Origin of the sequence: Alkalihalobacillus sp. CinArs1 (genome assembly GCF_947387515.1) — a bacterium.
Taxonomy (GTDB): domain Bacteria; phylum Bacillota; class Bacilli; order Bacillales; family Guptibacillaceae; genus Guptibacillus.
The window spans coordinates 1,146,375-1,204,045 of record NZ_CANDOB010000002.1 but is presented as its reverse complement, the minus strand read 5'-3'; the positions used below and the strand labels follow the sequence as shown (position 1 = coordinate 1,204,045).

The following is a 57,671-nucleotide window of genomic DNA, read 5'->3' as shown; positions in this document are numbered from 1 at the left end:
ATCATCTAACTTATAACGATCCATCAGTCTGTTGGGATAATGTTCGCCTAGAAATTTCAGAGTGAAGACTGCGACATCTTGAAAATCCAAAATTTCGTCTTTGATCGCACCGGTTGCAGCAAGCTTATAACCGGTTTTTTGATCTTCAAACTTCGGCCATAGAATTCCTGGCGTATCGAGTAGATCCATTTCTTTGCCTACTTTGATCCATTGCTGTTTCTTAGTGATGCCTGGACGATCGCCCGTTTTCGCAATCTTCTTTCCCGCGAGCTTATTGATCAGAGTAGATTTCCCTACGTTAGGAATACCAAGAATGAGCGCCCGAACAGCACGCGGCTTCATCCCCTTCTCTACCATACGATCGAGCTTTTCGCTAACAAGCTCTCTCGCTGCAGCAGGAATCGATTTCACGCCCTTACCCGTGTGAGAGTCGATCGGCAGAGCTTTGTGCCCCTGACGCTGGAAATACTCCTTCCATTCTGCTGTTTTCTGATCGTCAGCCATATCAGATTTATTTAACAGGATTAGCCTCGGTTTAGAAGAAACGATCTCGTCGATCATTGGATTTCGAGAAGAAAGTGGAATTCTAGCATCCACAAGTTCAATTACAACATCGATCATTTTTAGTTTTTCAGTTATCTCCCGACGGGCTTTGGCCATGTGACCAGGGAACCATTGAATCGTCATGCAATCTCCACCTATTCCATTACTTGAATATCTGTTAGAGGCCAAAACACGATGTTCGCCTCTCCAATCACTTTATCTTTAGAAACAAAGCCGATCGAACGGCTATCTTTACTATGTTGTCGATTATCCCCCATAACGAACAGGTGCCCCTCTGGTACAGTCGTTTCACCTGTTAAACCGATGAGGTCAAAATCATATGTCAAATTACCCGAGAGTAAATCGTTCTTTGCTGTATCTAGATACGGTTCCTCCACAAGTTGACCGTTCACATACAGGTTATCATCTTTATATTCGATTTTATCACCTGGTAATCCGATGATGCGCTTAATGTAATCTCTTCCTTCTACAGCCTCGAAAACAACGATATCGAAGCGCTCTGGCTCACCAATATTATAACTTATCTTATTTACAATCATTCGATCACGATCATGAAGTGTCGGCATCATGCTTTCACCATCTACGACGATAGGTGCAAATATGAAATAACGAACAGCTCCAGCAAGTATAAAAGCGATCACTAATGCTTTTATCCAATCCCAAGAATCTTTTTTCTCTCCTGTTTTTTCACTGCTCATGTTCGTTCTCCTCCTATGATGGATAGTTCCGGAATCATTAATTCCCTTTAATACCCTCTCACAAACCTATGCACAGTTCATTTTACCATAGCAAATAGGACACCGATATCCTATAGAATAGAAAAAAGGAGCCTGACAGCGCAAGCTCCTTTTTCATAGATACCATTATTATCGAATTTCTTTAATACGAGCGGCTTTACCACGAAGTGCACGCAAGTAGTATAGCTTAGCACGGCGAACTTTACCGCGACGAACTACCTCAAGCTTAGCAACTTTTGGTGAATGTACAGGGAATGTACGCTCAACTCCAGTTCCGTAAGAAATCTTACGTACTGTGAACGTTTCGCTAATTCCGCCACCACGTCGTTTAATCACAACACCTTCGAATACCTGAATACGCTCACGAGTGCCTTCGACAACTTTAACGTGAACTTTCACAGTATCCCCTGGTCGGAAATTCGGAAGATCCGACTTAAGCTGTTCTTTTGTGATTTCCTGGATTAACTTGTGCATCAAGTAACCCTCCTTCCACACAGATGCTCTTATAAATAATGGTGCATTACAGCGGAACATCGTAATTCATGACTAATGCCACAAAAAATATCATAGCATAGCAGGTATTAGATTACAAGGGAGAATCAATCAGATTCTTCTTTTATTTCGTTAAGGATTTTCTGCTCTTCTTTCGAAAGCTCCTTAGACTCTAATAAGTCTGGTCTTCTTGTCCAGGTTCGTCTGAGTGATTCCTTTAAACGCCACTTTTCGATCGCAGCGTGGTTTCCCGACAGAAGCACGTCAGGCACAGCATGCCCTTCGTACGATGATGGTCGTGTATAATGAGGATGCTCAAGAAGCCCGCTACTGAATGAGTCCATTGGTGCTGAGCTCTTATTACCTAACACCCCAGGCAGCAACCTCGTCACACTGTCAATGACGACCATGCTCGCAAGTTCTCCGCCGGTCAAAACAAAATCTCCGATCGAGATTTCATCTGTAATGAGGTGCTCTCGAATCCTTTCGTCATAACCCTCATAATGACCACACACGAAGATAAGGTGGTCTTCAGCTGCCAATTCTTCAGCTTTCGACTGTGTAAACCTTTCTCCCTGTGGACACATCAATATAACGCGAGGTTTTTTTGAAGGATCCGCGAGTGATGAGACAGCATCGAACACGGGCTGTGGCGTTAAGACCATACCAGCACCACCACCATAAGGGTAATCGTCTACATTCTTATGCTTATTGGTACTGTACTCTCTGAAATTCGTCACTTGATAAGAAACCGCACCACTTTCCTGCGCACGCTTTAAGATCGAGTGATTAAACACACCTGTAAACATCTCAGGGAACAACGATAGTACATCGATCTTCATGCTAATCACGAAGTCCTTCCATTAAATGAACGATCACTTCACCCTTCGATAAGTCTACGCTTTTGACTACCTGACTGATGTAAGGAAGCAGCAAATCCTTTCCTCCGCTAGCTTGTTGTACAACCCAGACATCGTTCGCACCTGGAGAAAGAATCTCTTTCACCTTACCAAGGTATTCTCCTTCGTCTGAGTGAACTTCAAGACCAATGATGTCACGATAATAAAATTCGTCTGCTTCTAACGTACCAAGCTGTTCCTCTTTAATTTTAAGAATTCCCTCTTTCATATGCTCGACCTCATTTAAGGAATGTAACCCTTCAAACGTAAGCAGATCGAACTGCTTATGTTTTCGATGAGAACGAACAACCAACTGAATCGGCTCTTTGTTTTCTTTAAACAAAAAGAGTTTATTCCCTTCAGCGTAGCGTTCTTCAGGGAAGTCAGTCCTAGAAATGACTCTTACCTCACCTCGAACACCATGTGTATTCACTATTTTCCCAACGTTTAACCATTGTGTCATGATGTAATTCCTTTCGTTTGAACTATGGGGTTATGCTTTGCACAATCCCATCTTTAATAATGATTTTACCTTTTTGTTCAGCAGCTTTCCACTCATCCCCCACTTCAATACTTTGGATGGCATCCACTTCCCCTTCATGAAGTTCGCTTTCTGGTGGAAGCTGCTCGATTTGTTCAATCTTATATTCAAGAATCGATATTTGCTCATTTCGAGAATGCAATTCCTTCTCGAATTGCTCACTGATCCACTCTTTATCAGAGGGCCGTTTCTTCTGCAACCGTTTCTTTTCAAATTGAAGTTGTTCTCGTTCTTGATCGAGGATCGCAATCTCTTGATCCCACTTATCTATATAAAAAGCTCGACTAGATTCTGTCAACAGCTGCTTCACTTCATACTTCTTTATGATATTCATTTCGGTTTACCTCCATGGTATAGAGGGATTTGGTAGCAACTCAATATAAGTTAACTATGTAAACATTCACGTCCCTTAAAACAACAAAAAAGAGGAGTACGACTCCCCTTATACGATTTCTAACTGTACACGCGTGCCTGATTGCACTGCTGCTGCATTCATTACTGTTCGGATGGATTTAGCTACCTTACCATTCTTTCCAATCACTTTGCCAGTATCGTTCGTATGAACATGGAGTTTATAAGTGACTTCCTTGCTTCCAGGTAGTTCTTCAACCATTACCTCATCAGGATAATCGACAAGGGCTTTTACGATCGTTTCAACGAGTTCCTTCATTTATTACCCCACCTTTTTAGATGATGGAAAAAAATACACCAAAGGAGGCTTTACGATAAAGCCTCCCCCACGGTGTCATGTTACTTTTGGTTTTTTGCGTTGTGTAGCTTTTCCATAAGACCTTCTTTAGAGAAAAGGTTACGGACTGTATCGGAAGGCTTAGCGCCTTTTAGCATCCAATCAAGAGCTTTTTCCTCGTTAATTTTAACGTCAACAGGATTAGCAACCGGATTATAAGTTCCGATTTCCTCGATGAAACGTCCGTCACGAGGAGCACGAGAATCTGCAACAACTACGCGGTAATAAGGGTTTCTTTTAGCACCCATACGTTTTAGACGAATTTTAACTGCCATGTGTTTCACCTCCAAAAAATACTCACATAAATAAATATAATATCATAAATTGTCACTCTTGTAAAGAGGAAATTTATTTCGTTTTTATTGCATGAATGGGAAGTTCATGCCCTTGCCTTTTTTCTTGCCACCTTTAGACATGTTGGTCATCTGTTTCATCATTTTCTTCATCTCATCAAATTGTTTTAAGAGACGATTGACGTCTTGTACAGATGTTCCACTGCCTGTAGCAATCCTTTTCTTGCGGCTCGCATTGATCACATCAGGCTGCTCTTTTTCAAGAGTGGTCATCGATTGAATGATCGCTTCAACTCGACCGATTTGTTTTTCATCAACGCTGACGTTTTTCATCGCCTTCTTGTTCATCCCAGGAATCATATCCATCAATTCATCAAGAGGGCCCATGCTGCGAACCTGTCCAAGTTGATCAAGAAAATCATCGAACGTAAAGCTCATCGTTCTCATTTTCTTCTCGAGCTCTTTTGCTTTGTCTTCATCCACTGAAGTTTGTGCTTTTTCAATTAGAGAGAGCACATCTCCCATCCCTAATATACGGGACGCCATCCTTTCTGGATGAAATGGTTCGAGCGCATCAAGCTTTTCACCCATACCAGCAAACTTGATCGGTTTGTCAGTGACTGACTTGATCGAAAGTGCAGCCCCTCCGCGAGTATCACCATCAAGCTTTGTTAGAACAACACCAGTAATATCTAGTGCATCGTTAAAGTTTTCGGCTACGTTCACAGCGTCTTGTCCAGTCATTGCGTCTACTACTAAGAAGATTTCATCAGGTGTTACTGCTTCTTTTACGTCCTTCAGTTCTTGCATAAGGTCTTCATCGATATGAAGACGACCGGCCGTATCGATCAGTACGTAATCTAAATGCTCTTCTTTAGCTTTTTCGATCGCTTTCGTGGCGATTTCGACAGGGCTTACCTGATCTCCCATCGAGAATACAGGCATGCTGAGCTGTTTACCTAGGGTTTCTAGCTGATTGATCGCTGCTGGACGATAGATATCTGCCGCAACGAGTAAAGGTTTTCGATTGTGCTTCTTTCGTAAATGGTTCGCAAGCTTCCCGACAGTTGTCGTTTTACCCGCACCCTGTAGACCAGCCATCATAATAACAGTTGGCGGACGGTTTGATACTGCGATCTTGCTTTGCTCTCCGCCCATAAGTGCAGTCAGCTCTTCATTAACTACTTTAATGACTTGCTGACCCGGCGTCAGGCTCTTCATTACTTCCTGCCCTACAGCCCTCTCCTTAACTTTATTAATGAACTGCTTCACGACTTTAAAGTTAACATCCGCTTCAAGTAGAGCTAACCTTACTTCACGCATCATCTCTTTGACGTCTGCTTCAGTAACTTTCCCTTTGCCGCGAATTTTCTGCAGGGTGCCTTGCAGTCGGTCGGCTAAACCTTCAAATGCCATGTTTGCCGCCTCCTAATCGAGTTTTTCGAGAGATTTAATCAATGTTAGAGCTTTCGAGTTTGAATCCTCTTGCTTGAGCACTTCAGTAAGCTCTTCAAACAACTCTTGACGCTTGTTGTATCTCTCGAATAGCAATAGTTTTGCTTCGTATTCTTCTATCATTTGTTCCGTTCGCTTAATGTTATCATAGACAGCCTGACGGCTAACTTGAAATTCTTCTGCGATCTCACCAAGGGAGTAGTCATCCAAATAATACAATGCCATGTAATTCCTTTGTTTCGGAGTTAAGAGCGACTGGTAAAAGTCGAATAACGCATTCATACGCATTGTTTTTTCGAGCAATGGTAGCACCCCCTCGTGTTAAGGCAATCACCTTTACGTTAAATATACTACTATGCGTAAAATCATTTGTCAAGATTTTTTCTTAACACAATCTTTTCGTGTTTTACTCTTCTTTTTCAACGTCTTCTTCGATGATCGATGAGAAGAGTCCATAAACGAACGTATCAGCGTCAAACTCCTGTAAATCATCCATTTGCTCACCGAGTCCAACTAGCTTAACAGGGATATCTAGCTCATGTCGAATGGCTAAAACGATACCGCCTTTTGCAGTTCCATCGAGTTTCGTCAGAGCGATTCCTGAAACATCAGTCGATTGACTGAACTGCTTCGCCTGGCTCATCGCATTCTGACCAGTCGTCGCATCGAGAACGAGAATGACTTCATGTGGCGCATTCGGGATTTCCCTTTGAATCACGCGCTTCACTTTTTCAAGTTCGTTCATCAAGTTCACTTTGTTCTGAAGACGTCCAGCCGTATCACAAAGCAGGATGTCTGCTTTTCTGGACTTAGCTGATTGTACCGCATCGAACACGACTGCTGCAGGATCAGAACCTGCCTGATGCTTCACGACATCGACTCCTACCCGCTCGCCCCACACATCTAACTGTTCGATGGCTCCAGCTCTAAACGTGTCACCAGCCGCTAGGAGAACCTTCTTGTTCTCTTTCTTAAACTTGTGAGCAAGCTTCCCGATCGTAGTGGTTTTACCTACACCGTTAACGCCAACGAACAAGAAGACCGTTAATTCGTCTTCTTGAATGTTCAACGAATTATCTTCTTCTTTATGAAGCAATTCAGCAAGCTTTTCAGAAATGACGCTTTGAAGTGCTTCTGTGTCCTTAATGTTTCTAGCTCTCGCTTCATCTTTCAATACATCGATAAGGTCCATTACTGTCGCAACACCCACGTCAGCGCTGATCAATAATTCTTCTAGCTCTTCGAAAAATTCCTCATCAACTTTAAGATAGTTCTTTACAAGGTCGTTCATTTTTGTAGAAAACGATGTTCGTGTTTTCTCGAGTCCATCTCTAAATTTCTCAGTCACATTATCCGATTGCGTTGTAAACTTGTCTTTTAGCTTTTTGAAAAAGCTCATTGAAATCCCCCCAAAGTCTTATTGCGATATTAATTGTTTCGAATCTTCAAGTCTAACTGACACAAGCCTTGAAACGCCTGATTCCTGCATGGTCACACCATAGAGAACATCTGACTCCTCCATCGTACCCTTACGGTGCGTAATGACGATGAACTGTGTCTTCTCACTGAATTGTTTCAAATATCTCGCAAACCTATTCACATTTGCATCATCGAGTGCGGCTTCAACTTCATCTAGGACACAGAAAGGAACTGGGCGCACTTTCAGGATGGCAAACAGTAGCGCAATCGCTGTAAATGCTCGTTCCCCGCCAGAAAGGAGAGCAAGGTGCTGAAGCTTTTTGCCCGGAGGCTGTGCAAGAATATCGACCCCGGTAGATAAGAGATTCTCAGGATCCGTGAGAACGAGATCCGCCTTTCCTCCCCCAAATAATTCTTCAAACACTTGTTGGAACTGAGTTCGAATCTTCGTAAACGTATCTTGAAAACGCTTCTTCATTTCTTTGTCCATCTCATCGATTACCGTATAAAGCGTATCTTTTGCCTGTAACAAATCTTTTTGCTGCTCTGTTAAGAACGTATAGCGCTCATTCACACGCTCAAACTCATCGATCGCACCAATGTTAACCGTCCCTAGTTCATCGATTTCAAGCTTGATCAGCTTTAACTTCTTCTTTGCTTCACTAGCATCGATCTTAAGCACATGCTTCTCTTTCGCTGCTTCATACGTTAATCCATACTCTTCACTTAGCATCGTGAGACGGTTTTCAAGTTCTACGTCTAAACGGTTCACTTGTACTTCAGCAGCTTGCAGTAACCCTGCTATCTGCTTTTCCTCATTCGATACTGCTTCATGTTCACTACCTATCACATCGATCGTTCGCTGATGATTTGTTTTCACTTCTCTTTCTTCTTGTAGTGAAGCTAACAAACCGTCTTTTTCTTCTCTTAATTTCTTGATATTTTCATCAAGCTTCTCTTCACCAGTTGAATTAGATGTCATCGCTTCATTTAGTAAGGAATGCTCTTCCATCGTTTCATTCAACTGATTCGTCGTTTCCTTTTGTTCTGAAGAAAGGCGATCGAGCGTTTCTTTTTGGTTCTGAAAGGACTGCTGATGTTCAGCTACCTTCACTTTTAACTCAGTGATTTCTGTTTGGATGGTTTCCTTCGACGTCTGCTGAGATTGCTTTTTCAGCGTTAGTGCTTCGATCTTCTCTTCTAGTTCCTCGGCTTGCTTTGAGATCGTTTCTAAACGGTTCGATAAGTAGTCGCTCCTGCTTTCATGCGTTTCTATTTCTTCTTCGATCGCGTTCTTCTCACGATCATATAGCTGAAGTCGTTCGTTCGTATTTCGCTCTTCACCTTCGATTCCTCTTAAGTCTCCTAGAAGTGACTGCTCTTCCAGTCGGAGATTTTCACCGTGCTCCCTCATCGTTTCAAGCTCTGATTCGAGTCTCTCAAGCTCTGCTTTCTCACGCTGAATTTCGTTTTCTACACCTAACGTCTTCTTTTCCATCTCTGCAAGCTTTGTTTCTAGAACTTCCAGTTCACGCTGTCTACTAAGTAGAGAAGTAGACTTTTGCTTCACACTTCCTCCACTCATCGAACCACCCGGGTTTACAACGTCACCTTCGAGCGTCACGATACGGTTCTTGTACTGAACGATTTTAGCTAGTTCGTTCGCACCTTTTAAGTCATTTGCTACAAGGACCGAACCTAATAAGTTTTCTAGGACGTTGCGATACTTCTCATCAAACTCGATTAAGTCTGATGCGACGCCAACAAACGCCTCGTGATTCTTCACGCGTTCATAATCATATCCTGAAACCTTCCTCGACCGAATGACGGTTAGCGGAAGAAACGTTGCCCGTCCTGAACGATTTTTCTTTAAAAATGATATCGCTCCGCGCCCTGCTCGTTCATCACTTACGACAACGCTTTGCATCGCACCACCTAAAGCTGTTTCCAGTGCTGTCTCCACTTGTTTTGGTACCGTCACAAGCTCCGCGACCGCACCCTCTATTCCTTCAAGGTCATTCCTAGCCTTCAGCACTTCTTTAACACCTTGATAGAAACCAGCGTAATCTTCCTGCATTTCCTCAAGCATTTGTTTCTTAGAACGATATTGCTGAATATATTGATAAGCTTGATAGAGTTTTGATTCTTTTTCTCCGAGAGCTTTTTTCTTTTCTTCTACGTCGTGCTTTCTTTTATAAAACGATGAAACATGAGTTTCGAGGTTCTTTTTTGAAACTTTTAGAGATTTAGTGAGCTCTTTCTTTTTATCTTCTACATCCGTCCGCTGTTTAATGAATTTATGATTGTCATCATCCAATCGCTTTTTGCGCTGTGAAAGAACAGTGAGCTGATCTTGAATGTAGCGATTTTCATTACGAATCGATGCTTGTTCATTCAACAGCTCAAAGTAATCAGACTTCATTCGGTCTAATTCTTGTTCGATATCTTGCTCGACATCAGCAAGTAACTCAGTTTCTTTCTTCAGCTGATCTTTCAATTGAGCTAATTCTTTTTTCTGGCGCTCAAACCTGCTTCGATGCTGAGTGATTTCATTTTCATAGTAGCTTTTCTTTTCGTTTAAAAAGTTGATTCGTTCTTTGAGATTCTCTTTATTCTGATGAGCGTTCTTTTTTCGTTCTTTAAGGACTTCTCTTTTCCCTTCGAGCTTTTCAAGTTCTTCACTTGTCTCGAGTAGGGTTTGCTGGAAACGCTCAATATTGTTTTCAGCTATGAGCAATTCTTGCTTTGCGTTTTCGAGTTCTTCCTTCTTAACCCGAACCGACTCTGAGATCTCCAATTCTTTCTGTTTCAACTCATCGAACTCAGCAGATTTCTTTTTCCAAGCAGCGTGAAACTCTTCGATCTCATGAACGGTTAGAGCTGCTTCGATCTTTTCTAACTCTTCCCTTTTCTCAAGGTAGTCTTTCGCTATCGAAGCTTGGATACGTAATGGCTCTACTTGATCTTCGAGTTCATACAGAATATCTTCCACGCGGTGTAGGTTGTCCGCTGTTTCTTTTAACCTTGCTTCTGCTTTATGTTTACGCGTTTTATATTTAAGAACGCCTGCCGCTTCTTCAAAAATCTTTCTTCTTTCTTCAGACTTGCTGCTTAATATCTCCTCAATACGTCCTTGTCCGATGATTGAGAACGATTCCTTACCAAGACCTGAATCCATAAAAAGTTCGATGATATCTTTAAGGCGACAAGTTTGATTGTTTAATAAGTACTCGCTATCACCTGAGCGATAGACTCTTCTCGTTACGCTAACTTCGTTGTATTCGATCGGAAGGTATTGGTCATGATTATCGAGAGTCAATGTTACTTCTGCAAGATTGACAGCTCTTCGTGACTCACTACCTGAGAAGATGATATCTTCCATCTTTGATCCTCTGAGTGACCTTGCAGACTGCTCGCCTAGCACCCATCGTATCGCGTCATTTATATTACTCTTGCCGCTTCCGTTTGGACCGACAACTGATGTAACTCCTGGAACAAACTCTACTGAAATTCGATCGGCGAATGATTTAAAGCCGACTACATCTAATCGTTTGAGGAACATCAATTTTTCCCCCTCATCTGTTTCATATCTATGTATGCTATCTCTTGAACTAACTGTCTTATTTTATCATAAATTCCTATAGCCTACGATACAATGCGTGATCCATGTTACAATAGGAAAAGCTCCTTAATCCTTCAACTGACGAAGGGCTTAGAGCCAGATTGTGTAAAAAGGCAGGTGGTACATAATGGATCTATCTAACAAGACAGAAGAAAACCTTGCATTTATGGTTGAAGGCATTAAAGAAAAACTTCAAGTAATTAACGCCGCCATGATCAAACCAGAATCTTTCGACCTTTCTCGTTACGAAGATATTCATGAAATCTATACGATGGTCAATAAGAAAGATTCGCTTACACCGGGTGAAATGCAGGCGTTGCTTGCAGAACTTGGTAAGCTACGCACAACATAATCTGATGACCACATACGTAAAAAGAATCCTGTTGATCAGGATTCTTTTTGATTACTTTCTTTTAAATTGAGAAGCGCCTGTTGTGCAGCCTTTTGTTCAGCTTCTTTCTTCGAACGACCTACCCCGATCCCGAGGTCAGCTCCGTTAAGCGTTACTTTGGACGCAAACTCTCGGTTGTGCGCTGGCCCTTTTTCATCCGTGATGACATAGTCTATGACCCCAAGGCTTTCACGCTGAATCACTTCTTGAAGCTGGCTTTTATAATCCATCACATGCGAAAAAGCACCGGCGTTAATCTTCGGATAGACAAACTTCTCTAGAAACTCAAAGACCACTTCTATGCCTTGATCAAGATACAGTGCACATATAAATGATTCGAACACATCGGCAAGAAGTGCTGGTCTTGCTCTTCCACCCGTCATTTCCTCACCCTTACCAAGAAGGACAAGGTGCCCAAAATTGAGATCGTTAGCAAACTGCACGAGCGATGGCTCACATACGATGGCCGCTCTTAGCTTCGTTAGCTCTCCTTCACTCATATTCGGGTATTTTTCAAACAGGTACCGTGATATTGTAAGTTCAAGTACAGCATCACCAAGAAATTCTAGACGTTCATTATCCATCTGCGGATGCAGTCGATGCTCATTCACATACGATGAATGAGTAAATGCCTGGTAAAGAAGTTGCTCATTATTAAAAGAAACATCAATTTCTTTTAGAAACTGAGCGAACTTATCTTTCGCAGTGTCCCCAACCACGAGTTGTCGTGAATGCTTAGGTTTAAAACGTCTTTTTGTTTTATGTGTGTGTTTGTGTGATTTGGACATAAATACCTCCACGACTAATCAAAATCTTCTACATAGAAAGGGAATAAAGCCCCGCATATACGGGGCTTAATCCACCAATTCAGGAAATTCCCGAATATTAATTTTGGCTATTTATGTAATCAATTACATCGCCAACTGTTACGATCTTCTCAGCGTCCTCGTCTGAGATTTCCATGTCAAACTCATCTTCAAGCTCCATAACTAATTCCACAACATCCAGGGAATCGGCACCAAGGTCATCTTTAAAAGAAGCTTCAGGTTTAACTTCAGACGCTTCAACTCCAAGACGATCAACGATGATTTTTGTTACACGCTCTAGTGTATCTGCCATTATACTCACCTCCCCTCAAGCTATTATAGGATATCTAAAAGAAAAAAACTAGATGTACAATTTTTCTCTTCTGTTACATCACCATTCCGCCATCGATGTGGAGGGTTTGACCGGTGATATAGTTTGCGTCATCAGAAGCAAGAAACTTTACTGCTTTTGCAATATCTTCTGCAGCCCCAAGTCTTCCAAGAGGAATTTGACCTTTCATTCCGCTCTTCACTTCTTCAGATAGTTCATCTGTCATATCGGTTTCGATGAACCCAGGAGCAAGAGCATTGACCGTAATATTACGGCTAGCAAGTTCTTTTGCGGTCGTTTTAGTTAAGCCGATCACGCCTGCTTTGGCAGCTACATAGTTAGCTTGCCCTGCATTTCCTGCAACACCAACGACAGACGCTACATTGATGATACGGCCGTAGCGCTGTTTCATCATTTGGCGAGTCACCGATTTCGTACAGTTAAATACACCTTTGAGGTTCGTATTGATCACATCGTCCCACTCTTGCTCTTTCATACGCATCAATAGGTTATCTCTCGTTATCCCAGCGTTGTTAACCAAAACATCGAGACTACCGAACTCCGAGATAACTTCCTTAACCATTCCTTGTACTTCTTCCATATTACCAACGTTAGCCTGGATCGCAATGGCTTGTCCGCCAGCAGCTTTGATTTCTTCAACAACCTCGTTCGCTTTCGCTTCACTACCGGCATAGTTAACAGCTACGTTCATTCCCTCTGAAGCAAGTTCAAGTGCGATAGCTCGTCCGATCCCGCGAGATCCGCCAGTAACGAGTGCCGATTTTTTCTCTGCCATGATTATTCCTCCCCTAGCTTTTCCATTAGTTGATCAAGTTGTTCGGGTGTACTCACCGCATGAACAAATGCACGTCGGTTTACTTTCTTAACTAATCCTGAAAGAACATTTCCTGGTCCTACTTCGATAAATCGATCAACACCGAGATCCATCAGTTTACGAATCGTATCTTCAAATAGAACAGGTGAATAAATCTGTTGAAGCAAGTTGCTCTTGATCTCTTCAGCTGATGTAGAAGGTTCTGCTGATACGTTTGCGATGACTGGCACTGTAGCATCAGAAATCGTGATGGAATCTAAGATTGCAGACATCTTTTCAGCTGCCGGCTTCATTAAGCTTGAATGAAATGGTCCGCTGACTTGTAGAGGGATGACCCTCCTCGCGCCATTTTCCTTCGCGACTTCAGACGCTTTTTCAACTCCGGCTTTTGCACCAGAAATAACGATTTGACCAGGGCTATTCAAGTTGGCTAGCTGAACAGTGTCAGTCGATTCAGACACATCATCTACGATCTTTTGAAGTTCGTCACGGTCCATGCCCATGATCGCTGCCATCGCTCCTTCACCTGCAGGAACAGCTTCCTCCATGTAAAGACCTCGATTTCTAACAGCATAGACAGCATCAGAAAACGACATAGAACCAGAAGCAACTAGTGCAGAGTATTCACCGAGACTATGTCCAGCGGTGTAATCTGGCGTAATCCCTTTTTCTCTAAGCGCTTCTAGAACTGCTACACTCGTTGTTACAAGAGCTGGCTGTGTGTTCTCTGTTTTTGTAAGGGTTTCGATCGGTCCGTTCATGATTAGTTTCGTAAGGTCGTAGTCGAGACGGTTATCCGCTTCGCTGAAAATCTTTTCTGAAGCAGAATAAACTTCGATAAAATCTTTCCCCATTCCTACCGCTTGTGAACCTTGACCCGGAAATAAAAACGCTGTTTTTCCCATTACTGATCTCCTTCCTGCTTCTCTTCAAGAGAAGTTTTGATTTCAGTTACGACATTTCCTGTTACCATCATTCTAGCTTGTCTTATTGCACTGAAAACAGCACGCCCGTTTGAGGAGCCATGAGCTTTAATAACTGGAGCTCGTAAGCCAAACAATCCAGCTCCACCGTACTCAGAGTAGTCAAGCTTGTTTTTTAAATTCTTCAACTTAGGCTTTAGCACTCCAGCAGCTACCTTACTTGTGAAAGAACTTGTGAGCTCTTCTTTAAGCATTGTAAACATCGTAAGTGCGGTTCCTTCGATCGTTTTAAGTACTAAATTTCCGGAAAACCCATCGCATACGACGACATCAGCTGCATTGCTCAATATATCTCGTGATTCAACGTTACCAACAAAATTCAAACCACTTTCTTGTAACAATGTGAATGCTTGTTTACTAAGTTCGTTCCCTTTGCCTTCTTCTGTACCGATGTTTAATAAGCCGATGCGAGGAGAGTCGATTCCTCGAACTTTTTCAGCATAAACAGCACCCATCTGTGCATACTGAAGCAAGTGTTCAGGCTTTGCGTCCATATTCGCACCAACATCAAGTAAAAGAAAACCTTTTTCATCGATCGTCGGAAGGGTTGGAGCAAGGCCTGGCCTTTCGATCCCCTCGATCCGTCCTACATAGAGCAAACCGGCTGCCATGAGTGCTCCTGTATTTCCTGCAGAAATACAAGCATCCGCTCGACCTTCTTTAACTTCGTTAACAGCGAGTACCATCGACGCTTTCTTCTTTCTTCTTGCTGCACGTACTGGCTGATCTTCTGACGATATGTATTCATCCGTATGTAATACTGTTATTCGCTCTTTACTCCCAGATAGTAAGGGGTTGATTTGATTTTCGTCTCCTACGATGGTTACTGAAAGATCTTTATACGTTTCTAAGGCTTCATAAACCCCATCGATGATCGCTTTAGGAGCATTGTCCCCACCCATCGCATCTATTGCAAGTCTCATGTTAGTTCAGCTTCCTTTCAAGGTTTAGTAGAGCGATACATCACAAACTCACCCGAAAATACGTTTTCATTCTGAACAAAGCTATTGACCTCGACCGTTGTTCTTCCTTTACTATTGTCGGTAACATTTGCTTTGGCTATCACTCGTTCGCCTTCCTTAACCTGTCTTGAAAAACGAATATTCGCTTTTGCAGTTAAGGCAAGCTCATCATTGATAATCGCAACTGCTAAAGAATTCGCTTGTGCGAAAAGGTGATGGCCTCGAGCGATATTATTTCTAGAAAAAACATGTTCTGGTCGGATATCTAGAATTGAAATCGCATTTTCATCTAGCTGTAGGTCGATGACTTGACCGATCACTTCCTCCATCGGGAGAGCTTTCACCTCATCAAACTGCTGCTGGGCAACATATTTGATCCGCTCCCGTAATTCTGGAATAGATAGTTCAAGGCGATCTAATCTGATTGTTTGAATGCTCACGTTAAATTTATCTGCAAGTTCCTCATCGGTTATAAAAGGTGTTTTTTCGATTGTCTCTTTTAATAACGTTTGACGTTCTCTCTTACTCCTCTTCACTCTCTACCGCCGCCTATCTAGCATTAATAAACGGATAAAGAGGATCCTATGATCCTCTTTATCTCAGTCTTATGACTAGGTCCTAAAACGTAGTATATAATGTAAGGCGCAATTTTGCAAGCTAATCAAGCTTTTCGCCACTTAAAACCCCCTCGTTTGATAAATAGGTTCTAAGGCGACGATAAGCGTCATCTTCCCAAAACGCCGTAGATTCAACGAGTGCTGAAGCGTCTTGACGTGCAACTTCAAGGACGCGATAGTCGTGGACAAGATCGGCAACTTTGAACTCCGGCAAACCACTTTGTTTTCTTCCAAAGAAATCTCCTGGGCCACGAAGCTCGAGGTCCCGCTGTGATAGCACAAAGCCATCGTTCGATTCTGTCATGATCTGCATGCGTTCCTTCCCGACTTCGGATTTAGGATCAGCAAGTAAAATACAGTAGGACTGATTGCTCCCTCGTCCTACTCGACCTCGTAGCTGATGAAGCTGCGCTAACCCAAAACGCTCGGCATCATAAATGACCATGATCGTCGCGTTCGGTACGTTTACGCCGACTTCAACAACCGTTGTCGATACCAATAGCTGAACGTCATTTCGGCTGTAGGCTTCCATTACGGCTTCCTTTTCATCAGAACTTAGTCTTCCATGCATCAATCCAACTTGATAGTTAGGCAGTGCGGTTTGCATTTGAGCATGAACATCGATTGCATTTTGGACATCCAGTTTCTCTGACTCTTCAATAAGAGGACAAATGACGTACCCTTGACGGCCTTGATCAAGCTCTTTCGTTACAAAGTCAAGCACTCTCGAGAGCATATCTGGCTTAGCCCAATACGTTTCGATCGGCTTTCTGCCAGCAGGCATCTCATCGATTGTCGATACATCCATATCACCAAATACAGAGATGGCGAGCGTTCGAGGGATCGGTGTCGCTGTCATGTAAAGCACATCCGGAGTCAAACCTTTTTCTTTTAGCACCCTCCTCTGCATAACACCAAAGCGGTGCTGCTCATCGGTAATGACTAAACCAAGTTGCTTAAAAACAACTTCATCCTGAATGAGCGCATGAGTACCGATCAACAAATCGATTTCTCCACTTGCCAACCGTTCAAGAAGCTCTCTCCGTTTCTTGCCTTTTATCGAACCAGTTAACAGTTCTACGTTCAGCCTGTCTCCTAAAAGGTCTTCAAACGATTCAAAATGCTGCTCAGCAAGAATTTCTGTTGGTACCATCAAAGCACCTTGATTCCCTGAGAGGTACGTAGCAAAGAGTCCGATCGCTGCTACGACCGTTTTACCTGAACCTACGTCCCCTTGAAGCAACCGATTCATACGATACGGGCTTTCCATGTCGTTCAAGATTTCTTCTACCACTCTATTTTGTGCTCCTGTTAGAGGAAACGGAAGACTCTTAATAAATCCCTCCAGATCCTTTCTACTATAATGGTGAGAAGAGCCCTTCGTGTTTTCTCTCTCCCTCTTTCGAAACAGCTGCATCTTCAGTTGAAATTGCAGCAGCTCCTCGTAGACGAACCTTCTTCTCGCTTGCTTTAAATGATCGTGCGATTGTGGTGTATGCATCGTCTCGATCGCTTCTCTTCTATTCATCAGCTTGTACCGCTCTAGCATTTGAGGGGGGAGCGTCTCTTCGATTTCACCTGCAAATTGTTTTAAAGCGAGCTGAATGTAGCGCTTGATCGCTTTCACAGTTATGTCTCCACCTACTGGATACACAGGCTCGATCGTACCATCTGGGTCGTGAGTCGAGAAAGTAATCTCAGAAGCGGATAAGGTCATCTTATGTTGGTCCCACTTCCCAGTTACGGTGACCGTCTGCCCAAGTGAGAACTGCTTTTTAAGAAAAGCACGATTAAAAAAAACGGCTGTAATGAGGAATCTTCCCACTAACAGCCTTACAGACAGTCTAGACTTTTTCTTTCCATAGTAGCGAACGACAGGTTCACTGTGAACCTTTCCTTCAAGTGTAGCTCCCTCCTCATGCTTAACATCTGCTAAATCTTTCAGTTCATAGTCTTCATATCGAAAAGGAAAATATTCTATTAAATCCGATATGCTATTGATTCCGATCGATGATAGAGAAGCAGCTTTCTCATCACCTATTCCTTTGATTTTCGTGAGTTCAGTCACCTTCATTCACTCATTTCTTATCCAGGGATACTCCAAAGATCCTGGCTTCTAATTCTCGTCCAGTCGGTGTTGCTGCAAGACCTCCTTGCGCTGTTTCACGTAGAGCAGATGGCATCGTTTGACCGATCTTATACATTGCATCGATCACTTCATCACAAGGAATCCGGCTTGTTATTCCTGCTAGTGACATATCTGCTGCTACGAGAGCATTCGATGCACCCATTGCATTTCTCTTTACACAAGGAACTTCTACAAGACCAGCAACTGGGTCGCATACTAACCCAAGCATATTTTTAAGCGCGATTGCAAAAGCGTGTGAAGACTGTTCAGGTGTTCCACCCATAAGTTCAACGATTGCAGCTGCAGCCATACCTGTAGCTGAACCAACCTCCGCTTGACATCCACCTGCAGCCCCTGAAATGGAAGCATTGTTCGCAACAACGAATCCGAAAGCTCCTGATGTGAAGAGGTAGTTCACCATTTGTTCTCTTGTTGGATTCACCTTTTCTCTGATCGCAAACAATGTTCCAGGAACAACCCCTGCTGAACCAGCCGTTGGCGTTGCGCAAATCGTACCCATCGCTGCATTTACTTCGTTTGTTGCCATCGCTTTACTAACTGCATCGAGCATCGTTTCACCAGAAAGGGATTTTCCGGATTTTAAGTAAGTTTGAAGCAGGACAGCATCTCCACCCGTTAAACCAGAGTGAGACCGAACGTCTTCTGTAATACCACGCTCTACAGCTTGCTCCATCACCTCAAGGTTCCTTTCCATTTGACCTACGACTTGTTCACGAGTCGAACCCCTAACTTCCATTTCTTGTTCGATCATAATTTCTGAGATCGGCACATTTCTTGATTGTGCTAGCTCAACTAGTTCTGCTACATTACGAAACATAGCGATTCCTCCTCTATTCGTTATTCACTGATTTTTGCAACTTGAAGAATGTTTGGAAGTGATTCGACTTCATCGAGCACTACCTGAGGAATGTTTTGATCAACCTCTATCGTCATGAGGGCTTCTTTCCCTTTTTCTTTCCTCGAAACGTTCATGTGTCCAATATTGATTTCATGCTTCGCTAGTAAGTTCGATACTCCTGCGATCGCACCGAACCGATCATTATGAACAACAAGTATTGCGGGACTGTTTCCAGACAAGCCAAGTGCAAAGCCATTTAATTCGATCACTTCCATCTTACCGCCACCGATTGAGATCCCTACTAGTTCCAGCTCACCTTTATCGTCTTTCAAGTGCACCCTAGCTGTGTTCGGATGATCAGTAACAGCATCTTCCTCAATGAACCTTACCTTTATCTTTTTCTCTTTCGCCAATGTAAGCGCATTCACAATTCGTTCATCGAACGTGTCAAAATCTAGGACACCACCCACTAGCGCCACATCAGTTCCATGTCCTTTGTATGTTTTTGCAAATGAACCATACAAAGAAATCGTGATGCTTTGTGGCTCCCGACCAAATAGATGTCTAGCTACTCGTCCGATTCTTGCTGCACCTGCTGTATGTGAACTTGAAGGGCCGATCATTACTGGACCGATAATATCAAAGACACTGCGAAACTTCACATCGACTCCACCTTTCGTTATGTACACCTAATGAACACTATTTGTTAATGGCAGAAAAAGAAAACCTGGCATGTGCCACGTTTCTTTTTCTGCTTTATTTAAATGCTACTCGACCGAAACAATATACGGATAGATCGGTTGCTTTCCTTCATGGAGTTCAACTTCAACTTCTTCGAACTGCTCTTCTATAAAGGAAACGAGCTTTTCTGCTTCTTCTTTGTCTGCATCTTCACCATAGATGATCGTGATGATCTCATCATCTTCGCCGATCATGGATTCTAATAGAGCTTTCGCTACATTGAATCGAGATGATTCAGAGACTACGATTTTCCCATCAGAAATCCCCATGAAATCATCTTTTGCGATTGAAACGCCATCGATTTGAGTGTCACGAACAGCGAACGTAACTTGACCTGATTTCACTTCAGACATGCTTGCTTTCATCGCCGTACCATTTTCCTCGATTTCTACCGAAGGATTAAATCCGAGTAAGCTAGCGATCCCTTGTGGAACAGTTTTAGAAGGAATGACAACAACATTTTCTTCAACTACGGAAGCTGCTTGCTCTGCTGTCATGACGATGTTGCTGTTATTCGGAAGGATGATGATATTCTCGGCATTCACTTCCTCGATCGCTTTCACGATGTCCTCTGTGCTCGGGTTCATCGTTTGACCACCAGAGATCACGTAGCTCGCGCCCAAACTCTTGAATAGGTCAGCGATCCCATCACCCATCGAAACGGTGATGATCCCATACTTCTTCTTTTCAGCAGCAGCTGGCTTAGAAGCTTTTTCTTCGTTAAGGATCGTCGAATGCTGCTCACGCATATTCTCAATCTTAATTTTGATCAAACTTCCGAAATTCTGTGCATATGTCATGATATTACCAGGGTATTCAGTATGCATATGTACTTTGACAAGGTCGTCATCAGATATCACGAGAAGTGAGTCCCCGTGCTTGTCTAGTTCATTTCGAAACGATTCTTCATCATACGGAGATTGTTTAAGCTTCGCATCCTCAAGTTGAACCATGAATTCAGTACAATATCCAAATTCGATATCTTCTGTCTTCATATGTCCTTGTGCACCTTTATGATGCTCAGCGCGAACCAATTCATCCATCTTTTCTTCTTCGAGTGACACATCAGGTGCTTCTTTGCCTTCAAGCACGGCAAGAAACCCTTCATAGATCACGAGTAAACCTTGTCCACCGGAGTCTACAACCCCAACTTCTTTTAGAACTGGAAGTAAATCAGGCGTACGTTGAAGGGAGGCTTTCGCTTCCTTTACAACGATTTGCATAAGCTCGATCATATCTTCCGTTTGCTTTGCTGACTTTACAGCTTTCTTCGCAGCGTCTTTTGCTACAGTTAGAATCGTACCTTCAACAGGCTTCATAACCGCTTTATAAGCCGACTCAACGCCATTGTCTAAAGCAGCAGCAAAGTCTACTGTTCCAATTTCACTCTTTGTATCGATCGCTTTAGAAAACCCTCTGAATAACTGTGAAAGAATTACTCCAGAGTTTCCTCGCGCACCCATTAATAGTCCTCGTGCAAATAGAGATGCTACATCTCCTACTTTCTCTGAGCTGCTTTTCTTAACCTCGTTTGCACCTGAAGTAATGGTTAGGTTCATATTGGTTCCTGTATCTCCGTCTGGTACAGGGAATACGTTTAATGCATCAACCATTTTTGCATTTTTAGATAGGTTGTTTGCACCTTCAATAACCATATGCGCAAACCGCTTACCGTCAATCCTCTTAATTGTCACAGACTGTTCCTCCTAACTCCACTTAAGGGTTCGTTACTCTGACCCCTTGTACGTAGATGTTTACAGAATCTACAGATAGTCCGAGCATTTGGTCAAGCTGGTACTTTACTTTTGTTTGAACGTTATGAGCAACTTCCGAAATTTTTGTACCATAGCTCACAATAATATACATATCGATATTGAGTTCTTCTTCTTCTCTGCGAACTACTATCCCTCTGCTAAAGTTATCTTTTCCCAACAATTCTGTAATACCGTCTTTAAGTTGCTTCTGAGAAGCCATACCTACGATACCATAACAATCTATCGCTGCGCCACCTGCAATTGCAGCTACTACCTCAGTAGAAATATCGATTTGTCCGTATTGGGTTTTCATTTCAATTGACATATTTGTTCCTCCCTTAGCGATTTGGGTGCTGACCAATGTTCCATTCTATCTTCATTACTAACTCTTGATGCTAAAATAAATTAAATACATCTCATTTAGAGCTAATAGTTATTTTACTACAATATTAGTGAATTTAAAAGTTCATCCTTGTAAAACACTCGTATCATCACTTTTAGCTGTTAAGTTTTTTTCTTGATAACCCTGTTGTTTGTCTTGCATTCACTATACCTACGTGATACTATAGTGGAGGATTTATCCTGCACTTCTTGTGCAATGTAGGACAGTAAGGAGGTTGAAATAATGGCTAAATGTGCAATCACTGGCAAAAAGACTGCGTTTGGTAACAAGCGTTCTCACGCGTTGAATACAACAAAACGTAAATTTGGTGCAAACCTTCAAAAGGTACGTATCATGGTTGATGGTAAACCGAAAAAAGTATATGTTTCTGCTCGTGCCCTTAAATCTGGGAAAGTAGAACGCGTATAATTGACACACGAAAAAGCACCCGCTAGCGGGTGCTTTTTTTATGTTAAAAGGCTACTGAATGATCATCCAACAAAATAGTGATCATTTACGCTCCAATCTGCGCTAATATGAAGGATTAAACCAATAATAATCACCTTGACGAGCTGAAAAGTTATGTAGCATAATAGGTCGGAAAGTTTAACTTTGATTGATTGTATTCTAGTAGGAGTGAATACCGCTTGACTCCCGTGGTCCAACGGGCGTTCGAGACTCAGAGTGGACGGCTCTTTGTCCGCTTTGAGGCTCGGACGTTCGTCCACAGGAAAGCAAGAGGTATTTAAACTCCTACGGCATAGGGACCAGATCAACTAGATCCTTAACATGCTTACACAAAAAAGCACCCGGGATCAGGTGCTTTTTTTCGTGCTATTCATTTTTACGAAGAGATCCAAGAATCGCCCTTACAAACCCACCGAGAAACTTAGGTAGTTTAATCGTATAGAACTTCATACTTCCCCCTCCTCAAAAGTCAAAAATGGAGACCAGGATAAAACAATATGAGATCATAATATTCTTTACTATTATATTCGCCAAAAATAAAATATACCCTAATCCTGATGTTCGGCGTCCGAACTTCTTACCACCATAAGTATGCCTTCAGTAAATGAATAAGACCCATTTTCCTCGACCAATTCATTACTTATGCATAAACTGGATCCCCATTCCAACTTTTTATCCGTAAGAGGGAATTTAAAGCCTTCTAACGTTAACCCCTTTACTTCGGGTGTATACGATAAGAACGAAGCATATGGATATCGCGCATCATTCTCTATAGAATAATGGCCTGGTCCTTTTAACTGAAGCCGATTCTGTCGATCTTCTAGCTTTACACTTACGCCACTCTTCAACCCTTTTATCAACATCTGCACGTTCATCCAGCTATGATCAAGTCTTCCCCCTGTGACCCCATACATGATGATTTCACTCGGTCGTTGGTCGATCGCCCAGTCAAGTGCTAACTCAAGATCGGTATGATCTTTTTCTGATGGATACACATGAAATGACAGATTATGCGTTTCGATCCACTCTCTTTCTTCAGGCGTGACAGAGTCAAAATCCCCAAACCCCTGAGAAGGAGTGATGCCATGCTTCAATAGCGTATACACTCCCCGGTCAACACCTACCCATTGCACACCCCGCTTATCTTTTAGTAGATTTTGAGGCAAATCAGAAACTGGTCCACTTGCTACAAGATAGATAGCTTCATTCGTCATGGGCGATGAACCATCTTCGGAGAAGTTGATGATAGTAAAGCTAACACAATAATCGAAACGGCTGCTGCAGGGAAAAGATAAGAAGCATTATATAAAAATGAGTACAGCGCGACAGGCGTACCTTCTGGCGCCATATCACCGAACCAGATAACACCCGAAGTAAAATGAGAAACTAATCGGAACAATGCTCCGAGAAAGCAGCCGATCGCAATCATCGTGATCCGTTTCTTTTTTGAAGCATCTTGTGAAACACTAAACAGTCCCGCTAGACCTACTACCATGAATCCAACCGGATAATCTAGTAAAAATTGTACCGGATGAACATAAAACGGTGCGACAAGAAGCGGCTGTAGGATGCCCACTAACAAACCAGTGACAATTCCAGGGCCGATCCCTCTCCGAAAGGCAATTAAGAAGATCGGTACCATCGCTAGAGAAACCGAACCACCATTGGGCCATAATCGGATAGAGAATAAATCCAATATCACCCCAATACCTGCCATGAGGGCGATTTCAAGAAGTAAAACAAGGCGATTGTTATTCATAATCATCTACTCCTAAACAATAATTTCACTTTACAAAAAAACAGCGGGCGTGTCGCCCGGCTGTTTTAAGATTGACGAAGGCTTTCGATTGCTGATTTACGATCTTCCATATTGTAAACCGCTGATCCTGCCACAAGTACCGTAGCACCTGCTTCGATACATTTTCTAGCTGTCTCTTTGTTGACTCCGCCGTCCACTTCAATTTCAGGCGATACACCCAAATCATCCGCTAGTTTTTTTACTTCTGCAATTTTTGGAACCACTCTTTCGATGAAAGCCTGTCCACCAAACCCTGGATTCACGGTCATGAGAAGAACAAGGTCAACATCTTCGATCACATGTTTGATCGCATCGACTGGTGTTGCAGGATTGATGACGACGCCTGCTTTAACACCTTTGCTCTTGATCAACTGAATCGTGCGATGTAAATGAGGACATGCCTCTGCGTGAACAGTCAGGATATCTGCCCCTGCATCTGCGAAATCTTCGATGTAGTGATCTGGGTTTTCAATCATTAGGTGCACGTCGAGCGGTAAGTTCGTAACAGGACGAAGAGCTCGAACGATAGGTGCTCCAATCGTAATGTTTGGTACGAAATGTCCATCCATCACGTCTACGTGAATATAATCAGCTCCACACGCTTCAACATCCTTCACTTCTTCTCCAAGTCTTGCGAAGTCGCTTGAGAGGATTGATGGTGCGATCTTTATCATATTAATACCTCCGTTTTTGGTCCTTAATCTCTGTGAAGAACGATGAATAATGGTCGTATCTGTACGCCTTTATCTCACCTTCATCTACAGCTGCTTTAACCGCACATCCAGGTTCTTTCATATGAGTGCAGCCTCTAAATTTACATTCGTTCGTTTTTTCTCTAATTTCAGGAAAGTAAAGCCATAAATCATCTGCCTCTATGCCCCTGAAATCAAGAGAACTAAAGCCGGGTGTGTCAGCGACTAATCCAGATCCAAACGGAATTAATTCAACATGACGTGTCGTATGTTTTCCTCGTCCCAAATGTGTTGAAATATCGCTAGTATCTAAGTCTAAATCTGGATTGATCGCATTGAGTAGTGAGGACTTCCCTACTCCTGATTGTCCTGCGAATACAGTGACATTATCATAAAAATGCTCCTCGATCTCAGATATTCCAGACAAACTCTGTGCAGAATTCATCAGTACTTCATACCCCACCTCACTATAGTCCTTGCTATAATTGTGTATGATTTCTTCTTCTGATTCTGAAACAAGATCCATTTTTGTGATGCAGATGACTGGCTTTATATCACTCGCTTCGATATGAACAAGAAACTTATCAAGCAGCTGCGTATTGAACGTAGGTTGAGTAGCTGAAAAAACGAGAAAAGCCTGATCGATATTAGCAATCGGTGGACGAACTAATTCATTTTCTCTTTTCTTTACTTCTAGAATATAACCATCTGTTTTATTCTCCGCTTCATAGACAACGTTATCTCCAACTAAAGGGGTGATCTTTCGCTTTCTAAAATTCCCTCTGCCTCTGCATTGATAGATTTCTTTATTCACTTCATCCTGCACGTAATAAAAGCCACTTAAAGCTTTAATAATTCTTCCATCTGCCATGTAGGACTCCTTACTCGTTTTTTCCGTATTTTTGTTTTGCTTGATCATAGGTAATCGTCTTCGACTCAATTTCTTCACCATTATCAAAGACTTTATACGACGCATAGTCTCCTGGATCGATCGTCAGTTCAAACTCAAATTTGCTCGATTTGTCAACTTCTTCAACGATTTCACCGTTCTCTGTCTTAGAGTCACGATAGATGATTTCAATTGTATGCTTTTCCTTATCCTTAACATCTACTTTTACTTCTTCAGTAAAAACAATTCGTTCTTCTTCTGGCTCCGGTTCAGGTTCTGGTTCTGGACCTTTAGAAAGCGTTACAGTAACCGTTTGTCCCTTATCGATTCTCGTTGCCGTATTAGGCGACTGATCCATCACGAGACCTTCCTTGACTGAATCGCTGAAAGCTGCTTCATTATAAGCAACCTTTAGGCCTTCATCGTTTGCGAACGCTTCTACTTCTTCTTTCGTTTTGTTCGTTAAGTCTGGTAATAAAACAGGCTCTGGTCCTTGACTGTACCAGATAACGATTCGATCTTCTGTCGGGAGAACCATCTTACCAGCTTCTGGACTCTGGTCATAGATTTCCCCCTTAGGTTCGTCACGATACTCTCCTTCGAACTTCACGTTTTCGAATCCTTTAGAATCAAGATCTGCTTCCACTTCACTCTGCGTCTTACCTATGAAATTCGGAAGCTCCGTCTTCTCTGCACCTTTGCTTACATATAGGGTCACCTTACTATTCTCTTTAACCATCGAGCCAGAACTTGGGTCTTGACTGATGACGTCATCTTCCTCAATAGACTCGTTAAACTGTTCTTCCTTCACAACAGCAAGGTTGCTTTCGATCAAAGCGGTTCGAGCATCTTCATACGTCATTCCAGACACATCAGGTACTTCGACGTCAGGTACGTAAAATAGATCCGGCATAAAAATGAATGCAAGTGCACCAGCACCACCTAACAAGAGTAGAATCAGGAAAACAATCGTTACGATTTTACCTGCTTTCTTCTTCTTTTTGTTTTTAGGAGGTTTATCCTGTTTCTCTTTGTCAGATTCTGTTTCAACTTCTGCTTTCTCAGGTTTACTCTCGGAAGCATCAGTTGGAACAACAGGACTAAGCACCTTTGTAGCCTCATCATCGTCTGAAACTACAGGTGCATCATACACCTTAGTAGGATCCAGTGCGTTATCTAACGCATCGTATAGTTCCTGAGCATTCTCATAACGCTGGTGAGGTTCTTTCGCCATCGCTTTCAGAATGATTTGCTCAACATTTTTCGGTAAAGAGGTGTTGATCAAACTTGGTTTAGGAAAGCGATCCTGCAGATGCTTCAACGCAACCGAAACAGGAGAGTCACCTGAAAACGGTAGAACTCCAGTCACAACTTCATAAAGGACAACGCCGAGAGAATAGATGTCTGAACGTTCTGTCGCCGCTCCTCCACGCGCCTGTTCTGGTGAAAAATAATGAACGGATCCGAGAACAGAGTTTGTATGAGTAATCGTTGCGGATGTCATGGCCATCGCGATTCCAAAGTCTGTGACTTTTGCTTCGCCATATTCATTGATCAGAATATTATGAGGCTTGATGTCACGATGGATGATTTGATTTTCATGAGCGTGTTCGATCGCCGAAGCAATTTGCTTGATGATATCGATGGCTTCTACAATCGGAAGGGCTCCACGATCTCGAATACTTTGCTTTAACGTTTTCCCTTCAACGTACTCCATTACGATGTAATGGTAATCTTCATCTTCACCAACATCAAAGATCGAGACGATATTAGGATGATCAAGACTCGTTGCGGATTCTGCTTCTCTTCTAAATCGCTTGATGAACTCATCATCCTTAGAGAATTCAGGTCTCAGTAACTTAACTGCTACGATTCGATCTAGAATTAAATCCGTAGCCTTATACACGATTGCCATACCACCATCACCGATGACCTCAAGCAATTTGTACCGGCCGTTAATATGCTTTCCTATCATTAGCTTTCACTTCCTGAAGACATAGAATGCTCTATGACTGCAACGGTGATGTTATCTTCCCCACCAGCTTCATTTGCGAGCAAAACTAATTTTGTCGCTTTCTCTTTAAGTGAAATACCTGATGACAAGATCTCCTTCAGCGTTTCATCTGTCAGCTTGTTTGTTAAGCCATCCGTACAAAACAATGCAACTTCACCCTCAGTCCATTCGAATGTATGGATATCGACTTTAACCTTTTCTTCTGTACCTAAAGCACGCAGAAGTACGTGCTTTCTTGGATGATCCTCCGCTTCTTCTTCAGATAATTGGCCGCTCTTCACAAGCTCGTTCACTAGAGAATGATCGCTCGTTTTCTGATTGAATTCACCGTCTTGAATCAGATATGCTCGGCTATCACCAACGTGTGCGATCGTAATAAATTCTTCTGTACAAATTGCCGCAACTAACGTTGTTCCCATACCAGCGTACTCTGTGTTGTCGTTTGAATAAGACAGTATCGTTGCGTTCGCTTCTTTAATCGTATGTAATAGCCAGGCTTCCGCTCTTCCCGGACGAAAGCCAGCCTTCTCTTTTTTCCAGTTTGTTTGCAGGCATTCGACTGCCATGGAACTAGCAATATCTCCTGCTTTATGGCCTCCCATGCCATCTGCCACGATTACAAGGTACTCACCAAGATTATTTTGAATAGCACTGGTACTGTCTTCATTGTATGCTCTGACCTGTCCGCGGTCTGTCAATGTTACAGCTTGCATGTGGTCACCCCGTCTCTATAATCCACTTTATCGCATCTAACTACTTCTCTTTAACCAACGTAGCGATATAAAAGCCATCCGTGCCAAAGTAGTGCGGTAATAATTGAAGCTCTCCACCATCAATATAAGGTGAAACTACTTGAGGAAGGCGTTCACTCATAGTGGTATCCATCGAAAATTCAGGATGGTCTTTTAAGAATGCTCTGACGACATCCTGATTTTCCGCTTCTTCTATTGTACACGTACTATAAACCAATTTTCCACCAGGTTTTACAAGAGAAGCCTGTGAATCCAAAATTCCCCTTTGAACCGATGTGATCCTCTCGACATCTTCAGGCTTTTTTGCCCACTTGATATCTGGCTTTCTTCGGAGAACCCCAAAACCTGTACAAGGAGCGTCAACTAGAATTCGATCAAACGTGTTTTCTTCGAACTCGTCGGCAACTAGTCGACTGTCGAGCGCTTTTGCTTCCACGTTTGAAAGGCCTAAACGTTCTGCTTGTTTCTTAATCAACTTGATTTTATGGTCATGAAGATCAAGAGATTGAATGTATCCTTCACCTTGTAAGCGTTCAGCAATGTGAGTCGTCTTTCCACCAGGAGCCGCACAGGCATCAAGAACCGCATGACCAGGGTCGATGTCGAGTGCTCTTGCTACGAGCATCGAGCTTTCATCTTGGATCGTTACTTCGCCTCTTTTATAGACATCGGTTTCGATCAATTGACCTTTCACTACTTTGATGGCGTCTAGTGAAAGCTCTCCTCCCATCACCTCTAAGCCCGCTTCAGCTAGATCTGATAGCACCTGGTCTACAGTGGTTTTCATCGTGTTGACCCTTGCAGTCACGTATGGTGCTTGAAGGTTTTCTTCACACATCGCTTCAGTTTCATCAAGTCCAAATTGCTCAACCCAACGTTTTACCAGCCAATATGGATGGCTTTTTTCGATCGAAATCCTTTCAACATCATCCGTTATCGAACTGAAATCTTTGAGGCCTTTTCTCTGCACGTTCCTTAAGACTCCGTTAACCATTCCACTGATGCCTTTATGACCTCGTTTCTTTGCTATCTCAACCGCTTCATGGATGACAGCTCGATCCGGTACTCGATCGAGATACACCATTTGATAAAGCGATAGATGTAAAAGTGAGATCACCCAGGATTGAACCTTTTTCCGATTCGTTAAAAAGTCATCAAGATAGAAATCGAGCGTCTTTTGGCGCTGAATCGTTCCATAGACGATCTCGGTTAGAAGACCGATGTCTTTTCTTGATAACTTATGTTTATTAATCGTCTCGTTTAAAAGGAGATTGCTGTAAGCTTGGTTTTTGTTGATTTTTTCAAGTACATCTAGTGCCGCTGCCCTCACATTAGTCATGTTGCTCACCGAATAAGGAGCCTTTTTCGAATGTACGTCCCTGTAAATATTGAGCAGCACTCATCCGTTTCTTACCAGCAGGTTGAATCTCAGTAAGCTTGATTGCAGTTGAATTGCCAGTCGCAACGACCGGACCGTCCTGATCTGTATATAAAACGGTTCCAGGGGCAGCTTGTCCATTCGCTTCAACTTTCTCCCCCCACCAAACTTTCATAACGTTGCCCTCATATTCTGTAAAGGCTACTGGCCAAGGATGAAGCCCTCGAATCTGGTTGTAAATCTCTTCCCCTGGTTTTGTCCAATCGATCTTTTCTAAGTTGCGTTTAATATTCGGGGCAAAAGTTGCTTCTTCATCCTTTTGCTTCTCTGGAGTTATGTTGCCTTTTATTAACTCAGGAATCGTTTCTTTTAAAAGCTTTGCACCGGACACACTAAGTTTGTCATGAAGAATACCAGTATGGTCGCGTTCTTCAATCGGTACGACCGATTGTGTAAGAATATCACCAGCATCTAATTTCTCAACCATATACATGATTGTGATGCCCGTTTCTTTATGTCCTTGTAGAATGGAGTAATGAATCGGCGCACCACCTCGAAGTTTTGGAAGTAAAGAGGCATGCACGTTGATACACCCGTGTTTAGGCGCATCAAGAAGCTCCTTTGGAAGGATCTGACCGAAAGCTGCCGTGACGATGAGATCTGGGTTAAGAGCTAAAATCTCTTTCAGCTGTTCAGGTTCTTTAACTTTTTCAGGCTGCAATACAGGCAAGCCGTGTTTTTCTGCTGCGACTTTAACGGGTGGCGGTGTCATGACACGTTTTCTCCCTTTAGGGCGATCAGGCTGTGTGACAACGCCAGAAATGGTGTATCCTTCTTCAACCAACATATCTAATACAGGTACTGAAAAATCAGGTGTTCCCATAAATACGATGTTCATCTTATTCGTCACTTCCTTCCTCTTCTAAATCAACGTATCGAATCACTTTTTCAGTGAACAGAACGCCATGAAGGTGGTCGACCTCATGCTGGATGACCCTTGCAAAGAAGTCCTCTGCTTTTAACGTGAATTCCTTTCCATGGCGATCTTGCGCCTTAAGGACGATTCGAGTAGGTCGTTCTACTTCACCGAATAAACCTGGGAAGCTTAAGCACCCCTCTAGATCCACTTCAGCTCCAGTTGCTTTTTTGATAACAGGGTTAATGATTTCAAGTGGCTCTTCTTCACGTGTATCGATCACTGCAATTTGCTTTTCGATGCCGATTTGTGGCGCAGCTAGTCCAACACCTTCCGCATCATACATCGTGTCGAACATATCATCTAATAGTCGATGAAGATCGTCATCGAACGTTTTTACCGTTTCACATTCTTTTTCTAGTACCTCATCAGGGTGTATTACAATTTTTCTTATAGACAAATTCATTCTTCCTTTCAAACGACATCTACATCATCATATAGGGCTGTGTGTCTATCGTGATCTGAAGCTTGCCGCGTGTCATTTCCTTCGCATAGTGCTTTTGTATTTCTTTTAAGCAGTGATGCAGTTTTGGTTCAGTTTTGTATTTTATCATGCATTGATAGCGATATCTATCTTTGATCCTTGGTATAGCTGATGCCACAGGTCCTAGCACAACACTTTCTTCTGAAAGGCTCGATTTCAGAAATTCCGAAATCTTTTCCGTTACATCGACCGTTTTTGTTAACTCCTCATGAGAGACGTTCACCATCGCAAGAAAATAAAATGGTGGATATCCGTACTGTTTTCTCATGATCATTTCGCGCTTGTAAAAAGCAAGATAGTCATGCTGTGAAGCAAGCTCAATACTATAGTGTTCTGGGGTATATGATTGGACAACAACTTCTCCTGGTAAAACGTGACGTCCCGCTCGACCGCTTACTTGCGTAAGAAGTTGGAACGTCTTCTCTGATGCGCGAAAATCAGGGATATGAAGCATCGCATCTCCCGCTAAAACGCCAACGAGCGTGACATTCGGAAAGTCGAGTCCTTTTGCGATCATTTGCGTTCCTAACAAAATATCTGCTTTCCCTTCCCCAAAATGCGTGAGGAGTTTTTCATGGGAACCTTTTCGACGTGTCGTATCGACATCCATCCTTACCACACGAGCTTCAGGTAAGATTTTCGTAAGTTCCTCTTCAACACGCTGTGTCCCTGTTCCAAAAAAGCGAATATGCTCACTTTCACATTCAGGACAAGAAGACGGCAGCGGTTCTTCAAACCCACAATAATGACATCGCATCGTCCCATTGATCTTATGGTAAGTGAGACTGATATCACAATGCGGGCATTCCACTACAAAACCACAATCCCTACACATTACAAAAGTCGAATACCCTCTTCTATTTAAAAACAGAACGCTTTTCTCTTTTTTCATCAGGCGATCTTGCAGTTTATCAAAGAGCTCATTAGAAAACATCGAGCGATTTCCGGATCTTAGCTCTTCCCTCATATCGACGATCGACACCTCGGGCATCTGCTGATTGTTGACGCGATGAAGAAGCTCGAGTAGTGTATAGACTCCTTTTGTAGCTCTTGCATAGGATTCTAAAGAAGGAGTAGCACTCCCTAACACGATCGGACAGTTGTGATTTTCACCACGCTTAATCGCCACATCCCTAGCATGGTAGCGTGGATTTTCTTCTTGTTTGTAGCTTCCTTCGTGTTCCTCATCAATAATGATGATCCCAAGGTTTTTAAATGGAGCAAAAACAGCAGATCGAGCTCCGACCACCACTTTTACTTCACCACGATGGATCTTTCTCCACTCATCATACTTTTCGCCTCTTGAAAGTCCACTGTGCAACACTGCAACGTTCGACCCAAATCTACTCTTAAATCGATTTACCATCTGTGGCGTAAGTGAGATCTCAGGGACTAACACGATTGCTTCTTTACCATCGTTCAATACCCTGTGGATGGATTGAAGGTAGATTTCAGTTTTACCGCTACCCGTAACACCGTGGATTAAAAAGGTACGATGCTGGTTGTTTTCGATGCTATCTAAGATCGGAGTGATCGCTTGCTGCTGAAGATCTGTTAAATCTAAAGGCGTGGAAGGAGCGAAACTTCTCCCTTCATACGGATCTCGATACAACTCCATCTCTTCTTCTTTTAGTATTGACTTTGAAACGAGTGCCTTAATGGTAGATCGTGTCGTATCGAGCGTGCCCATCAACTCTTTGTACGAAACAGCACCTTGATGATCGATAAAATATTGAATGATTTCCTGTTGTTTTAAGGCTCGATTACCCATTTTCTCTTTCTCGACCGAGAGCTCTTGAGCACTTAGCTGAGCCGAAACGGCCAACTGTGTTTTAGGAGCAGTTTTTTCCTTAACGTCGTACCTTACTTCTAACTCATCATGTTTGATCGCACGGTTTAAATCTTTGTGAGTAAAATGAGACAAAAAATCTTCCCATCTCATTCCGTTCGTCTCGCCGATCATCTTTCCCCACGGTGCTGTTTCATCAAACTGATTTCCCCGTACGACCGTCTTCGTCACATTTGCCTTCATCGCTGCTGGGAGCATCGCTTGAAAAGCAGAAACAGCATAGCATAGCGTTTTTTCTGTTAACCAAAATCCTAAATCAAGAAGCTCGGGTGTAAGTACAGGGGTTACATCTTTTATTTCGTCTAGTTCTTTTAGTTTATCAAGTTCTGAATCTTTCTCGATGCTGATCACAAACCCCTGTATCTTTCGAGGTCCAAATGGCACAACAATTCTCATGCCAGGCTCTAATACGTCTTGAAACGATTCTGGAATCGCATAATCAAACAGTCGATCCGTTTGATTAGCGGGTACATCGACAATTACCTTTGCAATCATCGAAGATCCAGCCGTTTCGCTTCGTCAAGAATTTTATTTGCAACATCATGCTTCGATTGCAATGGAAGGTGAATGTGCTCTCCGTCTTTTCGAATCAACGTCATAATGTTCGTATCTTTATCGAATCCTGCTCCTTCACTCGTAATGTTGTTTGCACAGACGAGGTCAAGGTTTTTCTTCTCAAGTTTCTTCATGGCATATTCTTCAACTTTTTCTGACTCAGCCGCAAAACCAATCAGGATTTGATGCTCTTTCTTTTTTCCAATCGAGGCTAAAATATCTTTTGTCCGCTCCATTTCAATTACGATGGAGTCATTTGATTTTTTGACTTTTTCTTTCGATACAACGACCGGTCGATAATCTGCAACCGCTGCAGCTTTAATGATGATATCCGCTCGATCCGCTTCACTCATCGCGGCTTCATACATCTCTTCAGCCGTCAACACATCGATTCGGTTTACACGAGGAGGCGTATCTAAGTGCACCGGCCCAGCGATCAATGTCACCTCTGCACCTCTCATTGCAGCCTGTTCAGCAAGTGCAAATCCCATCTTTCCAGAAGAATAATTTGTGAAATACCTTACTGGATCCACGGGTTCTCGAGTTGGACCGGCTGTAACCAATACTTTTTTACCAATCAAATCACGGGTATCTTCATTAAAATAGGTTTGTAATGTTGATAAAATATCTTCTGGTTCGGCCATACGCCCTTTCCCTACATACCCGCATGCTAATAACCCTTCACCAGGTTCGAGGAAGTGACATCCGAATTCTTTTAATATGCTCATGTTTCGAAGAACAGCAGGATGCTCATACATATGTACGTTCATAGCTGGTGCAACGAAGATCGGTGCTTGTGTTGCTAAGAGTGTTGTAGACATCATATCGTCTGCTATTCCATTTGCTAATTTTCCAATCATATTTGCCGTTGCAGGCGCAATCAGCACGATGTCCGCCCAGTCGGCAAGATCGATGTGAGCGACTGACGCTGGGTCTTTTTCTTCGAATGTATCTTGATAAACATCATTTCTTGACAACGTTTGAAAGGTGAGAGGTGTAACGAATTGAGATGCTGAATGCGTCATCAACACCTTTACCTCTGCACCTTCTTGAAATAATTTGCTAGTAAGCGCTGCGGCTTTAAAAACGGCAATGCCGCCACTTACGCAAAGCATGATCTTCTTCCCTTTCAAACTCATTACGCTTCACCTTCCACCATTCTAGTTAACATAATAATGTTACGGTATATTAAAAAGGGCTGCCATCTTTTATGAAAAAAATAACAACCTATTCTCATAGGTTGTTACTTCTACTAGTCGTGTATCATTCCATCAGCTAGCAATTTTCCGTCCATTACTTCTTCTAGCGCTTTTCCTACAGGCTTTTCGGACTTTGGATGGTCTACATATACATTCTCTGTTTGTTGAATAACACGCGCTCTTTTCGCTGAAAGTGTTACGAGCGTGTATTTGGAGTCAATTCTCTCCATTAATGAGTCGATTGATGGATATAGGATCATAGTTATACCTCCGATACGTTTTTATAATGATGTGCGATTCGATCACGTCTTAAATGCTCTGCAGTAATGATTGCTCTCATTCTTTCACATGCAAGCTCGACCTGATCATTTTCAACGATGTAATCGTACTGGTCAATCAATTCGATTTCTTCTTTTGCAACGCCCATACGATTATCGATTACGTCGTCCGTTTCAGTCCCACGGTTGACGATTCGATTTCTGAGTTCTGTTAGACTCGGTGGCATTAAAAAGATGTAGGCACCTTCTGGGAAATGGTTTCTTACCTGCTTAGCACCTTGTACTTCGATTTCTAGTAAAACATCTCTACCTGAATCAAGCGTCTCTTCTACATAATCGACGGGTGTTCCATAGTAATTGTCTACGAACTGTGCGTATTCAAGTAGTTTATTATTTTCAATCATCTCTTCAAATTCTGAATGAGATTTAAAGAAATAGTCTACTCCGTCAACTTCCCCTTCACGCGGTTTACGAGTTGTTACAGAGATCGAATATTGCACTTCCTCCGCATCCTGCATGAATGCTTTTCTTACTGTTCCTTTTCCAACACCTGAAGGGCCAGAAAGAACAATTAGTAATCCACGATCTTTATTCATACTAACCTCCACTTTCTAAATCCTACTCATCTGATAGTTCGTCTTTGTTGATCAGTCTTTGCGCTACAGTCTCTGGTTGTACCGCAGATAGAATAACATGGTCACTATCAGAAATGATCACTGCACGGGTTCTCCGTCCATATGTTGCATCTACTAACATATTGCGATCTCTAGCCACCGTAATAATTCGCTTAATCGGTGCAGATTCTGGACTTACGATCGATACAATTCGGTTAGCGTTGACGATATTGCCAAAGCCAATGTTAATCAATTTAATACTCATTGTCTTTCCTCCCAGGAATCACGATTCTATTTTTACACAGTTTTTGTGAATTTAAACGATGAATACCGTGCAGGTTACTCGATATTCTGAACTTGTTCTCGAATCTTTTCCACTTCACTCTTTAGCTCGACAACATGATGACTAATCGTTTGATGAGTGGATTTAGAGCCGATCGTATTGAGTTCTCGGTTAATTTCCTGCACTAAAAAATCTAGCTTTCGTCCGATTGCACCTTCTGTAGTAAGAATATCATGGAACTGAGTGAGATGACTACGAAGTCTTGTAATTTCTTCATCGACACTTGCCTTGTCAGCAAGAAGTGCCACTTCTGTTAAGACTCGTCCTTCATCAACATCCTCTAGTTCTTTCAATTCAGCTAGTTTGTGCCGAATCCTTGTTTCATACGTGGTGGTGACTTCGCTACTCATCGAAGAGATCAGCTCTACTTTCTTCTCCATCTCATTTAACTTCAAACGAATGTCTCGGTATAGTGCGTCGCCTTCTGATTCTCTCATGGTAACCAATGACTTCACGGCTTCCTCAAGAGAATGTGCGATCCCTACACTATCCAGATCAGTTTCCTGTTGTTGAACATGAAAAACATCCTCTAAGTGAAGCAACTGAGAAATAGAAAGGTCGTCTTTCAACTCGTATCGTTCACCGGCTTGCTTTAGCAATGTTATGTATTGGTCGAGCAACTCCCAATCTGCCTGCAGTTTATTCGAAGTCATATCAGCACCTTCTAATTGAATAAATACATCAACTTTTCCGCGATGTTCGTTTTGCTGCACGATCTTTTTAAACGTCGATTCGAATTGCAGGAGATTTTTAGGCATACGAAAGGATACATCGAAGTATCGATGATTTACAGATTTTATTTCGACAGTGATTTGAACACCGTTCCATTCGTTCGATGCTCTTCCATACCCTGTCATACTCTTAATCATTTTATCACTTCCAATAGCTATTCTATCCAATTGTACCACTTCATAATGCTGAAACAAAGTCATAACTTCGTCTCAAAGCTTTTTTAAATAGACTGTATTTTCAATCAAAAAACAGAGGATGTGGTCACCCTCTGTTCAAACGGATATTTCTTTTGAAAAAGACTGAGCCTGCGAGGAGAAACGTAGGGATGCATGAGAATACAAGAATCAACATCCACTCCCTCACCGACAAGTACGTTGTATGGAAGATCGGTTGCAGCGGCTCGTAGTAAATCACAGCGAGTAAAAGTCCAACCGAAGAGAGAACTGCGAGAACGAGTGCTTTGTTTTCAAATGGATTTCGATGGAATACCGAACGTTCGCTTCTACAGTCGAATACGTGAATTAACTGTGCGAGAACAAGGGTAGAAAAGGCAACTGTTTGAGCTTTCACTAAATCATCAGGGTTTTCACCAAAACAAATCATAAACGCTGCAAGGGTACACACCCCGATCATGATTCCCCTTGAAATGATCTTCCATCCTAAACCTCTTGCAAATACACCTTCCTTCGGGTGGCGCGGGTTTCTCTTCATCACGTTTCCTTCAGCAGGGTCGAGTCCAAGTGCCATCGCTGGTAAACCATCCGTAACGAGGTTCACCCAGAGGATTTGGATAGGTACCAGTGGTAAAGGCAGGGCTAAAAGAATCGCAAATAACATCACGAGGATTTCTCCAACGTTAGAAGCCAGAAGGTATCGGATAAATTTACGAATGTTTTCGTAAATGTTTCTACCTTCTTCGACAGCTGCTCGAATGGTTGCAAAGTTATCGTCACTTAAAATAAGAGAAGACGCTTCTTTCGAGACATCAGTTCCTGTGAGCCCCATTGAAATCCCGATATTGGATGCTTTGATCGCAGGTGCATCGTTCACACCATCCCCTGTCATCGCGACGATATGACCTTTCCTCTGGAGTGCTTGCACGATCTTCAACTTATGTTCGGGAGAAACGCGCGCAAACACATAAATATCTTCTACAATACTTTCTAACTCCTCAACAGAATAAGTCGAAAGCTTACTACCTTCCATTACTTTACCGTCGTCGGGTAAAATCCCAAGGTTTCGGGCAATGGCCGTCGCCGTCGTCACGTGATCACCTGTTATCATTACGGTTTTGATCCCTGCTGTTTTACAGTCTTCAACTGCTTGCTTCACTTCTTCTCTAGGTGGATCGATCATCCCTTGTAACCCAACAAACGTGAGCCTAGACTCAGCCTGTACGCTATGTAGAAGCCGTTCTTCATTTTGGATCGGCTTATAAGCGACGGCAATTGTTCGGAGCGCATTGTTTCCAAATGAAGCAAGTTCTTCATTGATTTGCTTTTCATAACTCTTTCTTAACGGCGCCTGACGTTCGTTCCAAAGTACTGATCCGCATTGTTTTAATACAATATCAGGAGCACCTTTTGCAATGACGTACCGCTTCCCTGCTTGATCTTCTACGATCACACTCATCATTTTTCGGTTCGAATCAAATGGGAATTCCTGAATGATCGTGAATTCTTCTTCGCGTATTTCTTCCGTTAAACCTGCTTTCATTGCGGCTGCGACGAGCGCTCCTTCAGTTGGATCTCCATCAAGGTAATAGTCACCGTCTTGTTCGAGCACCCTCGCATTGCTACAAATAAGACCAAACGTCAGAAGCTGCTTTAATGATTTTTCGTCATCGGAATAAACTCTTGTGTCCCCTTTGAAGAAGTCTCCGTACGGAGAATAGCCTGAGCCCGTTACGTTCCATGTTTGTCCACCAGCCCATAGCTTCGTTACCATCATTTTGTTTTGAGTCAACGTGCCTGTCTTATCCGAACAGATAACTGTTGCGCATCCAAGCGTTTCAACCGATGGGAGTTTTCGAACGATCGCTCTCCGTTTAATCATCTTTTGCATGCCGATCGCTAATGCGATCGTAACAATTGCCGGAAGACCTTCTGGGATTGCTGCGACGGCTAACGATACTCCTGCAAGGAACATGTCATAGACATCTCGTCCTTGAAAAATACCTAGTAATACAACGATCGCGGTTAAAAATAGTGCTGCGGCAATTAATATTTTCCCAAGTTGCTCCAAACGGTGCTGCAACGGGGTTTCAAGCGTATCCGCAGTTTGAATTAAGTGAGCGATCTTGCCCATCTCCGTATTCATACCTGTAGCTGTAACGATTCCGATGCCTTTTCCCTTTGTTACTAGCGTTCCCATGAACCCCATATTCAGTTGATCACCAGGGCCTGCCCCTTCCTCACGTATTGGCTCAGGATGTTTATTAGAAGGAACCGATTCACCCGTTAATGCTGACTCTTCGATCTGAAGCTCTTGGCATTGAATGATGCGAAGATCTGCTCCAATTCGGTCACCGCTCTCAATTCGTACGATATCACCTACTACGGCATCCCGTGCTGGTATCGACACCCACGAAGAATCACGCAGCACTTTCATGTGTGGAGACGATAGCTGTTTTAATGCCTGTAACGATTTTTCAGCTTTTCTTTCCTGCACAAAACCGAGTATCCCATTGACCAAGATAATGAGGATAATCGCAATGGCATCGAGGTATTCACCGAGAAGGCCTGAAATTAATGTTGCTGCAAGCAAGACGACGACCATGAAGTCTTTGAACTGCGATAGAAACAGTAACACGACCGATGGCCGCTCTGCCTCTTCTAGCTCATTAAGTCCGAACACTTTTTGTCTTTCAGCCGCATCCTCGGTGGTGATGCCCGTTTCAACATTCGTTTCTAGTTCTTCAGCCACCTCTGGTTCTGTCATGTTATACCAGCTCATGTTCAACACTCCGATCCTGCACAATGTCACTCTAATAGTCCATCTATATTCAGACAAGCTACAAAAAATGCTATACTATACAAGATGTCTATCGATAGAAATGTAGGTGAACAGTATGTCTTTTGACGGTATGGTTACAAGAGCCGTAGCGCATGAAACAAATGAAGTATTAAAAGGTGGTAGAGTAACAAAAATCTATCAGCCCTATTCGACCGATCTCATCCTCGTGGTGCGTTCAGGAGGGAAGAATCATCAGCTGTTATTATCAGCTAACCCATCTTATTCACGGGTTCATATTACAAAAGAATCTTATGCGAACCCAAAAGAACCTCCGATGTTCTGCATGCTTTTAAGAAAACATCTAGAGGGAAGTATTATTGAGCGGATCAACCAGGTCGATAACGAAAGGATCCTTCATATTACCTTTAGGGCAAGAAATGATCTTGGGGATATGACTACCAGAACGATCGTTGCAGAAATTATGGGACGACATAGTAATGTGATGCTACTAAATGAAGATGGAATGATTTTGGATAGTATCAAACATCTGTCTCCTTCGGTTAACAGACATAGAACGGTAATGCCTGGGCAGGATTATGTAGCTCCACCAGAACAACACAAAGCCTCACCGTTTAACTTAACTGAAGACGATTTTCTAAAAAGAATCGACTTTAACGCTGGAAAGTTAGGAAACCAGCTTGTTCAATCCTTTTCAGGAATCTCCCCTCTCATCGCGAACGAAGTGATTCATCGAGCGGGATTAGCAACAAGATCTACTCTGCCAAAGGCATTTTGTACTTTATTTGAAGAACTAGAAGATCACAAGTACACGCCACAGATGGTACTTTCTTCTAAAGAACATTTTTCAGTCGTCTCTTTGACACACCTTAATGGTGAAAGCAAATCGTTCCGCTCAGTAAGCGAACTTCTCGATCGCTTTTATTATGGGAAGGCAGACCGCGATCGCGTAAAGCAACAAACGAATGATCTTGAGCGCTTGCTTTCAAATGAGCGGAAAAAGAACGAGAAGAAAGTGAAGAAATTATCAAAAACGATTCAAGAAGCAAAATCTGCAGATAAATACCAGCTGCTTGGGGAGCTTTTGACCGCAAACATGCATATGGTGAAGCGTGGAGATGCCGAAGTCGAAGTCCAAAATTATTACGATGAAGAAGGCGGCACGGTGACGATCGAACTGAATCCTCAAAAATCACCTTCTGAAAATGCTCAGCAGTACTTTAAAAAGTACAATAAAGCAAAAAACTCTATCGAAGTACTTGAGGATCAAATCGTGAAGGCTCATGAGGAAATCGCATATCTTGAGCAACTTCTTCAGCAGCTTTCTTCAGCCTCTCCGAGAGATATTGAAGAAATTCGCGAAGAGCTTGAAGAAGAAGGCTATATTAAGAAGCGTTCTAGGAAACAAAAAAAGAAAAAGAGCTCCAAGCCTGAGTTAGATACCTATGAATCGACGGATGGCACCGAAATACTCGTAGGAAAAAACAATAAACAAAATGAGTATTTAACGAATAAATTTGCAGCACGGAGCGAGACGTGGCTTCATACGAAGGACATCCCTGGATCTCACGTAGTGATTCGAAGCAGCGACTATTCTGAACAAACGCTATTAGAAGCAGCGAACCTTGCAGCTTATTTTAGTAAAGCGCGCGAGTCTGGCTCTGTACCTGTCGACTATACGGAAGTCCGACATGTAAAGAAACCAAATGGAGCGAAGCCTGGCTTCGTCACATACGATCAACAAAATACACTCTATGTCACACCTGACGAAGATCTCGTATACAAAATGAAAAAATAAAAAGCGTTACGCCGATTGGCGTGACGCTTTTCTATAGGTTACAGACTTTGTTCTTTAACCGTTTCTAATGCGTTCAAATCGATCTTCTTCATTTTTAGCATTTCCTTCATCACTTTCTCGGCAATAGGAGGACCTGCATGTAATAGGTCCGTTAAACGCTCAGGTACGACCTGCCACGAAACCCCAAATTTGTCCTTCAACCAGCCGCATTGCTGTGCTGATTCATCCCCACCTTGAGACAGCTTATCCCAGTAATAGTCCACTTCTTCTTGGGTAGCGCATGTGACTATGAACGAAATCGCCTCGTTAAATGTAAAGTGCGGCCCCCCATTAAGAGCAACAAACCTTTGTCCATCTAACGAAAAATCGATCGTCATCACACTTCCTTCTTCTTTCCTATGAATCTCCTCGCCTGCTTTCATAAAGCGAGTAATCTTATGGACTTCTGACCGTTCGAATATACTCGTATAAAAGGTCACTGCTTCTTCTGCTTCGCAATCGAACCACAGGTTAGGAATGATCTTTTGAATAGTCGCCATACTACAATCCCCCTTAAGAATATGGATAAGTTCGCTACAACACGTCAAGAGACCCTTCTCTGTAAATTCCCTAAGACCTGCTATTGATTCATATTAAAAGCCCAGAAAGAATACTGTGCTGTACTCTTTCTGAGCTGCTCGACTTTTATAAATGTGCAACCGTAATAATCGCTAATCCATCCAAAACCTCAATATGATCCACTTTCTTTGCCCCAAGGGTCTGTAACTTTTCGCTCAATTGCTCTGATGTATAGCGATGCCTTTTTGTAGAAACGTTCGACCATTTAAGAAGAGACGTTTGTTCGAATCCACTCATTCCATGCTTTTTTGCATATGAAAAAGCAGAAGCCTGGTCCATACGAAGGGAAGGATTCAGCATTACGACTTTTCCTCCGGGTTTTGTAACCCGAATCATTTCTTTCATTCCTTCTTCAGGCTCTGGTAACAGAAACATCACACACGTCGATAACGAGATGTCGAACAGATCATTTTCGAATGAAAGGTCACAAGCATCTTCAACTGAAAAGTGTGTTTTGTCCAACCGATTTAAGAAGAAAAAGTTTTGTTTACTTGCTTTCAGCATCTCTGAAGATAGATCCACTCCTGTTAGTAACGATGCTTCTTCGACACCGCGTAACAGCAGTCTTCCTGTACCGCACCCTACATCTAATACCGATTTATCATTCCATGTACCTGATGCAGCTTTCAACTCGTCATGGACTTCACCAAGCCACTTTGTTCGTGCCATATCATCGAAGAATGAAACGAGTGAATCGAATTCTTCTCCTTGCATTTTTCTCATAAGGACCCTCCAACTAATTAACGGAGAGATTTTTCAACTGCTCCATCCACTCTTCTGAAGAAGGATCGTCGCGCCAGTTCAGCAGTGATTGAACCTCTCTTTCCTTAATCATACCTGTTTCTGTTGCACATGTTAATAACTCATCGAAATTCGTTAACGTGTGCCATTCGATTTGATGTTGAGAGAAATGTTCTTCACCTTTTTTCATCCCATATGTGAAAATTGCAGCAACACCTAGCACCTCAGCTCCCGCATTCTTCAATTGTGATGCCGCATCGATCGCACTTCCTCCTGTTGAAATGAGGTCTTCGATGACAACTACTTTTTCACCTTTTGTTATTTTTCCTTCGATCACATTTCCTTTTCCATGCCCCTTCGCACTGCTTCTCACATAGACCATAGGAAGATTTAACTTCTCGCTCACCCATGCAGCATGAGGAATTCCTGCAGTGGCCGTTCCAGCGATCACGTCCACATCTCTAAAGCGTTCTTTAATCAAGTTTACAAGACCTTCAGCTATCTCCTTTCTAACAGATGGAAAGGATAATGTAAGCCTGTTATCACAATAGATCGGGGATCTCATTCCAGAAGACCATGTAAACGGATCATTTGGCTTTAAAGTTACAGCTTCAATATCGAATAGTGCTTTAGCGATTGACTTCATGAAGACTCCCCCATTCTTTTTTTAGACGCTCATACGTTGTTAAAGGCCGTTTCGAACCGGTGATACTCCGACCCACAACAATATAATCACTTCCTAGCATCTTAGCTTTCGAAGGCGTGCACACACGATTCTGGTCGCCTGCGAGGTCACCTTCTAATCGGATGCCTGGCGTAACGGTCAAAAATCTCTTACCGCAAGCTTCTTTGATGACAGGTACTTCCATTGCTGAACTAACTACCCCATCGAGTCCGCTTTCTTTCGATAGCTTTGCAAGTGAAACGACACTATCTTTCATATTCATAGAGATGTTTAGCTGTTTTTTGATCATCTCTTCAGATGAACTCGTTAACTGCGTAACACCGATACATAACGGGCGTTTTTTCCCAGAAGGGGTACCCATTTCCAACCCTTCAATAGCGGCTTGCATCATCTTTCTACCACCGCTTGCATGCACGTTGATCAAATCCACGTCGAGCGAAGCTAGTACCTTCATCGACTTACAAACTGTATTTGGAATATCATGTAATTTTAAGTCTAGGAAAATTTTGTGACCCTGACTTTTCAAACGCTCGATCAATCTCGGTCCATAGTTGAAATAGGCTTCCATCCCAACCTTTACGAACAATTGCTCTTGCTTGAATTCTTCTAAAAACGTTTCTAGCTCTTCTTTATTCGAGTAGTCTAGCGCGAGGATGATTGAAGTGTCCATTCGTTTTTCCAGCTCCTTCCGATTAATTCATTGATGTGATTTACGCCAAGTTCGTCTAATAAAGGAGGGAGATCTTCAATGATTGTAGGGCAACAGAAAGGATCAACGAAATTTGCTGTCCCGACTGCTACTGCGCTTGCGCCAGCTAAGAAGTACTCGACAACGTCTTCAGCCGACTGGATACCTCCCATTCCAATTATCGGAATCGACACTTCTTGACTGACCTGATGAATCATACGAATGGCCACGGGCTTGATTGCAGGTCCTGATAGTCCACCAGCTCCATTCGCAAGAATCGGCTTACCCGTTTTTAAATCGATTCTCATTCCGAGCAGCGTATTGATCATCGTAAGTCCGTCAGCACCTGCTTTTTCAACTGCTTTTGCGATCGATACAATGTCCGTAACATTAGGAGAAAGCTTGACATACACGGGAACACGAGACACTTTTTTAACCTCTTTCGTCACCTCATATGCTGTCTCAGCGACTGTCCCGAATGCTAATCCTCCTTCTTTCACATTCGGACACGAAATATTGAGTTCGAGTGCGTGGACGTTCTCTGCTTTAGAAATCTTTTCTGATACGGCGATATAGTCTTCGATCGTTGACCCTGCAACGTTCGCGATCACGGGAACATCGTATTGGGAAAGCCATGGAAGTTCAGATTGTAAGACATTATCTAAACCTGGGTTTTGAAGCCCGATCGCATTCAGCATCCCAGAAGATGTCTCAGCGACTCGTGGGGTTGGGTTACCGAATCTGGGTTCTTGTGTCGTTGCCTTCACCATGATGGCCCCGAGTTTCTCAAGATTATAAAACTTACTGTATTCACGGCCAAACCCAAAGCATCCTGAAGCTGGCATCACGGGGTTCTTCAATGAAAGCCCCGGTAACTCGATCGTCAATCGACTCATAAGACTACCTCCCCTGCTTCAAACACTGGTCCATCGCTGCAAACCTTTCGATAAGCTAGATCTGATCCATGAACATGACACACGCATGCTAAACAAGCACCAATTCCACAGCCCATCCTTTGTTCGAGGGATAAATACACCTTGCCTTTAGATCGATATGCTTCAAGAGCTTGAAGCATTGGTGATGGTCCACAAGCAAAAAGATAATCGAATGAAAGATCAAGCTGACTTGTAACAAACCCACTTTCTCCGTAGCTCCCATCTGCAGTCGTAATCGTGAGAGGCCCTAGCTCCTTAAATTCATTCTCATAAAAAACACTTTCTTTCGATTGAAACCCATTTACATGATGAACTGCCACGCCTCTTTCTCTTAATTTTTCTGAGAGGTAGTAAAGTGGCGGAACCCCTATACCACCACCTACAAGTACCGCTTTTTGACCACTTTTAACCTCGTCCACTGGAAATCCATTTCCGAGTGGCCCCAGAATATCGATGACCGCTCCTGGCACCTCGTTCTTTAATAAGTTGGTTCCCTTTCCTTCAGCACGGTAGATCATCGTAAGAAGATGCTCCTCTGGATCAACGTGACAGATGCTGATCGGTCGTCTCAATAGCGGATCTGAACCAGCTCCAGCTTTCACATGAACGAATTGACCTGGTTTGAACTGATCATCGATGCTTTCATGATAGAGGACTGCTTCATAGATGGACGCAGCAATCTTCCGCTGGTTCACAAGCTCCGTTTTCAACTGTTTCATGAATGAATCACTTCTTTTTGATGAAATTTAGGCATGCTGACGCTAGAGAACGTCATCGTTTCAAGGACACGAAGTAATGCTCTTGCAGTGTCTAACGATGTGAAGCATACAACACCGTTCTCAACAGATTCACGACGAATCCTGAAACCGTCACGTGCTGGTTGCTTTCCGCGCGTTAATGTATTGATGACAAACTGCGCTTGCCCTTCACGGATCACATGTAACAAGTTTGGTTTTTCTGCTCCGATCTTATTGACTGTCGTAACAGGAATCCCAAGCTCACGAATAACGTCTGCTGTACCTTCAGTTGCGAGAATATGGTAGCCGATCGCATGGAATCGTTTGACAAGATCTACTCCTTCTTCTTTGTCTTTATCAGCGATCGTAAACAGGACAGATCCATGCGTCGGTATGTTCATCCCTGATGCAACAAGTCCTTTATACAAGGCTTTCTCAAGGGTAGCGTCTCTCCCCATTACTTCTCCAGTCGATTTCATCTCTGGACCTAGTGTGATATCGACACGTCGAAGTTTCGCGAACGAGAATACAGGCACTTTTACAAACACTTCGTCTCGTTCCTCTCCGTAGCCAGTTTCATACCCTAATTGTGCTAGCGTTTGACCGAGGATCACTTTTGTTGCTAAGTTCGCCATCGGTACACCTGTAATCTTACTTAAAAATGGCACCGTACGACTCGATCTTGGATTCACTTCGAGAACATACACGTTGTTTTGTTGGATAACGAACTGGATATTAAGCAAACCTACGATGTTTAATCCTCTCGCCAATTTGATCGTCTGATCGATTAGCGTCTGTTTGATTTCTTCTGATAGACTTTGCGGTGGATATACTGCGATCGAATCACCAGAATGGATGCCAGCTCGTTCAATGTGTTCCATTATGCCTGGTATATACACCGTTTCACCGTCTGAGATCGCGTCAACTTCGATTTCTTTCCCCATTAAATACCTGTCGATTAAAACGGGGTGCTGTGGATTCACTTTTACCGCGTTCTCCATGTAGTGAAGTAGCTCGCTTTCTTTATAGACGATCTCCATTGCTCTTCCACCGAGTACGTAAGATGGACGAACCAGCACTGGGTATCCAATAGTAGAAGCAACGGCTACTGCTTCCTCGACTGAAGTGGCTGTTTTCCCTTCAGGTTGAGGAATGTCAAGCGTCTTCATGGTGACTTCGAACTTATCCCTGTCCTCTGCTTTATCCATATCTTCTAGTTTTGTTCCTAAGATCTTAACGCCCCTCGCAGAAAGCTCATCTGCAAGGTTTATCGCTGTTTGACCTCCAAACTGAACGATAACACCCGTTGGTTTTTCAAGTTCAATTACGTGCATCACGTCTTCAACAGTTAACGGTTCGAAGTACAGTTTGTCTGAAATACTAAAGTCAGTCGATACGGTTTCTGGATTGTTGTTGATGATAATCGCTTCGTATCCCGCTTCACGGATCGCCCATACGCTGTGAACGGTCGCGTAATCAAATTCAATTCCTTGACCGATTCGGATTGGACCAGACCCTAAAACGAGTACGCTTTCTTTCGATGTTTTAGCAGATTCATTTTCTTCTTCAAAAGTAGAATAGTAGTATGGCGTTTCAGATTCAAACTCACCTGCGCACGTGTCAACCATCTTGTAGACTGGTACGATTCCTTCGCTCATACGTAGCGTATAGATCGCTCTTTCTTCTTCATTCCATAATTGTGCGATGAAACTATCTGTAAATCCTTTTTCTTTTGCTTCTCGTAACAGCTCAATGCTCCCATTATTTTCTGTAAGTGTCTGTTCGAGCTTAATCATTCCTTCTAGCTTGGTGAGAAAATAATAGTCAATTGCACTCCATTCGTGAATCTCCTGTATCGTCTTTCCTCTTCTTAGGGCTTCAGCTATTACAAAGATTCGTTCATCATCAGCATGTCTGATTCGTTCTTCCATTTCATCGTCACTGATCTCACTCATCGAAGGGATCAAAAGATGATCGACGTTCGATTCAAGTGATCGCACAGCTTTCAACAGAGATTCTTCGATCGTTCTTCCGATCGCCATCACTTCGCCTGTTGCTTTCATCTGTGTTCCAAGCCGGCGATTTGCACTTTCAAACTTATCGAATGGCCACCTTGGAATTTTTGTTACGACATAATCGAGCGCTGGTTCGAAGCTTGAATACGTTTTTCCTGTTACAGGATTCTTCATCTCTGAAAGAGACAAGCCGACAGCGATTTTTGCAGCGAGCTTTGCGATTGGATAACCTGTCGCTTTTGAAGCTAATGCGGACGATCTACTAACCCGAGGGTTTACTTCGATGATGTAATATTGAAAGCTATATGGATCAAGAGCTAGTTGGATATTACATCCTCCTTCAATCTGAAGCGCACGGATCACTTTTAAGGCTACGTTTCTAAGCATCTGATAGTCGCGATCAGAAAGCGTTTGACTCGGAGCGACAACGATTGAATCTCCCGTATGAATGCCTACCGGATCGATGTTTTCCATATTACAAACGACGATCGCTTGATCCTGACCATCTCTCATCACTTCATACTCAACTTCTTTAAAGCCAGCGATGCTTTTTTCAACTAAACACTGCGTTACAGGACTATACTTCAGTCCGCTCGATACGATTTCTTCGAGTTCTTCATCGTTATGAACGATTCCTCCTCCAGTGCCGCCAAGCGTATACGCCGGTCGAACGATGACTGGATACCCGATTCGTTTCACAAATGTATAGGCTTCATCAAGGTTATGAACGATGTCACTTTCAGGAACAGGCTCGTTTAACTTCCTCATCAACTCCCTAAAGAGATCACGATCTTCAGCCTGTTGGATCGCATTCAGGCTAGTTCCTAAAAGTTCGACATCGTATTCGGATAAGACGCCTGCTTCTGATAACTCCATTGCTAGGTTTAACCCTGTTTGTCCCCCAAGCGTTGCAAGAAGCGCGTCAGGACGCTCTTTTCTAATAATTTTACTAACGAATTCTAATGTGAGTGGCTCGATGTACACTTCATCTGCTATCGTCGCATCTGTCATGATCGTAGCTGGATTTGAATTTACTAGTATCACTTCGTAACCTTCTTCTTTCAATGCCTGACAAGCTTGTGTACCAGCATAATCAAACTCTGCTGCCTGACCGATGACGATCGGTCCAGAACCGATCACTAGAATCTTTTGAATATCCGTACGTTTAGGCATATGTTTTTTCCCCCTTATTTGCTGTGATCATCGAAATGAAGTCATCGAACAATTCGTTTGAATCTTCAGGTCCAGGTGATGCTTCTGGATGATACTGCACACTAAAAGCAGCATGCTGTTTATGCTTCACGCCTTCGATCGTGTCGTCATTGATGGCTTTATGAGTAACGACGAGTTCTGTATGAGCAAGCGTAGCAGCGGAAACCGTGTAGCCGTGATTTTGAGACGTGATCGCAACTTTTCCTGTGTTGATCTCCATAACAGGATGGTTTGAACCTCTATGGCCGAATTTCATTTTTTCAGTATCTGCTCCACAAGCTAGCGCAAATAGCTGGTGACCAAGACATATTCCGAACAGTGGAATTTTACCAAGCACACCGTTGATCATCTGGATCGCTTCAGGTACATCCTTTGGATCTCCAGGTCCGTTACTGAGCATGATTCCATCTGGGTTCAGCCTTAGGATTTCTTCTGCTGAAGTGTGGTAAGGAACCACGACAACATCACATTTTCTCTTCGTAAGTTCACGAAGGATGCCATGCTTCATCCCGAAATCGACAAGAACGATCCGGTATCCTCGGCCAGGACTTGCATATGGTGCTTTAATGGAAACTTGTTCAACCTGATTCCGTTTAAGTGGTGTGTTTCTTAAATCTTCAATAATTTTATTCGTATCCACGTCCATCGAACAAAGCTTGCCTTTCATCGTTCCGTTCGCACGAATTAGTTTTGTTAACTTCCTTGTGTCGATGCCTTCGAGGCCAGGGATGCCTTTGATCCTTAAAAGTTCATCGATCGTCATCTCATTTCGCCAATAGTTTGGCGCTTTCGTTGCTTCTTTTACGATTAAGCCGTGTACGGATGGATTGATCGATTCAAAATCATCCCGGTTAATCCCGTAGTTTCCAATTAGAGGGTACGTAAGGGTAACGATTTGAGCACAGTAGGATGGATCAGATAATATTTCCTGATAACCAGTCATGCCAGTGTTAAAAACAACTTCTCCACTCTTTTCGATTTCACTTCCAAACGCTTTGCCAACAAAGATCGAACCATCTTCAAGAATCAACTGTCTTTTCATTCGTGATCGCTCCCTTTCTCAAAAACCTTTTTTCCATTAACAAGTGTCATCGCAGCCCATCCTTTGCATTTCCAGCCTTTGAACGGCGTATTTCTTCCTTTCGAAACAAACGTATCAGGGTCGATGTGCTCTTCTTTATTCAGATCGATCAGCGTAATATCTGCAGCCACCCCTTCTTTAAGAGTGCCATGCGGCAGACCAAAAGCTCCAGCAGGCTTAATGGTTAACCAATCAACAAGCTGTTTTAACGTAAACGTTCCTTTTTTAACGAAGTTCGTATATAAAAGCGGAAATGCTGTTTCGAGTCCTACGATCCCAAAAGGCGCCTTTTCCATCGATGTTGCTTTTTCATCTTCAGCATGAGGCGCATGGTCCGTTGCAATGAAATCGATCGTGCCATCTAAAAGTCCTTCGATCAGGGCTTTCTGATCTTCCTTGGAACGAAGGGGCGGATTCATTTTGTAATTCGTATCGAGACCAGGAATATCATCTTCACAAAGTAGTAGGTGATGTGGTGTTACTTCTGCAGTAACATGGATGCCTGCTCGCTTCGCGTCACGTACTGTGCGGACAGACTCTTTCGTACTGATATGACACACGTGATAGTGCGCTCCTGCTGCTTCTGCGAGGAGCACATCTCTAGCAATATGTACTGATTCACAAACAGAAGGGATGCCATTCAGGTCATATTGCTCTGAAAACTTGCCTTCATGAACGCTACCTTTGTTTATTAACGTGTTTTCTTCACAGTGTGCTACGATCGATAGGCCAGCTGATGCAGCGCGCTTCATTGCTTCCAACATCACGTTTGCGTTTTGTACGCCTACACCATCGTCAGTTAGAGCGAAAGCCCCTGATGCTCGTAAGCCTTCAAAGTTTGTTAACTCCTCACCAAGCTGCCTCACTGTGATCGAACCATACGGCAGAACACGGACGCTTCCCTTCTCGATTCGCTTCATCAGGTCGGTCATCGTTGATGCTTGGTCAGGCACAGGCCTTGTGTTCGGCATCGCAGCAATCGTTGTGAACCCGCCTTTCGCAGCTGCTTTCGTTCCAGTTTCGATCGTCTCTTTATGCTCACCACCAGGTTCTCTTAGATGAACGTGCAGATCCACAAGCCCGGGAACAAGCAGCATTTCTTTTGCATCGAACTCATTGTGGTCAGTTTCGATCGACTCTGATATCCTCTCAATCTTCCCTTCTTCTGAAATAAGAACGTCACGTTTTTCAAGATTACCAGTTTCATTTACTAGCAAGGCATTTTTTATGATCATTACACATACATTCCTTTCTTATTGGAGTGAAGAACTCGGTTAAGGACAGCCATACGGACATAAACGCCGTTCTCCATTTGCTTAAAGATACGTGAGCGGTCACATTCTACTAATGATGTATCGATTTCAACCCCTCGATTTACTGGAGCAGGATGCATGATAATGCTGTTTCGCTTCATGTTCTTTTCACGCTCTACTGTAAGACCATGATCAGCGAGATAAGAGGCGTTTTCGTTCGTCTGTTGATGATGGCGCTCATTTTGGATTCGAAGGAGCATCACAACGTCAGCTTCTCTTACTGCTTCATCCATCGTGATGTATGGATATGCTCCGATCGAATCATCGCGCCAAGCCTCTGGTCCTGAGAATGAGACGAGGGCACCAAGTCTCGTCAAGACATATGCATTGGACCTTGCCACACGACTATGCTTGATATCACCAGCGATAACAACTCGCAATCCCCTGAACGAACCGAACTCTTGCTTGATCGTCAATAGATCTAGTAGTGATTGTGTAGGATGATGTCCACATCCATCTCCAGCATTAATGATCGATAGTGATGTTCTTTCTAATAAAGACTCGAAATATCTTTCTTTTGGGTGACGGATTACAGCTGCTTTTGCGCCTATTGCTTCTAACGTTTTAATCGTGTCATACAGGCTCTCACCTTTTTGCACGCTCGAGCCCGCAGCTTCAAAGTTTAATGTGTGGCATCCTAGTCGCTTCTGTGCGACTTCAAAACTAAAACGTGTTCTCGTCGATGGTTCAAAGAACAAATTCGCAACAAAAACAGTAGGGTACTCTATGGTTTCTTTACCTAACCGGAAGCGTTCTGCCATATGAAGAAGGTCTTCGATGTCACCCGGCTCGATCGATTGCATATCGAGTAAATGCTTCATCCTATCACTCCTCTATTTTTCTACATAAGTAACTTCACAAAAAAACACCCTGAACAGATTCAGGGTGTAGGAAAGTTGACGCGATAGATCTCGCGCCTTTTTCTCACCCTTTTAGGTCTCTCTGTACCTTTTTAAAGGATGTAACTATGCAGCTGTATGATCATTTTGCTCTTCAAACATATTCTCAATCGATTCCTGTGTAGTACCACCAGGGAGAATAAGGTTTAAAACGATACCGATGATCGTCGCGAGCGCCATTCCTGCGATTTGTAAGTCTTCCGTTACCTGGATAAACGCTCCTCCGACCCCAATGACCAAGATGACGGATGAGATGATCAAGTTTCGTTTCTCACCTAGATCGATGTTGTTATCGATCAGCATTCTGAGACCAGATGAAGCGATGATCCCGAAGAGTAAGATCGAAACGCCACCCATTACCGCCGTCGGAATGGTAGAGATAAGAGCTGAGACCTTGCCGATAAAGCCGAAGATTAGTGCTAGTACTGCAGCTCCTCCGATAACAAACACGCTGAATACTCGAGTGATCGCAAGAACGCCTATATTTTCACCATATGTTGTATTTGGTGGCCCGCCTAGCAATGAAGCGATGATCGTCGCCACACCATCACCAAGAATCGATCGATGGAGACCTGGTGTCTTCAAAAAATTACGTCCCGCTACTTTACTTAATACCATCTGGTCACCGATGTGCTCAGCGATCGTTACCGTTGCGATCGGAACCATGACGAAAAGAATTTCCCAAGAAAAGACTTGTGCTGGGTTATAATCTGCGAAAGGAATAATGAAGTCTGGCACCTCGAAAAACGATGCTTCTCTTACTGGACTGAAATCAACGAGACCTACAAAATAAGCGAACGTATATCCTGAAACGATACCGATCAAGATTGGAATAAGGCTTAAAAATCCTCTTAGGAAGATCGATGCTAAAATCGTAACACCAAGCGTGACAAGAGCCACTGTGAAGTGAATGCCGCTATAAGCTTCCGTTTCAGGATTGTTCATCGCCATGCTGATGGCAGTACCTGCAAGGCCAAGACCAATCACCATGATGACAGGACCAACGACGATCGGAGGTAGCAGTCTCAAAAGCCAGTTTAAACCTGCCGCCCGAATCGCAATGGCTACGATTCCGTAAACAATACCAGCGAAGAACGTCCCGATCATCGCCCCTTCAGGTCCCCCTAGTGATACGGCTGAAATGATAGGCGCGATGAATGCGAACGATGATCCTAGATATGCTGGGATCTTCCCCCTCGTAATCAGTAGATAAGAGAGGGTTCCAAGACCACTAGATGCGAGTGCTACTGCTGGATCAAGTCCTACTAAGAACGGGACGAGTATCGTAGCACCGAACATTGCGAATAAATGCTGAAGGCTTAAAGTTACCCATGTTGTTGTTTTTGGTACTTCTCGGATTCCTAATTCATGTTTCATCGTTATTTCCTCCTCGGATGTGCGTCCCGGCTAGAAGGAGGTATAAAAAAACTCCTTGCTTAGCCGCAAGGAGGTACACGCGTGTCCTGATCGAACAGCGTCTCCTCCCTTGGCTGTCTCTCTGGACTACCTTAAAGGGAGCACGTTATTGGTTTTTACTTAGCGTGTTTAATGCTTACTCTATCGAAATCATCTACTTCTGTTAGTGCAACCTCAATAATTTCTTCCTTCGAAGTTGGAACATTCTTTCCCACATAATCCGGTCGGATCGGAAGCTCTCTATGGCCTCGATCGACTAGAACAGCTAGCTGAATCTGAGAAGGTCTGCCTAGATCCATCAAGGCGTCCATCGCTGCTCGAACAGTTCGCCCTGTGAAAAGAACATCATCGACTAGGATGACTTTTTGATCAGTAACTGCACTCTCAATACTTGTGCCTTTAATCTTCGGATCTTGATTTTCATGTTTTAATGAAAGGTCGTCACGGTACATCGTAATATCGATTTCTCCTACCGGTATGCTCGAGCCTTCAATTTGTTCGATGCGCTCAGCTAAACGCTCTGCTAAGTAGATTCCTCTTGTTTTGATCCCAACGAGCATCGCATGTTGAATCCCTTTATTTCGTTCAATGATTTCATGAGCAATTCTTGTTAACGCTCTTCGAATCGCTTGATCATCGAGTAAAACCCTCTTATCTTCCATTCGTCTCTTCCTTTCAGCTTAACTGCTTTGGTCCAACGTCACTAAAAAACCCTTTTGCCATGGAGGCAAAAGGGTTTTGGGCATACGAAACACACGTTACGTACATAGCCGTTTTTCCTTTGTAGCCTCACGGGACCATCGTTAAAGGATTGCTATATTGTCTACATGTAGTATGGCAGAGCCGTGAAAACCTGTCAACCGTTTTTTATCTTCTTAAACGCGTTAACAGCTTTTCCATATCTTCAGGAACTTCCCGAGAAAACTCGAGCCACTCTTCAGTCACAGGGTGCTTGAAACCTAATACACCAGCATGTAACGCTTGTCCATCGATCGGCAACGTTTTTTTTCTTGGTCCATATTTAGGATCCCCTGCTACAGGATGATCGATGTATTTCATATGAACACGGATTTGATGAGTACGGCCTGTTTCAAGCTGGCACTCTACGTAAGTATAGTGATCATAACGCTCTAACACTTTAAAATGCGTAACTGCATCTCGGCTATGCTCATCTGTAACGGTCATCTTCTGGCGATCCTGCTTGTCTCGACCGATCGGTGCATCGATGGTACCGACATCGTGCTGAATGTTCCCGTGTACAATGGCTTTATAACGACGATTCACCGTTTTCGCTTGAAGCTGCTTAACGAGTGATTCATGTGCATGATCATTCTTAGCGACCATGAGCAATCCAGAAGTGTCCTTATCGATTCGATGAACGATCCCTGGTCTAATCACGCCGTTGATTCCACTTAAATCACGAACTTGGTGCATCAAGCCGTTTACAAGCGTTCCGCTTGGATGTCCAGGTGCAGGATGTACGACCATTCCTCTAGGCTTGTAGACGACTAAAACATCTTGATCTTCATATACGATATCTAAGTCAAGATCTTCAGGTACAACTTCGAGCGTTTCTGGTTCAGGGACGCTCACAACGATTTCATCGTTCTCCGAAACTTTGTAGTTTCCTTTCACAACTTCACCGTTCACCTGAACTTGTTCTTCTTTGATCCAGGTTTGAACCTGGCTACGAGACCAGTCTTGATCGAATGTCGGTATCACTTTATCGATCCGCTGGCCTTTATTTTCAGTACTTACTGTAAAAACGAACTTTTCCATTACTTATCTCCTTCAGCTTGCTTACTTTCAAATATCGTCCCGATAAAGATGAGGATGACCCCTACAACGAGTGAAGCATCCGCAACATTGAAGATCGGAAAGTCATACGAGAAGATATACGTGTTAACAAAATCTACGACTTCTCCTCTAAAGACACGATCGATAAAGTTCCCCACTGCACCGCCTAATATTAAAGCAAGGGTAACACTGACGAACTTGCTGTGTTTATATTGATTCATATAGTATAAAACAGCGACAATCACAATAACCGTAATAATGTAAAAGAAAATCATCTGACCTTGAAGGATGCCAAACGCAGCTCCTCTATTTCGATGTGAAGTCAGATAGAGAAAGTCGTTGATGAGTTTGATCGACTCTCCATATTCCATATTTTTAACAACAAGCCATTTGGTCCATTGATCTAGTATAACTATGCCAATGGCTATTAAATATTTCCACACGTGCGCTCCCCCGATCGAATGATACTTCCTATGAAAGTTTAGCACAGGATTCATTCCTGTACAATGTGAACGTTAACCGTAAACGCTTTGCATGGTGCAAAGTGCTCAGGGTATCGGGAACGCAATAACAGTAGCTGGAGTATAATTTGAGCTGACCGCCATTTCTGTGAATCTGAGCAGGAACCATAAGCCCTTTGCTCATGAATAAATTCATTTAAAAGTAACGTGGTAGCTCAAATAACTGTTCATAAATAAATCAAGCGCTTTGCATTCAGCAAAGCGCTTTTTACTATTAATAATGATTTTTTACAGTTTCAGCACAATCTACGCAAAGAGTAGGATACGTTTCATCTTGTCCTACAGTCTCTGTTACTCTCCAGCAACGTTCACACGTTTCGCCTTCTGCAGGGGAAACCATGATCGCTAGCTCTTCGTAATTCTTTGCTTCTGATGGAGCTTCAGATTTACTTCCTGCAACGGATGCTGCAGAAACGATCAAGAGCTTATCGAGGTTATCGATGCCATCAAGAAGTTCTTTCGCTTCACCATCCGCATAGATATGAAGCTGAGCCGTTAAGGACTTCCCGATTTTCTTTTCGTTACGTGCTTCTTCTAGTGCCTTTAGAACTTCATCACGTAGGTCCATCACATGATCCCACTTGCTTTCAAGTTCAGAAGTTCCTTCGAAGTTCTTCACTTCAGGCATGTCAGAAAGCTGAACGTACTCTTCTTTTTCACCCGGTACAAACTGCCATACTTCTTCAGCAGTATGTGGGATGATCGGTGATAGTAGCTTCGTCAATGCAACAGCCGTTTGATAAAGAACCGTTTGAATCGCTCGGCGCTTCGGATGGTCTTCGTGCTCGATATATAGCGTATCTTTCGCGATATCAAGATAGAATGAGCTCATCTCTGTAGTAAAGAAGTTATGAATGGTATTGTAAACCGTTAAGAACTGATACTCATCATATGCTTTCTTTACTTTCGTCACAACGTTATTCAACTTCACGAGCATGTATTGATCGAGCTCACTAAGGTTTTCATAGGAAACACTGTTCAGAGCTGGATCAAAGCCTTCTAGGTTTCCGAGCATAAACCTAAACGTGTTACGGATCTTTCTATACACTTCTGCTACTTGCTTGAGAATCTCATTTGAGACACGAACATCAGCCTGATAGTCAGCAGAAGATACCCATAAACGTAAGATGTCTGCACCGAGCTGCTTCATCACGTCGTTTGGAACCATTACGTTTCCAAGTGATTTACTCATCTTTTTACCTTCTCCGTCAAGAACAAACCCGTGACTCAGCACTGCTTTGTAAGGTGCTTTACCAGTTACTGCGACAGAAGTAGAAAGAGAAGAGTTGAACCAGCCTCTGTACTGGTCAGATCCTTCTAGATATAAATCTGCTGGTCGCGCAAGGTCGCTGCGCTCTTCAAGCACTGCTTGATGGGAAGAACCAGAATCAAACCAAACGTCCATAATGTCCATTTCTTTACGGAACGTACCATTCGGGCTGTGTTCAGACGTAAACCCTTCTGGTAATAGCTCTTTCGCATCCCATTCAAACCAGATGTTTGAACCGTGCTGACGGAATAGCTCTGAGACATGCTCGATCGTTTCGTCTGTTAAGATCGGCTCATCGTTCTCACCGTAAAAGACTGGGATCGGAACACCCCATGCGCGCTGGCGAGAAATACACCAATCTTCACGGTCTTTCACCATGTTGTGAAGACGAA

Annotated in this window: 58 protein-coding genes (2 of these 58 cut by a window edge); 3 read left to right on the top strand and 55 right to left on the bottom strand. The window is 43.0% G+C overall.

Annotated elements, in window-relative coordinates; all coding sequences use genetic code 11:
• The 12 genes from ylqF to smc all read right to left on the bottom strand — a co-directional run.
• Positions 1-687, bottom strand: partial view of a ribosome biogenesis GTPase YlqF gene (ylqF, locus tag PFZ69_RS14935; protein ID WP_270181849.1) — the 5' portion only. The gene continues 168 nt to the left of window position 1, outside the view; only the first 687 of its 855 coding nucleotides appear in the window; it begins with the start codon at positions 685-687; its stop codon lies beyond the left edge, outside the window.
• Between the two features lie 11 nt (positions 688-698).
• The gene (gene lepB / locus PFZ69_RS14930; protein ID WP_270181848.1) at positions 699-1,262 is read right to left on the bottom strand and encodes a signal peptidase I; all 564 of its coding nucleotides are present in this window, start codon (positions 1,260-1,262) and stop codon (positions 699-701) included.
• Positions 1,263-1,430: 168 nt separating this feature from the next.
• On the bottom strand, positions 1,431-1,775 hold the full coding sequence (gene rplS, locus PFZ69_RS14925; protein WP_224882090.1) for a 50S ribosomal protein L19: 345 nt from the start codon (positions 1,773-1,775) through the stop codon (positions 1,431-1,433).
• A gap of 125 nt (positions 1,776-1,900) precedes the next feature.
• Entirely contained in the window at positions 1,901-2,635 is a 735-nt protein-coding gene (gene trmD, locus PFZ69_RS14920) for a tRNA (guanosine(37)-N1)-methyltransferase TrmD (protein ID WP_270182065.1), read from the bottom strand.
• Position 2,636: 1 nt separating this feature from the next.
• A complete protein-coding gene (gene rimM, locus PFZ69_RS14915) occupies positions 2,637-3,158 on the bottom strand; it encodes a ribosome maturation factor RimM (protein WP_270182064.1) in 522 nt (173 codons plus the stop codon).
• A 19-nt stretch (positions 3,159-3,177) separates the two neighbouring features.
• Positions 3,178-3,567 (bottom strand): YlqD family protein, encoded by a 390-nt coding sequence (locus tag PFZ69_RS14910; RefSeq protein WP_270181847.1) that lies wholly within the window; start codon positions 3,565-3,567, stop codon positions 3,178-3,180.
• A gap of 108 nt (positions 3,568-3,675) precedes the next feature.
• Positions 3,676-3,903: a KH domain-containing protein gene (locus tag PFZ69_RS14905; protein ID WP_270181846.1), complete on the bottom strand. Its 228-nt coding sequence runs from the start codon at positions 3,901-3,903 to the stop codon at positions 3,676-3,678.
• Between the two features lie 80 nt (positions 3,904-3,983).
• Positions 3,984-4,256 carry a 30S ribosomal protein S16 gene (rpsP, locus tag PFZ69_RS14900; protein WP_270181845.1) on the bottom strand — a complete coding sequence of 91 codons (273 nt, stop codon included), beginning with the start codon at positions 4,254-4,256 and terminating at the stop codon, positions 3,984-3,986.
• Between the two features lie 84 nt (positions 4,257-4,340).
• Positions 4,341-5,690 carry a signal recognition particle protein gene (ffh, locus tag PFZ69_RS14895; protein ID WP_270181844.1) on the bottom strand — a complete coding sequence of 450 codons (1,350 nt, stop codon included), beginning with the start codon at positions 5,688-5,690 and terminating at the stop codon, positions 4,341-4,343.
• Positions 5,691-5,702: 12 nt separating this feature from the next.
• Positions 5,703-6,017, bottom strand: coding sequence for a putative DNA-binding protein (locus PFZ69_RS14890; RefSeq protein WP_270182063.1), 315 nt, complete (start codon positions 6,015-6,017; stop codon positions 5,703-5,705).
• Between the two features lie 118 nt (positions 6,018-6,135).
• On the bottom strand, positions 6,136-7,128 hold the full coding sequence (ftsY, locus tag PFZ69_RS14885) for a signal recognition particle-docking protein FtsY (protein WP_270181843.1): 993 nt from the start codon (positions 7,126-7,128) through the stop codon (positions 6,136-6,138).
• A gap of 18 nt (positions 7,129-7,146) precedes the next feature.
• The gene (gene smc / locus PFZ69_RS14880; protein ID WP_270181842.1) at positions 7,147-10,710 is read right to left on the bottom strand and encodes a chromosome segregation protein SMC; all 3,564 of its coding nucleotides are present in this window, start codon (positions 10,708-10,710) and stop codon (positions 7,147-7,149) included.
• Positions 10,711-10,897: 187 nt separating this feature from the next.
• On the opposite strand from smc, the gene PFZ69_RS14875 reads away from it, so the two are divergent.
• Positions 10,898-11,122 carry a DUF1128 domain-containing protein gene (locus tag PFZ69_RS14875; RefSeq protein WP_270181841.1) on the top strand — a complete coding sequence of 75 codons (225 nt, stop codon included), beginning with the start codon at positions 10,898-10,900 and terminating at the stop codon, positions 11,120-11,122.
• A 35-nt stretch (positions 11,123-11,157) separates the two neighbouring features.
• On the opposite strand, the gene rnc is transcribed toward PFZ69_RS14875, so the two are convergent.
• The 11 genes from rnc to PFZ69_RS14820 all read right to left on the bottom strand — a co-directional run bounded on the left by rnc (position 11,158) and on the right by PFZ69_RS14820 (position 21,502).
• The gene (rnc, locus tag PFZ69_RS14870) at positions 11,158-11,949 is read right to left on the bottom strand and encodes a ribonuclease III (protein WP_270181840.1); all 792 of its coding nucleotides are present in this window, start codon (positions 11,947-11,949) and stop codon (positions 11,158-11,160) included.
• Between the two features lie 97 nt (positions 11,950-12,046).
• The gene (gene acpP / locus PFZ69_RS14865; RefSeq protein WP_270181839.1) at positions 12,047-12,280 is read right to left on the bottom strand and encodes an acyl carrier protein; all 234 of its coding nucleotides are present in this window, start codon (positions 12,278-12,280) and stop codon (positions 12,047-12,049) included.
• 73 nt (positions 12,281-12,353) lie between these two features.
• Positions 12,354-13,094 (bottom strand): 3-oxoacyl-[acyl-carrier-protein] reductase, encoded by a 741-nt coding sequence (gene fabG / locus PFZ69_RS14860; RefSeq protein WP_270181838.1) that lies wholly within the window; start codon positions 13,092-13,094, stop codon positions 12,354-12,356.
• Between the two features lie 2 nt (positions 13,095-13,096).
• Positions 13,097-14,038: an ACP S-malonyltransferase gene (gene fabD / locus PFZ69_RS14855; RefSeq protein ID WP_270181837.1), complete on the bottom strand. Its 942-nt coding sequence runs from the start codon at positions 14,036-14,038 to the stop codon at positions 13,097-13,099.
• A complete protein-coding gene (plsX, locus tag PFZ69_RS14850; protein ID WP_270181836.1) occupies positions 14,038-15,039 on the bottom strand; it encodes a phosphate acyltransferase PlsX in 1,002 nt (333 codons plus the stop codon). Before plsX ends, fabD begins: the two co-directional genes overlap by 1 nt.
• Before the next feature lie 17 nt (positions 15,040-15,056).
• On the bottom strand, positions 15,057-15,614 hold the full coding sequence (gene fapR, locus PFZ69_RS14845) for a transcription factor FapR (protein WP_270181835.1): 558 nt from the start codon (positions 15,612-15,614) through the stop codon (positions 15,057-15,059).
• Positions 15,615-15,735: 121 nt separating this feature from the next.
• Positions 15,736-17,769: an ATP-dependent DNA helicase RecG gene (recG, locus tag PFZ69_RS14840; protein ID WP_270181834.1), complete on the bottom strand. Its 2,034-nt coding sequence runs from the start codon at positions 17,767-17,769 to the stop codon at positions 15,736-15,738.
• Between the two features lie 4 nt (positions 17,770-17,773).
• Positions 17,774-18,661: an L-serine ammonia-lyase, iron-sulfur-dependent, subunit alpha gene (sdaAA, locus tag PFZ69_RS14835; protein WP_270181833.1), complete on the bottom strand. Its 888-nt coding sequence runs from the start codon at positions 18,659-18,661 to the stop codon at positions 17,774-17,776.
• 20 nt (positions 18,662-18,681) lie between these two features.
• On the bottom strand, positions 18,682-19,344 hold the full coding sequence (gene sdaAB, locus PFZ69_RS14830; RefSeq protein WP_270181832.1) for an L-serine ammonia-lyase, iron-sulfur-dependent subunit beta: 663 nt from the start codon (positions 19,342-19,344) through the stop codon (positions 18,682-18,684).
• 105 nt (positions 19,345-19,449) lie between these two features.
• A complete protein-coding gene (locus PFZ69_RS14825; protein WP_270181831.1) occupies positions 19,450-21,117 on the bottom strand; it encodes a DAK2 domain-containing protein in 1,668 nt (555 codons plus the stop codon).
• A gap of 22 nt (positions 21,118-21,139) precedes the next feature.
• Positions 21,140-21,502 carry an Asp23/Gls24 family envelope stress response protein gene (locus PFZ69_RS14820; protein ID WP_224882043.1) on the bottom strand — a complete coding sequence of 121 codons (363 nt, stop codon included), beginning with the start codon at positions 21,500-21,502 and terminating at the stop codon, positions 21,140-21,142.
• A 297-nt stretch (positions 21,503-21,799) separates the two neighbouring features.
• Here PFZ69_RS14820 and rpmB point away from each other — a divergent pair, with 297 nt between their 5' ends.
• A complete protein-coding gene (rpmB, locus tag PFZ69_RS14815; protein ID WP_224883001.1) occupies positions 21,800-21,988 on the top strand; it encodes a 50S ribosomal protein L28 in 189 nt (62 codons plus the stop codon).
• 405 nt (positions 21,989-22,393) lie between these two features.
• On the opposite strand, the gene spoVM is transcribed toward rpmB, so the two are convergent.
• The 17 genes from spoVM to PFZ69_RS14730 all read right to left on the bottom strand — a co-directional run bounded on the left by spoVM (position 22,394) and on the right by PFZ69_RS14730 (position 39,535).
• The gene (gene spoVM, locus PFZ69_RS14810; RefSeq protein ID WP_224882999.1) at positions 22,394-22,477 is read right to left on the bottom strand and encodes a stage V sporulation protein SpoVM; all 84 of its coding nucleotides are present in this window, start codon (positions 22,475-22,477) and stop codon (positions 22,394-22,396) included.
• Between the two features lie 98 nt (positions 22,478-22,575).
• Positions 22,576-23,241, bottom strand: a complete 666-nt coding sequence (locus PFZ69_RS14805) for a thiamine diphosphokinase (RefSeq protein ID WP_270181830.1) — start codon at positions 23,239-23,241, stop codon at positions 22,576-22,578.
• Positions 23,238-23,786: an energy-coupled thiamine transporter ThiT gene (thiT, locus tag PFZ69_RS14800; RefSeq protein ID WP_270181829.1), complete on the bottom strand. Its 549-nt coding sequence runs from the start codon at positions 23,784-23,786 to the stop codon at positions 23,238-23,240. Before thiT ends, PFZ69_RS14805 begins: the two co-directional genes overlap by 4 nt.
• Before the next feature lie 65 nt (positions 23,787-23,851).
• Entirely contained in the window at positions 23,852-24,499 is a 648-nt protein-coding gene (gene rpe, locus PFZ69_RS14795; RefSeq protein ID WP_270181828.1) for a ribulose-phosphate 3-epimerase, read from the bottom strand.
• 1 nt (position 24,500) lies between these two features.
• Complete coding sequence (gene rsgA / locus PFZ69_RS14790) at positions 24,501-25,388, bottom strand: ribosome small subunit-dependent GTPase A (protein WP_270181827.1); 888 nt, start codon at positions 25,386-25,388, stop codon at positions 24,501-24,503.
• A 10-nt stretch (positions 25,389-25,398) separates the two neighbouring features.
• The gene (gene pknB, locus PFZ69_RS14785) at positions 25,399-27,381 is read right to left on the bottom strand and encodes a Stk1 family PASTA domain-containing Ser/Thr kinase (protein WP_270181826.1); all 1,983 of its coding nucleotides are present in this window, start codon (positions 27,379-27,381) and stop codon (positions 25,399-25,401) included.
• On the bottom strand, positions 27,381-28,133 hold the full coding sequence (locus PFZ69_RS14780; RefSeq protein WP_270181825.1) for a Stp1/IreP family PP2C-type Ser/Thr phosphatase: 753 nt from the start codon (positions 28,131-28,133) through the stop codon (positions 27,381-27,383). The genes pknB and PFZ69_RS14780 overlap by 1 nt, the downstream gene beginning before the upstream one ends.
• 40 nt (positions 28,134-28,173) lie before the next feature.
• Positions 28,174-29,511, bottom strand: coding sequence for a 16S rRNA (cytosine(967)-C(5))-methyltransferase RsmB (gene rsmB / locus PFZ69_RS14775; RefSeq protein ID WP_270181824.1), 1,338 nt, complete (start codon positions 29,509-29,511; stop codon positions 28,174-28,176).
• Entirely contained in the window at positions 29,504-30,448 is a 945-nt protein-coding gene (gene fmt / locus PFZ69_RS14770) for a methionyl-tRNA formyltransferase (RefSeq protein WP_270182062.1), read from the bottom strand. Before fmt ends, rsmB begins: the two co-directional genes overlap by 8 nt.
• Before the next feature lies 1 nt (position 30,449).
• Complete coding sequence (gene def / locus PFZ69_RS14765; RefSeq protein WP_270181823.1) at positions 30,450-30,926, bottom strand: peptide deformylase; 477 nt, start codon at positions 30,924-30,926, stop codon at positions 30,450-30,452.
• 25 nt (positions 30,927-30,951) lie between these two features.
• Entirely contained in the window at positions 30,952-33,354 is a 2,403-nt protein-coding gene (gene priA, locus PFZ69_RS14760) for a primosomal protein N' (protein WP_270181822.1), read from the bottom strand.
• A complete protein-coding gene (gene coaBC / locus PFZ69_RS14755; RefSeq protein ID WP_270181821.1) occupies positions 33,351-34,553 on the bottom strand; it encodes a bifunctional phosphopantothenoylcysteine decarboxylase/phosphopantothenate--cysteine ligase CoaBC in 1,203 nt (400 codons plus the stop codon). Before coaBC ends, priA begins: the two co-directional genes overlap by 4 nt.
• Positions 34,554-34,666: 113 nt before the next feature.
• Positions 34,667-34,870 (bottom strand): DNA-directed RNA polymerase subunit omega, encoded by a 204-nt coding sequence (rpoZ, locus tag PFZ69_RS14750; protein ID WP_270182061.1) that lies wholly within the window; start codon positions 34,868-34,870, stop codon positions 34,667-34,669.
• A gap of 5 nt (positions 34,871-34,875) precedes the next feature.
• Complete coding sequence (gmk, locus tag PFZ69_RS14745; RefSeq protein ID WP_270181820.1) at positions 34,876-35,487, bottom strand: guanylate kinase; 612 nt, start codon at positions 35,485-35,487, stop codon at positions 34,876-34,878.
• A gap of 22 nt (positions 35,488-35,509) precedes the next feature.
• Complete coding sequence (gene remA / locus PFZ69_RS14740) at positions 35,510-35,770, bottom strand: extracellular matrix/biofilm regulator RemA (RefSeq protein ID WP_224881992.1); 261 nt, start codon at positions 35,768-35,770, stop codon at positions 35,510-35,512.
• A 74-nt stretch (positions 35,771-35,844) separates the two neighbouring features.
• Positions 35,845-36,717: a YicC/YloC family endoribonuclease gene (locus tag PFZ69_RS14735; RefSeq protein ID WP_270181819.1), complete on the bottom strand. Its 873-nt coding sequence runs from the start codon at positions 36,715-36,717 to the stop codon at positions 35,845-35,847.
• 124 nt (positions 36,718-36,841) lie between these two features.
• Entirely contained in the window at positions 36,842-39,535 is a 2,694-nt protein-coding gene (locus PFZ69_RS14730) for a calcium-translocating P-type ATPase, SERCA-type (protein ID WP_270181818.1), read from the bottom strand.
• A gap of 115 nt (positions 39,536-39,650) precedes the next feature.
• Here PFZ69_RS14730 and PFZ69_RS14725 point away from each other — a divergent pair, with 115 nt between their 5' ends.
• Positions 39,651-41,351 carry an Rqc2 family fibronectin-binding protein gene (locus PFZ69_RS14725; protein WP_270181817.1) on the top strand — a complete coding sequence of 567 codons (1,701 nt, stop codon included), beginning with the start codon at positions 39,651-39,653 and terminating at the stop codon, positions 41,349-41,351.
• Positions 41,352-41,389: 38 nt separating this feature from the next.
• On the opposite strand, the gene PFZ69_RS14720 is transcribed toward PFZ69_RS14725, so the two are convergent.
• From PFZ69_RS14720 to ileS, 15 genes are all read right to left on the bottom strand, one after another.
• Positions 41,390-41,890, bottom strand: coding sequence for a VOC family protein (locus PFZ69_RS14720; protein WP_270181816.1), 501 nt, complete (start codon positions 41,888-41,890; stop codon positions 41,390-41,392).
• Positions 41,891-42,035: 145 nt separating this feature from the next.
• On the bottom strand, positions 42,036-42,692 hold the full coding sequence (locus tag PFZ69_RS14715; RefSeq protein ID WP_270181815.1) for a class I SAM-dependent methyltransferase: 657 nt from the start codon (positions 42,690-42,692) through the stop codon (positions 42,036-42,038).
• 13 nt (positions 42,693-42,705) lie between these two features.
• A complete protein-coding gene (pyrE, locus tag PFZ69_RS14710) occupies positions 42,706-43,356 on the bottom strand; it encodes an orotate phosphoribosyltransferase (RefSeq protein WP_270181814.1) in 651 nt (216 codons plus the stop codon).
• Positions 43,340-44,065 carry an orotidine-5'-phosphate decarboxylase gene (pyrF, locus tag PFZ69_RS14705; protein WP_270181813.1) on the bottom strand — a complete coding sequence of 242 codons (726 nt, stop codon included), beginning with the start codon at positions 44,063-44,065 and terminating at the stop codon, positions 43,340-43,342. Before pyrF ends, pyrE begins: the two co-directional genes overlap by 17 nt.
• Positions 44,038-44,979, bottom strand: a complete 942-nt coding sequence (locus PFZ69_RS14700; RefSeq protein WP_270181812.1) for a dihydroorotate dehydrogenase — start codon at positions 44,977-44,979, stop codon at positions 44,038-44,040. Before PFZ69_RS14700 ends, pyrF begins: the two co-directional genes overlap by 28 nt.
• On the bottom strand, positions 44,976-45,737 hold the full coding sequence (locus PFZ69_RS14695; RefSeq protein WP_270181811.1) for a dihydroorotate dehydrogenase electron transfer subunit: 762 nt from the start codon (positions 45,735-45,737) through the stop codon (positions 44,976-44,978). Before PFZ69_RS14695 ends, PFZ69_RS14700 begins: the two co-directional genes overlap by 4 nt.
• Complete coding sequence (gene carB / locus PFZ69_RS14690; protein ID WP_270181810.1) at positions 45,734-48,943, bottom strand: carbamoyl-phosphate synthase large subunit; 3,210 nt, start codon at positions 48,941-48,943, stop codon at positions 45,734-45,736. Before carB ends, PFZ69_RS14695 begins: the two co-directional genes overlap by 4 nt.
• Positions 48,936-50,024: a carbamoyl phosphate synthase small subunit gene (locus PFZ69_RS14685; RefSeq protein WP_270181809.1), complete on the bottom strand. Its 1,089-nt coding sequence runs from the start codon at positions 50,022-50,024 to the stop codon at positions 48,936-48,938. The genes carB and PFZ69_RS14685 overlap by 8 nt, the downstream gene beginning before the upstream one ends.
• Positions 50,021-51,298, bottom strand: coding sequence for a dihydroorotase (locus PFZ69_RS14680; RefSeq protein WP_270181808.1), 1,278 nt, complete (start codon positions 51,296-51,298; stop codon positions 50,021-50,023). Before PFZ69_RS14680 ends, PFZ69_RS14685 begins: the two co-directional genes overlap by 4 nt.
• Positions 51,298-52,197, bottom strand: coding sequence for an aspartate carbamoyltransferase catalytic subunit (locus PFZ69_RS14675; protein WP_270181807.1), 900 nt, complete (start codon positions 52,195-52,197; stop codon positions 51,298-51,300). Before PFZ69_RS14675 ends, PFZ69_RS14680 begins: the two co-directional genes overlap by 1 nt.
• 144 nt (positions 52,198-52,341) lie before the next feature.
• Positions 52,342-53,652 carry a solute carrier family 23 protein gene (locus PFZ69_RS14670; protein WP_270181806.1) on the bottom strand — a complete coding sequence of 437 codons (1,311 nt, stop codon included), beginning with the start codon at positions 53,650-53,652 and terminating at the stop codon, positions 52,342-52,344.
• Between the two features lie 155 nt (positions 53,653-53,807).
• A complete protein-coding gene (gene pyrR / locus PFZ69_RS14665; RefSeq protein ID WP_270181805.1) occupies positions 53,808-54,353 on the bottom strand; it encodes a bifunctional pyr operon transcriptional regulator/uracil phosphoribosyltransferase PyrR in 546 nt (181 codons plus the stop codon).
• 205 nt (positions 54,354-54,558) lie between these two features.
• Complete coding sequence (locus PFZ69_RS14660) at positions 54,559-55,470, bottom strand: RluA family pseudouridine synthase (RefSeq protein ID WP_270181804.1); 912 nt, start codon at positions 55,468-55,470, stop codon at positions 54,559-54,561.
• The gene (gene lspA, locus PFZ69_RS14655) at positions 55,470-55,931 is read right to left on the bottom strand and encodes a signal peptidase II (RefSeq protein WP_270182060.1); all 462 of its coding nucleotides are present in this window, start codon (positions 55,929-55,931) and stop codon (positions 55,470-55,472) included. Before lspA ends, PFZ69_RS14660 begins: the two co-directional genes overlap by 1 nt.
• 292 nt (positions 55,932-56,223) lie before the next feature.
• Positions 56,224-57,671 carry the 3' portion of an isoleucine--tRNA ligase gene (gene ileS, locus PFZ69_RS14650; protein ID WP_270181803.1) on the bottom strand. It continues 1,309 nt past the right edge of the window, so only the last 1,448 of its 2,757 coding nucleotides appear in the window; its start codon lies beyond the right edge, outside the window — the gene reads right to left on this strand; the stop codon is at positions 56,224-56,226.

Bases quoted from the DNA above. Each gene is read 5' to 3' on its own strand.
- lepB (WP_270181848.1), bottom strand. From the start codon at position 1,262: ATGAGCAGTGAAAAAACAGGAGAGAAAAAAGATTCTTGGGATTGGATA.
- rplS (WP_224882090.1), bottom strand. From the start codon at position 1,775: ATGCACAAGTTAATCCAGGAAATCACAAAAGAACAGCTTAAGTCGGAT.
- trmD (WP_270182065.1), bottom strand. From the start codon at position 2,635: ATGAAGATCGATGTACTATCGTTGTTCCCTGAGATGTTTACAGGTGTG.
- PFZ69_RS14910 (WP_270181847.1), bottom strand. From the start codon at position 3,567: ATGAATATCATAAAGAAGTATGAAGTGAAGCAGCTGTTGACAGAATCT.
- PFZ69_RS14905 (WP_270181846.1), bottom strand. From the start codon at position 3,903: ATGAAGGAACTCGTTGAAACGATCGTAAAAGCCCTTGTCGATTATCCT.
- rpsP (WP_270181845.1), bottom strand. From the start codon at position 4,256: ATGGCAGTTAAAATTCGTCTAAAACGTATGGGTGCTAAAAGAAACCCT.
- ffh (WP_270181844.1), bottom strand. From the start codon at position 5,690: ATGGCATTTGAAGGTTTAGCCGACCGACTGCAAGGCACCCTGCAGAAA.
- PFZ69_RS14890 (WP_270182063.1), bottom strand. From the start codon at position 6,017: ATGCGTATGAATGCGTTATTCGACTTTTACCAGTCGCTCTTAACTCCG.
- ftsY (WP_270181843.1), bottom strand. From the start codon at position 7,128: ATGAGCTTTTTCAAAAAGCTAAAAGACAAGTTTACAACGCAATCGGAT.
- smc (WP_270181842.1), bottom strand. From the start codon at position 10,710: ATGTTCCTCAAACGATTAGATGTAGTCGGCTTTAAATCATTCGCCGAT.
- PFZ69_RS14875 (WP_270181841.1), top strand. From the start codon at position 10,898: ATGGATCTATCTAACAAGACAGAAGAAAACCTTGCATTTATGGTTGAA.
- rnc (WP_270181840.1), bottom strand. From the start codon at position 11,949: ATGTCCAAATCACACAAACACACACATAAAACAAAAAGACGTTTTAAA.
- acpP (WP_270181839.1), bottom strand. From the start codon at position 12,280: ATGGCAGATACACTAGAGCGTGTAACAAAAATCATCGTTGATCGTCTT.
- fabG (WP_270181838.1), bottom strand. From the start codon at position 13,094: ATGGCAGAGAAAAAATCGGCACTCGTTACTGGCGGATCTCGCGGGATC.
- fabD (WP_270181837.1), bottom strand. From the start codon at position 14,038: ATGGGAAAAACAGCGTTTTTATTTCCGGGTCAAGGTTCACAAGCGGTA.
- plsX (WP_270181836.1), bottom strand. From the start codon at position 15,039: ATGAGACTTGCAATAGATGCGATGGGTGGGGACAATGCTCCTAAAGCG.
- recG (WP_270181834.1), bottom strand. From the start codon at position 17,769: ATGAAGGTGACTGAACTCACGAAAATCAAAGGAATAGGTGATGAGAAA.
- sdaAA (WP_270181833.1), bottom strand. From the start codon at position 18,661: ATGTTTCGTAATGTAGCAGAACTAGTTGAGCTAGCACAATCAAGAAAT.
- PFZ69_RS14820 (WP_224882043.1), bottom strand. From the start codon at position 21,502: ATGTCAATTGAAATGAAAACCCAATACGGACAAATCGATATTTCTACT.
- spoVM (WP_224882999.1), bottom strand. From the start codon at position 22,477: ATGAAGTTCTATACGATTAAACTACCTAAGTTTCTCGGTGGGTTTGTA.
- PFZ69_RS14805 (WP_270181830.1), bottom strand. From the start codon at position 23,241: ATGACGAATGAAGCTATCTATCTTGTAGCAAGTGGACCAGTTTCTGAT.
- thiT (WP_270181829.1), bottom strand. From the start codon at position 23,786: ATGAATAACAATCGCCTTGTTTTACTTCTTGAAATCGCCCTCATGGCA.
- rpe (WP_270181828.1), bottom strand. From the start codon at position 24,499: ATGATAAAGATCGCACCATCAATCCTCTCAAGCGACTTCGCAAGACTT.
- rsgA (WP_270181827.1), bottom strand. From the start codon at position 25,388: ATGGCAGATGGAAGAATTATTAAAGCTTTAAGTGGCTTTTATTACGTG.
- pknB (WP_270181826.1), bottom strand. From the start codon at position 27,381: ATGATAGGAAAGCATATTAACGGCCGGTACAAATTGCTTGAGGTCATC.
- PFZ69_RS14780 (WP_270181825.1), bottom strand. From the start codon at position 28,133: ATGCAAGCTGTAACATTGACAGACCGCGGACAGGTCAGAGCATACAAT.
- rsmB (WP_270181824.1), bottom strand. From the start codon at position 29,511: ATGACTAATGTGAGGGCAGCGGCACTAGATGTACTTGAAAAAATCAAC.
- fmt (WP_270182062.1), bottom strand. From the start codon at position 30,448: ATGAACATCGTATTTATGGGAACACCTGATTTTTCAGTACCTGTATTA.
- priA (WP_270181822.1), bottom strand. From the start codon at position 33,354: ATGATTGCAAAGGTAATTGTCGATGTACCCGCTAATCAAACGGATCGA.
- coaBC (WP_270181821.1), bottom strand. From the start codon at position 34,553: ATGAGTTTGAAAGGGAAGAAGATCATGCTTTGCGTAAGTGGCGGCATT.
- gmk (WP_270181820.1), bottom strand. From the start codon at position 35,487: ATGAATAAAGATCGTGGATTACTAATTGTTCTTTCTGGCCCTTCAGGT.
- remA (WP_224881992.1), bottom strand. From the start codon at position 35,770: ATGAGTATTAAATTGATTAACATTGGCTTTGGCAATATCGTCAACGCT.
- PFZ69_RS14735 (WP_270181819.1), bottom strand. From the start codon at position 36,717: ATGATTAAGAGTATGACAGGGTATGGAAGAGCATCGAACGAATGGAAC.
- PFZ69_RS14730 (WP_270181818.1), bottom strand. From the start codon at position 39,535: ATGAGCTGGTATAACATGACAGAACCAGAGGTGGCTGAAGAACTAGAA.
- PFZ69_RS14725 (WP_270181817.1), top strand. From the start codon at position 39,651: ATGTCTTTTGACGGTATGGTTACAAGAGCCGTAGCGCATGAAACAAAT.
- PFZ69_RS14720 (WP_270181816.1), bottom strand. From the start codon at position 41,890: ATGGCGACTATTCAAAAGATCATTCCTAACCTGTGGTTCGATTGCGAA.
- PFZ69_RS14715 (WP_270181815.1), bottom strand. From the start codon at position 42,692: ATGAGAAAAATGCAAGGAGAAGAATTCGATTCACTCGTTTCATTCTTC.
- pyrE (WP_270181814.1), bottom strand. From the start codon at position 43,356: ATGAAGTCAATCGCTAAAGCACTATTCGATATTGAAGCTGTAACTTTA.
- pyrF (WP_270181813.1), bottom strand. From the start codon at position 44,065: ATGGACACTTCAATCATCCTCGCGCTAGACTACTCGAATAAAGAAGAG.
- PFZ69_RS14700 (WP_270181812.1), bottom strand. From the start codon at position 44,979: ATGAGTCGATTGACGATCGAGTTACCGGGGCTTTCATTGAAGAACCCC.
- PFZ69_RS14695 (WP_270181811.1), bottom strand. From the start codon at position 45,737: ATGAAACAGTTGAAAACGGAGCTTGTGAACCAGCGGAAGATTGCTGCG.
- carB (WP_270181810.1), bottom strand. From the start codon at position 48,943: ATGCCTAAACGTACGGATATTCAAAAGATTCTAGTGATCGGTTCTGGA.
- PFZ69_RS14685 (WP_270181809.1), bottom strand. From the start codon at position 50,024: ATGAAAAGACAGTTGATTCTTGAAGATGGTTCGATCTTTGTTGGCAAA.
- PFZ69_RS14680 (WP_270181808.1), bottom strand. From the start codon at position 51,298: ATGATCATAAAAAATGCCTTGCTAGTAAATGAAACTGGTAATCTTGAA.
- PFZ69_RS14675 (WP_270181807.1), bottom strand. From the start codon at position 52,197: ATGAAGCATTTACTCGATATGCAATCGATCGAGCCGGGTGACATCGAA.
- PFZ69_RS14670 (WP_270181806.1), bottom strand. From the start codon at position 53,652: ATGAAACATGAATTAGGAATCCGAGAAGTACCAAAAACAACAACATGG.
- pyrR (WP_270181805.1), bottom strand. From the start codon at position 54,353: ATGGAAGATAAGAGGGTTTTACTCGATGATCAAGCGATTCGAAGAGCG.
- PFZ69_RS14660 (WP_270181804.1), bottom strand. From the start codon at position 55,470: ATGGAAAAGTTCGTTTTTACAGTAAGTACTGAAAATAAAGGCCAGCGG.